Annotated in this window: 52 protein-coding genes and 2 pseudogenes (1 of these 54 only partly in view); 17 read left to right on the plus strand and 37 right to left on the minus strand. The window is 41.8% G+C overall.

The window, feature by feature from the left end; genetic code table 11:
- Window positions 1-1,617 carry the 5' portion of a monovalent cation:proton antiporter family protein gene (locus IEW93_RS11870; protein ID WP_188739542.1) on the minus strand. 336 nt of this gene lie to the left of the window's left edge, so the window shows 1,617 of its 1,953 coding nt (coding positions 1-1,617); its start codon is at window positions 1,615-1,617; the stop codon falls past the left edge of the window.
- Window positions 1,618-1,778: 161 nt separating this feature from the next.
- On the opposite strand from IEW93_RS11870, the gene dgcS reads away from it, so the two are divergent.
- On the plus strand, window positions 1,779-2,660 hold the full coding sequence (gene dgcS / locus IEW93_RS11875) for a diguanylate cyclase DgcS (RefSeq protein WP_188739543.1): 882 nt from the start codon (window positions 1,779-1,781) through the stop codon (window positions 2,658-2,660).
- Window positions 2,661-2,823: 163 nt separating this feature from the next.
- Here dgcS and IEW93_RS11880 read toward each other — a convergent pair whose 3' ends face one another.
- Window positions 2,824-4,275 (minus strand): RimK family ATP-grasp domain-containing protein, encoded by a 1,452-nt coding sequence (locus IEW93_RS11880; protein ID WP_188739544.1) that lies wholly within the window; start codon window positions 4,273-4,275, stop codon window positions 2,824-2,826.
- Between the two features lie 73 nt (window positions 4,276-4,348).
- Between IEW93_RS11880 and IEW93_RS11885 the strand changes: the two genes are divergently transcribed.
- Both IEW93_RS11885 and IEW93_RS22015 read left to right on the plus strand, forming a co-directional pair.
- Window positions 4,349-5,452 (plus strand): GNAT family N-acetyltransferase/peptidase C39 family protein, encoded by a 1,104-nt coding sequence (locus IEW93_RS11885; RefSeq protein ID WP_188739545.1) that lies wholly within the window; start codon window positions 4,349-4,351, stop codon window positions 5,450-5,452.
- Window positions 5,453-6,136: 684 nt separating this feature from the next.
- On the plus strand, window positions 6,137-6,304 hold the full coding sequence (locus IEW93_RS22015; protein WP_229706676.1) for a hypothetical protein: 168 nt from the start codon (window positions 6,137-6,139) through the stop codon (window positions 6,302-6,304).
- A gap of 149 nt (window positions 6,305-6,453) precedes the next feature.
- On the opposite strand, the gene IEW93_RS11890 is transcribed toward IEW93_RS22015, so the two are convergent.
- From IEW93_RS11890 to rpsB, 20 genes are all read right to left on the minus strand, one after another.
- Entirely contained in the window at window positions 6,454-6,912 is a 459-nt protein-coding gene (locus tag IEW93_RS11890) for a GNAT family N-acetyltransferase (RefSeq protein ID WP_229706677.1), read from the minus strand.
- Between the two features lie 106 nt (window positions 6,913-7,018).
- A complete protein-coding gene (locus IEW93_RS11895; protein ID WP_188739547.1) occupies window positions 7,019-7,912 on the minus strand; it encodes a DUF2971 domain-containing protein in 894 nt (297 codons plus the stop codon).
- Window positions 7,913-8,393: 481 nt separating this feature from the next.
- On the minus strand, window positions 8,394-9,974 hold the full coding sequence (locus IEW93_RS11900; protein ID WP_373284918.1) for a M28 family metallopeptidase: 1,581 nt from the start codon (window positions 9,972-9,974) through the stop codon (window positions 8,394-8,396).
- Between the two features lie 62 nt (window positions 9,975-10,036).
- Window positions 10,037-11,497 carry a tRNA lysidine(34) synthetase TilS gene (tilS, locus tag IEW93_RS11905; RefSeq protein ID WP_188739549.1) on the minus strand — a complete coding sequence of 487 codons (1,461 nt, stop codon included), beginning with the start codon at window positions 11,495-11,497 and terminating at the stop codon, window positions 10,037-10,039.
- 8 nt (window positions 11,498-11,505) lie between these two features.
- Entirely contained in the window at window positions 11,506-14,982 is a 3,477-nt protein-coding gene (gene dnaE, locus IEW93_RS11910) for a DNA polymerase III subunit alpha (protein ID WP_188739550.1), read from the minus strand.
- 108 nt (window positions 14,983-15,090) lie between these two features.
- Entirely contained in the window at window positions 15,091-15,732 is a 642-nt protein-coding gene (rnhB, locus tag IEW93_RS11915) for a ribonuclease HII (RefSeq protein WP_188739551.1), read from the minus strand.
- A gap of 18 nt (window positions 15,733-15,750) precedes the next feature.
- Window positions 15,751-16,899 (minus strand): lipid-A-disaccharide synthase, encoded by a 1,149-nt coding sequence (lpxB, locus tag IEW93_RS11920; protein WP_188739552.1) that lies wholly within the window; start codon window positions 16,897-16,899, stop codon window positions 15,751-15,753.
- Window positions 16,900-16,907: 8 nt separating this feature from the next.
- The gene (gene lpxA, locus IEW93_RS11925; RefSeq protein ID WP_188739553.1) at window positions 16,908-17,678 is read right to left on the minus strand and encodes an acyl-ACP--UDP-N-acetylglucosamine O-acyltransferase; all 771 of its coding nucleotides are present in this window, start codon (window positions 17,676-17,678) and stop codon (window positions 16,908-16,910) included.
- Entirely contained in the window at window positions 17,675-18,136 is a 462-nt protein-coding gene (gene fabZ, locus IEW93_RS11930) for a 3-hydroxyacyl-ACP dehydratase FabZ (protein ID WP_188739554.1), read from the minus strand. The genes lpxA and fabZ overlap by 4 nt, the downstream gene beginning before the upstream one ends.
- 30 nt (window positions 18,137-18,166) lie before the next feature.
- Complete coding sequence (gene lpxD, locus IEW93_RS11935; RefSeq protein ID WP_188739555.1) at window positions 18,167-19,192, minus strand: UDP-3-O-(3-hydroxymyristoyl)glucosamine N-acyltransferase; 1,026 nt, start codon at window positions 19,190-19,192, stop codon at window positions 18,167-18,169.
- Window positions 19,193-19,197: 5 nt separating this feature from the next.
- Complete coding sequence (locus IEW93_RS11940; protein WP_160053907.1) at window positions 19,198-19,695, minus strand: OmpH/Skp family outer membrane protein; 498 nt, start codon at window positions 19,693-19,695, stop codon at window positions 19,198-19,200.
- A gap of 64 nt (window positions 19,696-19,759) precedes the next feature.
- A complete protein-coding gene (gene bamA, locus IEW93_RS11945; protein ID WP_188739556.1) occupies window positions 19,760-22,243 on the minus strand; it encodes an outer membrane protein assembly factor BamA in 2,484 nt (827 codons plus the stop codon).
- A gap of 31 nt (window positions 22,244-22,274) precedes the next feature.
- Entirely contained in the window at window positions 22,275-23,645 is a 1,371-nt protein-coding gene (gene rseP, locus IEW93_RS11950; RefSeq protein ID WP_188739594.1) for a sigma E protease regulator RseP, read from the minus strand.
- Window positions 23,646-23,657: 12 nt separating this feature from the next.
- The gene (ispC, locus tag IEW93_RS11955) at window positions 23,658-24,848 is read right to left on the minus strand and encodes a 1-deoxy-D-xylulose-5-phosphate reductoisomerase (RefSeq protein WP_188739557.1); all 1,191 of its coding nucleotides are present in this window, start codon (window positions 24,846-24,848) and stop codon (window positions 23,658-23,660) included.
- 5 nt (window positions 24,849-24,853) lie between these two features.
- Window positions 24,854-25,711 (minus strand): phosphatidate cytidylyltransferase, encoded by an 858-nt coding sequence (locus IEW93_RS11960; RefSeq protein ID WP_188739558.1) that lies wholly within the window; start codon window positions 25,709-25,711, stop codon window positions 24,854-24,856.
- 21 nt (window positions 25,712-25,732) lie between these two features.
- Complete coding sequence (gene uppS, locus IEW93_RS11965; protein WP_188739559.1) at window positions 25,733-26,557, minus strand: polyprenyl diphosphate synthase; 825 nt, start codon at window positions 26,555-26,557, stop codon at window positions 25,733-25,735.
- Window positions 26,558-26,638: 81 nt separating this feature from the next.
- Window positions 26,639-27,181, minus strand: coding sequence for a ribosome recycling factor (frr, locus tag IEW93_RS11970; RefSeq protein ID WP_283104423.1), 543 nt, complete (start codon window positions 27,179-27,181; stop codon window positions 26,639-26,641).
- A gap of 134 nt (window positions 27,182-27,315) precedes the next feature.
- Window positions 27,316-28,053: a UMP kinase gene (gene pyrH / locus IEW93_RS11975; RefSeq protein ID WP_188739561.1), complete on the minus strand. Its 738-nt coding sequence runs from the start codon at window positions 28,051-28,053 to the stop codon at window positions 27,316-27,318.
- 68 nt (window positions 28,054-28,121) lie between these two features.
- Window positions 28,122-28,973: a translation elongation factor Ts gene (tsf, locus tag IEW93_RS11980; RefSeq protein ID WP_188739562.1), complete on the minus strand. Its 852-nt coding sequence runs from the start codon at window positions 28,971-28,973 to the stop codon at window positions 28,122-28,124.
- A gap of 117 nt (window positions 28,974-29,090) precedes the next feature.
- Complete coding sequence (gene rpsB / locus IEW93_RS11985) at window positions 29,091-29,819, minus strand: 30S ribosomal protein S2 (protein WP_188739563.1); 729 nt, start codon at window positions 29,817-29,819, stop codon at window positions 29,091-29,093.
- A gap of 372 nt (window positions 29,820-30,191) precedes the next feature.
- On the opposite strand from rpsB, the gene map reads away from it, so the two are divergent.
- From map to dapD, 3 genes are read left to right on the plus strand one after another with little or no spacing between them, the layout of a single operon-like run.
- A complete protein-coding gene (map, locus tag IEW93_RS11990) occupies window positions 30,192-30,989 on the plus strand; it encodes a type I methionyl aminopeptidase (RefSeq protein WP_188739564.1) in 798 nt (265 codons plus the stop codon).
- A gap of 18 nt (window positions 30,990-31,007) precedes the next feature.
- Complete coding sequence (gene glnD / locus IEW93_RS11995; protein WP_188739565.1) at window positions 31,008-33,581, plus strand: bifunctional uridylyltransferase/uridylyl-removing protein GlnD; 2,574 nt, start codon at window positions 31,008-31,010, stop codon at window positions 33,579-33,581.
- Window positions 33,582-33,641: 60 nt separating this feature from the next.
- Window positions 33,642-34,466 carry a 2,3,4,5-tetrahydropyridine-2,6-dicarboxylate N-succinyltransferase gene (gene dapD, locus IEW93_RS12000; RefSeq protein ID WP_188739566.1) on the plus strand — a complete coding sequence of 275 codons (825 nt, stop codon included), beginning with the start codon at window positions 33,642-33,644 and terminating at the stop codon, window positions 34,464-34,466.
- A 47-nt stretch (window positions 34,467-34,513) separates the two neighbouring features.
- Here the strand turns inward: dapD and IEW93_RS12005 are convergent, their stop codons facing one another.
- The 4 genes from IEW93_RS12005 to IEW93_RS12020 form a co-directional block, all read right to left on the minus strand.
- Window positions 34,514-36,409, minus strand: a complete 1,896-nt coding sequence (locus tag IEW93_RS12005) for an HD domain-containing phosphohydrolase (protein WP_188739567.1) — start codon at window positions 36,407-36,409, stop codon at window positions 34,514-34,516.
- Between the two features lie 196 nt (window positions 36,410-36,605).
- Window positions 36,606-37,475 carry a formyltetrahydrofolate deformylase gene (gene purU, locus IEW93_RS12010; protein ID WP_188739568.1) on the minus strand — a complete coding sequence of 290 codons (870 nt, stop codon included), beginning with the start codon at window positions 37,473-37,475 and terminating at the stop codon, window positions 36,606-36,608.
- Between the two features lie 165 nt (window positions 37,476-37,640).
- Window positions 37,641-39,119: a PTS transporter subunit EIIC gene (locus IEW93_RS12015; protein WP_188739569.1), complete on the minus strand. Its 1,479-nt coding sequence runs from the start codon at window positions 39,117-39,119 to the stop codon at window positions 37,641-37,643.
- The gene (locus IEW93_RS12020) at window positions 39,071-39,535 is read right to left on the minus strand and encodes a flavodoxin (protein ID WP_188739570.1); all 465 of its coding nucleotides are present in this window, start codon (window positions 39,533-39,535) and stop codon (window positions 39,071-39,073) included. Before IEW93_RS12020 ends, IEW93_RS12015 begins: the two co-directional genes overlap by 49 nt.
- A gap of 175 nt (window positions 39,536-39,710) precedes the next feature.
- Here IEW93_RS12020 and IEW93_RS12025 point away from each other — a divergent pair, with 175 nt between their 5' ends.
- Window positions 39,711-39,872 (plus strand): hypothetical protein, encoded by a 162-nt coding sequence (locus IEW93_RS12025; RefSeq protein WP_188739571.1) that lies wholly within the window; start codon window positions 39,711-39,713, stop codon window positions 39,870-39,872.
- A 38-nt stretch (window positions 39,873-39,910) separates the two neighbouring features.
- On the opposite strand, the gene truC is transcribed toward IEW93_RS12025, so the two are convergent.
- Together truC and IEW93_RS12035 are read right to left on the minus strand one after the other, a co-directional pair.
- Window positions 39,911-40,786, minus strand: a complete 876-nt coding sequence (gene truC, locus IEW93_RS12030) for a tRNA pseudouridine(65) synthase TruC (RefSeq protein WP_188739572.1) — start codon at window positions 40,784-40,786, stop codon at window positions 39,911-39,913.
- A 40-nt stretch (window positions 40,787-40,826) separates the two neighbouring features.
- Window positions 40,827-41,144, minus strand: coding sequence for a YqcC family protein (locus tag IEW93_RS12035; RefSeq protein ID WP_188739595.1), 318 nt, complete (start codon window positions 41,142-41,144; stop codon window positions 40,827-40,829).
- Window positions 41,145-41,237: 93 nt separating this feature from the next.
- On the opposite strand from IEW93_RS12035, the gene IEW93_RS12040 reads away from it, so the two are divergent.
- Window positions 41,238-42,251, plus strand: coding sequence for a DUF3549 family protein (locus tag IEW93_RS12040; RefSeq protein ID WP_188739573.1), 1,014 nt, complete (start codon window positions 41,238-41,240; stop codon window positions 42,249-42,251).
- A complete protein-coding gene (locus IEW93_RS12045; protein ID WP_188739574.1) occupies window positions 42,248-42,637 on the plus strand; it encodes a DUF3301 domain-containing protein in 390 nt (129 codons plus the stop codon). Before IEW93_RS12040 ends, IEW93_RS12045 begins: the two co-directional genes overlap by 4 nt.
- 100 nt (window positions 42,638-42,737) lie before the next feature.
- Here IEW93_RS12045 and IEW93_RS12050 read toward each other — a convergent pair whose 3' ends face one another.
- Entirely contained in the window at window positions 42,738-43,445 is a 708-nt protein-coding gene (locus tag IEW93_RS12050; RefSeq protein ID WP_188739575.1) for a hypothetical protein, read from the minus strand.
- A 1,017-nt stretch (window positions 43,446-44,462) separates the two neighbouring features.
- On the opposite strand from IEW93_RS12050, the gene IEW93_RS12055 reads away from it, so the two are divergent.
- The gene (locus IEW93_RS12055) at window positions 44,463-45,602 is read left to right on the plus strand and encodes a GGDEF domain-containing protein (RefSeq protein ID WP_229706678.1); all 1,140 of its coding nucleotides are present in this window, start codon (window positions 44,463-44,465) and stop codon (window positions 45,600-45,602) included.
- On the plus strand, window positions 45,592-46,632 hold the full coding sequence (locus IEW93_RS12060) for a GGDEF domain-containing protein (RefSeq protein WP_188739577.1): 1,041 nt from the start codon (window positions 45,592-45,594) through the stop codon (window positions 46,630-46,632). Before IEW93_RS12055 ends, IEW93_RS12060 begins: the two co-directional genes overlap by 11 nt.
- Before the next feature lie 908 nt (window positions 46,633-47,540).
- On the opposite strand, the gene IEW93_RS12065 is transcribed toward IEW93_RS12060, so the two are convergent.
- Together IEW93_RS12065 and IEW93_RS12070 are read right to left on the minus strand one after the other, a co-directional pair.
- On the minus strand, window positions 47,541-47,864 hold the full coding sequence (locus IEW93_RS12065; RefSeq protein WP_188739578.1) for an Mpo1-like protein: 324 nt from the start codon (window positions 47,862-47,864) through the stop codon (window positions 47,541-47,543).
- 33 nt (window positions 47,865-47,897) lie between these two features.
- The gene (locus IEW93_RS12070) at window positions 47,898-48,539 is read right to left on the minus strand and encodes a GNAT family N-acetyltransferase (RefSeq protein WP_188739579.1); all 642 of its coding nucleotides are present in this window, start codon (window positions 48,537-48,539) and stop codon (window positions 47,898-47,900) included.
- A gap of 174 nt (window positions 48,540-48,713) precedes the next feature.
- Here IEW93_RS12070 and IEW93_RS12075 point away from each other — a divergent pair, with 174 nt between their 5' ends.
- On the plus strand, window positions 48,714-48,944 hold the full coding sequence (locus tag IEW93_RS12075; RefSeq protein ID WP_188739580.1) for a DUF2789 domain-containing protein: 231 nt from the start codon (window positions 48,714-48,716) through the stop codon (window positions 48,942-48,944).
- 29 nt (window positions 48,945-48,973) lie between these two features.
- On the opposite strand, the gene IEW93_RS12080 is transcribed toward IEW93_RS12075, so the two are convergent.
- Window positions 48,974-49,357, minus strand: coding sequence for a DUF3192 domain-containing protein (locus tag IEW93_RS12080; RefSeq protein ID WP_188739581.1), 384 nt, complete (start codon window positions 49,355-49,357; stop codon window positions 48,974-48,976).
- Window positions 49,358-49,511: 154 nt separating this feature from the next.
- Here IEW93_RS12080 and IEW93_RS12085 point away from each other — a divergent pair, with 154 nt between their 5' ends.
- Window positions 49,512-49,868, plus strand: a complete 357-nt coding sequence (locus IEW93_RS12085; RefSeq protein WP_188739582.1) for a hypothetical protein — start codon at window positions 49,512-49,514, stop codon at window positions 49,866-49,868.
- Between the two features lie 3 nt (window positions 49,869-49,871).
- On the plus strand, window positions 49,872-50,645 hold the full coding sequence (locus tag IEW93_RS12090) for a Zn-ribbon-containing protein (protein ID WP_188739583.1): 774 nt from the start codon (window positions 49,872-49,874) through the stop codon (window positions 50,643-50,645).
- A 77-nt stretch (window positions 50,646-50,722) separates the two neighbouring features.
- Here the strand turns inward: IEW93_RS12090 and syd are convergent, their stop codons facing one another.
- Complete coding sequence (gene syd, locus IEW93_RS12095) at window positions 50,723-51,373, minus strand: SecY-interacting protein (protein ID WP_188739584.1); 651 nt, start codon at window positions 51,371-51,373, stop codon at window positions 50,723-50,725.
- Window positions 51,374-51,427: 54 nt separating this feature from the next.
- Between syd and queF the strand changes: the two genes are divergently transcribed.
- Entirely contained in the window at window positions 51,428-52,285 is an 858-nt protein-coding gene (queF, locus tag IEW93_RS12100) for an NADPH-dependent 7-cyano-7-deazaguanine reductase QueF (protein ID WP_188739585.1), read from the plus strand.
- A 102-nt stretch (window positions 52,286-52,387) separates the two neighbouring features.
- Here the strand turns inward: queF and IEW93_RS22300 are convergent, their stop codons facing one another.
- The gene (locus IEW93_RS22300; RefSeq protein ID WP_283104422.1) at window positions 52,388-53,308 is read right to left on the minus strand and encodes a 4'-phosphopantetheinyl transferase family protein; all 921 of its coding nucleotides are present in this window, start codon (window positions 53,306-53,308) and stop codon (window positions 52,388-52,390) included.
- 175 nt (window positions 53,309-53,483) lie between these two features.
- Here IEW93_RS22300 and IEW93_RS12110 point away from each other — a divergent pair, with 175 nt between their 5' ends.
- Window positions 53,484-54,467 carry an FAD:protein FMN transferase gene (locus IEW93_RS12110; RefSeq protein ID WP_188739586.1) on the plus strand — a complete coding sequence of 328 codons (984 nt, stop codon included), beginning with the start codon at window positions 53,484-53,486 and terminating at the stop codon, window positions 54,465-54,467.
- Between the two features lie 688 nt (window positions 54,468-55,155).
- On the opposite strand, the pseudogene IEW93_RS12115 reads toward IEW93_RS12110, so the two are convergent.
- Window positions 55,156-55,485 (minus strand): annotated as a pseudogene (locus IEW93_RS12115) (transposase); the annotation flags it as partial.
- A gap of 221 nt (window positions 55,486-55,706) precedes the next feature.
- On the minus strand, window positions 55,707-56,282 hold the full coding sequence (locus IEW93_RS12120) for a hypothetical protein (RefSeq protein WP_188739588.1): 576 nt from the start codon (window positions 56,280-56,282) through the stop codon (window positions 55,707-55,709).
- Between the two features lie 435 nt (window positions 56,283-56,717).
- Between IEW93_RS12120 and IEW93_RS22025 the strand changes: the two are divergent.
- Window positions 56,718-56,876: pseudogene (locus tag IEW93_RS22025) on the plus strand (group II intron reverse transcriptase/maturase); the annotation flags it as partial.
- 81 nt (window positions 56,877-56,957) lie between these two features.
- Here the strand turns inward: IEW93_RS22025 and IEW93_RS12125 are convergent.
- The gene (locus IEW93_RS12125; protein WP_188739589.1) at window positions 56,958-57,344 is read right to left on the minus strand and encodes a hypothetical protein; all 387 of its coding nucleotides are present in this window, start codon (window positions 57,342-57,344) and stop codon (window positions 56,958-56,960) included.
- Window positions 57,345-57,671: the final 327 nt, after the last annotated feature.

Here is a 57,671-nt window from a genome sequence, read left to right on the forward strand (position 1 = left end):
TTTAAATAACACTTGCGACACCAACATTAAGCTACCCTCTAAAGACTCAGGGATCACTTGGGTTGCTCCTGCCTCTTTAAGCTCATGTAAATTAGCATCATCGCGAGTGCGCACTAAAATTTTCACATCGGGTGCTAATTTGCGTGCAACGGCTAAACATTCTTCTGATTGCCTTGGCTCGCAAAACGTCACCACGACAAGGCTGGCCTGGCGAATCCCCATTTTTTTCAACAATGCCATTCTACAGGCATCGCCAAAATGAATGTTCTCGCCTGCGGCTCTTGCTTCGGTCACCCTAGTAGGGTCGATGTCTAACACTAAATACGGTACCGCTTCTGTTTTTAAAAAACGGGCAATAGTTTGTCCAACGCGTCCGTAACCTAAAATCAAGACTAAATCGCTTTCGTCTGTGTTGGGCAATACAATGTCAATCGGTTCAGACTCTGGTTTTTTATTGCTACCGCTGATCTTTTTAGCAATATCGACACTGTGGCGAATTAACCAGGGTGCAATTGACATAGAAAGCACGGCAACGGCAACCAACACTGTACTGACTTCGGTTTCAAGTAATTGATAGTTCACTGCAAGGGCGAGCAATACAAAACTAAACTCTCCCACCTGCCCAAGACTAATGGCTGTGCTGAGTGAGATTTTACTGTTTTCACCTGCTAATTTAAGAATGCCATGAACAATTAAAATCTTAGTTATCACCACGGCGAACAAAAGCAACAGCACTTGCCACCAGTACTGCATTACTAAATTAAAATCGAGCAACATGCCTATCGAGATAAAAAACAGCCCCATAAGCAAATCGCGAAACGGCCTAATATCGGCTTCTAACTGTCTACGGTATTGACTTTCACCTAACAACATACCGGCGATAAATGCGCCTAATGCCATCGACAAACCAAGCCACTGAGTAAATGCACCCGTCACTAACGCCACAACCAAAGTAGACAATACGAATAACTCATTTGAACGCGAACGCGCAACTTCATCAAATATTCGCGGTAAAATCCATTTGCCAAATGACATTAAGCCTAAAAAGGCCAAAATCCCGGTGAGCAAGCCCCAAGCGATGCCGTTAAAACTCATTTGGGTACCATCATTGGCCAGTAACGGCATTAAAATAAGTAAAGGCACCACAGCTAAATCTTGAAATAGCAATACACTGACTGACAGCTCGCCGTGACGTCGGCGCAACCAGTTTTGTTCATTTAGGAGTTTGAGCACAATCGCAGTTGACGACAAGGCAATTGCTGAGCCAATCACCACTGCAGCCACTAAATCCTGGCCAATAAGCATGGCTATTGCACCTGCCACAAAGGCAGTGATAATCATTTGCGCACTGCCTAAACCAAACACGGTACGGCGCATCGCCCACAGCCTAGGTACTGAAAACTCAAGCCCGAGTGTGAACATCAGCAACACTACGCCTAGCTCGGCCACAGACTGCATTTGTAACTGGGTAAACCAATGAAAACCACTAGGTCCACTCACCACGCCAGTTAACAAATAAGCCAAAATAGCCGGCAAACCAACTCGTCTAAGCAATGCAATCGCCACAATCGCAATCACAAGCATTGAAAGAATATGAATAAAAATGCTGTGTTCCATTACGGTATAGGCTCCTTGTCAAAAAAATGTCGATAGGGAATTTACGAATATCTAATCTCTACAGTAAATCATCAAGCAACTAATAACTATAGAATTTTTTTCATAGGCACGAATATTGCTATAAACAGAGTAATTAGTTGTTACGTACTGGAGCAAACACAATGGATTTCGCATCTACATCAGAGCTGTATCCTGAAGACTACTGGTACCGTTCAGACGCTTACTTGAACATGGACTTAGAACTCGATCTTGTTCAAGTGATTCAACAACTACATGGAAGTTTAGATCCTAGGACAGTTTTTGCCTGTTTCGGCAAAATACTAGGACAACAGTTGCCGGTTAAAGGATTGCAGTTGACCCTAGAAAAACAAAAGTTTGTCTGGGGACGTCATTACGGTATTGAACTGCAACGCACTATTGCAGATAAACAAGACCAATTTAACATGACTTACCAATTAGCCATGCCGCTAAGCAAAACGCAAACGGCAACGTTAAACCGGTTAGAAGCGATATTGATCCAGCCGCTAAGTAATGCGATCAAGTATCAAAACATGTCTAAGCAAGCCATGTTTGACTCACTGACGGGTCTGGGTAATCGCTATTATTATACCCAAGCGATCAGTACAGCATTAGCACGTGCTAACCGTCACCAAGGTAAAGTGTCTTTAGTGGTAATAGATCTAGACAAGTTTAAACAACTTAATGATATCTATGGTCACAAAGCAGGTGATTATGTATTAGTTGAATTTGCCGAACTCATTAATGAAGCGATCCGCAATACCGACCAGGCTTTTAGAGTTGGCGGTGATGAGTTTGTTATTATTGCTCAAGGCGACACGCAAGCGGCTGAAATTGTTTGCCAGCGTATTATTGATATGATGCCAAAACATGCCCAATTAACCGAATACGATATACAATGCAGTTTGGGTATTGCAGAGGCGATACCAGAGCAACATGCAGACAACTTGTACGACCGTGCCGATAAAGCCATGTATGCAGCCAAAGCAGCTGGGCGCAATTGTTATCGCATTAGTGAAGGTTAAAAATGCAGGTTAAAAAATCACGCAGGTACTAGCACCATAGCGTTGGTTTGGATAGACAACTAATTAATGAGCACAAAGCCCTTAGTCAATTAGAATAAGGGCTTTTTCCGGCTTTTGTCCTGTATTGAGGCTCATTAAGATATTAAACTTTAAATCAACCTCACTACAGACCACGTAATTGAATTCGCCTTAAAAATTCAGTCATCACCCGATCGTAAACTAAGTCACCTAAAAATAAATCTTCAACACCGTGATCAATACTCGGGTTATCATTGACCTCAATCACAAACGCTTTGCCATCGATTTCTTTTAAATCTACGCCATACAAACCTGCTCCAATCAGATTTGATGCTTTTACCGCTGCGTCGACAATATTGTGCGGTACCATTTTTAAATCGATACAGTCAAAGTCGCCACTACTCACACGACCACTCTGGTGGTGCTGATAAATCTGCCAATGACCACGGCTCATAAAATAACGGCAAGCATAAATAGGTTGGCGATTTAACACGCCGATGCGCCAGTCATAGTCGGTTGGCATAAAAGCTTGTGCCAAAATTAATGCGCTGTGCTTAAAAATCTGTTCAGCCTGCTCTATTAGCATAGCGCGGTCTTTAACCTTAACAACCCCAAGTGAGAATGCACCATCGGGCACTTTAAGTACGATAGGTAAACCAATTGCATCGATGACTTTGTCAGCCCAATTTTTATCAGATGCTTTAAATATAATACTCTTTGGGACAGGCACTTTGTGTTTATAAAGTAATTCAGTTAAAAACACTTTATTAGTGCATTTCATTATCGATTCAGGGTCATCCATCACCACTAAACCTAATTGCTCAGCGGCTTTGGCAAACCGATAGGTAAAGTTACTGATGTTGGTGGTTGAGCGAATAAACAAACCGTCAAACTCACTTAGTCTAGATAAATCATGTTTACCAATTTGCACTAAATCCATGCCAATCCGACTAGCGGCTTTTGTAAACAGTTTCAACGCGGCTTTATCTGAGGGGGGCATTTTTTCATTATTGTCGACTAGCATGGCTATTTCATATCGATATCGCTTAAAAGGTTTAGGCGCTCGCCATACTTTTTGAGAAAACACTTCAAGGTATTTAGCAAATAAGTCTTGCTCTGACTCACATAAGTCTTGAAAAGCCACTGGTTCAATAACTTCAACCTGCCATCGGCCAGAAATATTAAGTAAATTGACTTGCAACACTGGCACAGTAAAACGTTCAAAAATTTTACGAGCAATTTTATCTAATGCAGGATTATCGCAATAGCCAAAATACACTTTCATCGCAATGTCAGTCACACTGGCAGGCAATTTATCTAACCCTGCTTGTGGCAGGCTAAAAAAACGGTCTTGAGATAAATCATTAATGGTCATTACTTTAGGAATGACTCTATGACCACGCGCCTCCGCCATCAGTGAACAATAATATCCTGTACTCAAGTAATCGTAACGACGACACAGGTTAATCACTTGCATTGCATTTTGATCTGCAAATGCTCCCATCTCAAGGTAGTCATGAACCGTGACAAGGTTGTCACTTGGCAAGTAAGGCCGCCAATCATCGATATCGTCGGTAACAATTAAAAACTGAGCCATAAAAATCTATTGCCTCTTATGCAATTTAGCGCGTAAATTAACCACCATCATGTTTGCCAATTCGAGCCGACTCATGCTGCTTCGCCAAGCTATTTCTAACGATTTATCGCAACTCATCAACATCGAAAACAATGCATTTAGCGGCGATAAAATCAATGCTCGACAAATGAAGCGTTTTATCAATTCGCCGCTAGACTGCTTACTCGTTGCAGAAATAGACGGTACTCTTGCAGGCTACGCATTGGTGTTATTTCATCGTGGTACTCGCCTAGCAAGACTCTACTCTATCGCTGTTGCATCCGAGTTTAGAGGCCAAAACATTGCCTTTGAACTTGTCACTCATTGCGAGAAAATTGTGGTCGAACGCGGGTTTATTACATTACGCCTCGAAGTGAGAAACGACAATATCGCCGCTAAAAATCTTTATGTAAAAATGGGTTATAAGGTATTAAAAACCTTAGTGCATTATTACGATGACCTGGCTGATGGCGTGCGAATGCATAAACGCCTAGACCCACCAGGACCAAGCAAGGTTATTAAGATGCCTTTGTATGTGCAAACCACGCCCTTTACTTGCGGCGCAGCGTGTTTAATGATGGCAATCAATGCTGTTAAGCCAAACTATCGGCCTAGCCGAGTCGATGAGTTAAGTATTTGGCGCGAAGCCACTACCATATTTATGACCAGTGGTCATGGCGGGTGCAGTGTACATGGCTTAGCATTAGCCGCGATAAACCGCGGACTACAGATAAGGGTTTATAGCCAATCTTCGTCGATACCATTTATCGACAGTGTACGTGATAAAAACAAAAAGGCGGTGATCACTTTAGTACATCATGATTTTTGCCAGCAATTGGCTTCGCATGGTGTAGAGATACACAATTCCTCACCCAATATAGTGCAATTAAAGCAGTGGATTGACCAAGGATATGTGGTGCTGTTAATGATCAGCACCTATCGTTTTAATGGTGAAAAAGGCCCACATTGGGTGGTATTGAGTGGCTATAACGAGCAGTTTATGTTTATCCACGACCCATTTGTTGTCGCGCAAAAAGATGCCATTAATGCCGCTTACGTGCCCATCAGTCAGGCAGAGCTTACCAAAGTGATGCAATATGGAAAGCAGAAATTGGTGTCTTGTTTAGTGGTTGAGTCATCTTTGGCAAAAGATGGTTAAGCTTTTTATGGCCTGCGGCCACTAACGTCGTGGCGCTTCGCCCACCAGATTATCAATACACGTTACTTTGATTCAAGATATCTAAATGAGTCTGTCAGTTTATATTTGTCTTCCCGGCAATGTTTTTGAGCCGGGATCCAGGTGTTAGCTTTGTACTTTTGTACTTTTGTACTAATGGCCTGCGGCCAGCAACGTCGTGGCGCTTCGCCCACACCAGTCCAAGAGGAAACCAACGGCGGTTCCCTCTTTACTCTTTATAAAAGAATTGGCCCAGCCGCCACATCAAAATTATCATTCTTGTTACCAAACGATAGCTGCGATAATTTCGCGACGTGGTCAGATCCTGCTTTTAACTTCGTTTTGGTGTTCTTCGGCCACCTCTTTATGGTAAAGAATGAAAATGCTAACGCTTCCGATGGTACACCCTGTACCGCGAAAGCTAAGCTCACATCCATGTGAACTTCACGCTATTTTCTTCAACGGCCTCAAGTTCAGAGTTGAATTTGAATATTTTCAAGAAAACAAAACACGTTTTAAACAAAAGCAACTAAATTTCTGACCCAACTAAATTTGAAACTAACTGTGCACAAAGGCTAATGAAGCAATGACTTCTCACCATCATCACTATGCCAAATGCTATTTAAGCTACATCGCCATGATTAGACACCTTATTGGCGCGCATTAATGAATACAATCAACAAAGTCGTTTACACCCTAAATGAGCCTGAAACTAACTGTGCAAAAAGCACCTCTGACGTGAATAGTGCCATCTTAGGGTTAACCGATAAATGTCTAGTGCCCCTGACATTTCAAAGTAATGAAAAGCGTCAGGCAGCGATAAGATCGCACTAAGAGAGCCTCTATATGTGTTTGCTGTAAACGATGATTTGACAGCTAAATGACAGACGAAGTAGATGAATTTGTTGATTGATTTTAATTTGACAGCAAAAGCAGTCAAATAAGTTAGGCGCGCCTATTGACTGGCGGAAGGCTCATATGTGTTATAACTTTTTTTGCATACGTATTAAGTCCCAACTTTCACCATTAAATTCCCTACTATTTTTCTCAACGGTAAAGGATATAAACCCAAGTTTTTCATAACATAAAATAGCCGCCTGATTGTGACTAAAAACTCCTAAAGTAAGTAACTGACACTTATACTGCTCTTTAGCTTTCATAACTAACAATTTGAGCATTTCTGTGCCGAGATTTTTACCACGAAAAGTGGGAGAAATAAACACTCTACAAATTCGACATTCACTGTCAGAGACTTGGTAAAGTTCTACAAAACCCGCTGGCTTACCGTTAACTGTAAACATAAAAGGATGTACTTCGGGCTTAGTATAATGCTCTTGAATCTGATCCGCTGTCAATGGAAATTGATAAGCAGGGCCACCCCACAAATAGTTGAGCTCATCACTATCTATCCAAACAATTAACTGTTCGAAATTATTTTCCAAAAAGCATTCTAGTAGCATAGTTACCTTGAAGTTATAACGCCCGCAACAGCGGAAATTTATGAGCTCTAGCGAGTAAATTTTCCGACTGCTTGCGCTTGTTAACACTTTACAATGTATGGTTAGCAATATCGCTCAACTTATGCTCTTTGATCATCCATCGAGCTATTTCACCGAACTCATTTTCGAGTTCAGAAAATATATGAGCTGTTCTCGGACTTATCAAAGGACTCATTTCAGAAGCAGGAAGATTATACTTAATTGGTTCTTTTCTAAACTCGTAGCCCCAGTTGGCGATAGCAGCCAGATTTAATGCAATCTTTGTATTCTTGATTTTGTTCCAAACCTCTCTTTGCTTCTCTAAAGGCATTCTTTCGCCAAGGGTGATTGACTTGATCGCATCCATTGGTACATCCATTACATAAACCGGAAAGCCGTTATAATCACCAACCTTTTTGCAATCAGAGAGATTTCTAACAATTCTATATTCTTGCTCATATTTCCAATCTTTAGGCTTTACACAAAGCTCTGCTATAGGAATTGGAGATTCACCACTTAAATAAGAACTAATGTCCTTTTTAGGTCTTTTCTCTCGATACTCTATATCAAATAGGCCCGTGAAAAATTCATGTTCCTCGTCAAACTCAATAACAGCTCCTGAATACTCATCTGCATAATGTGACCACATTAAAAGAGATGATTCATTTTTAGATAAGCATAGAATACCAACAGACTGATTCAGCGAGCTTAAAATCTTTCTGGAGTTGATGTCATTGCAATGGTCAGACTCAAAGTCAATTGGCAATTCTCCAACACTTGTCTGCCTTCTTGGTGCAAGGACGTCAAAGCTGATTGAGATATCTTTGGATTCGAAATCTTCCGGAACATGTAATTCCGGAACCATTTCAAACGGGTCATTAAAAGCCCCTGGTTGAGTAAATCTGACACTCCCATCCAAAACCCTCAACGTATTCTCAGGTGTCAAATACTTGTATAAAGGCACATTCTCTCCTTGAGTGTTAACAGCTTATTGAACGGCCAAATAAATTTAAAGTCGGCCGTTTAAGTTATTGATTAATATCATCCTACATTTACTATCTTATTGATGTAAAGCAGTTTTATTTAACGCCAGTGACACATAAAAGCGAGCTTGCGCGTTAAAAGTGGACCCAATAATCGAAAATAAATTAAAAGACATTAATATCAATGCATTAGGGGGTTCGTGAATTATTACTCGTACTACTTTAGTTTACTTATCAACCGATTAAACTTAAAAATACGCAAAAAAACCATTACAACTGTTTTTATACACAGTACACACCACATAAAGGTGAGAGACTAGCTGCAACTGGATAGCTATCCGACATTTGTAAGCCTGTTAAAATGCAGTCAGGAGCTGGGTGAAGCGCTACGACGTTAGTAACCGTATGTCATAACTAATAAAAAGGAGACTTCCGCCTCCTCTCTTTCTTAAACTAGCAACACTATTTACCGTCTTGTGCTCTGAGCTTTTTAAAGTCTGACTCTTCTAGCCATTTTGGCCAGTCGTTGTTATTGGCAAGTTTTTCAATGATGTCGCTGATTAAAGCAAGATCTTGTTTTACCCCACCTAAATGCCAGTTGGCGTCATAATCGTCAGCACCTTGATGATATTTATGCGCGATATAGTCTGGGTCGGTATCGCCTAAACTCATAAACAATAATCCAGGGACTCCTTGTTGTGCTAAGGCAAAATGGTCTGAGCGGAACATAAGGCCGTTTTGTGGACGAGGATCAGCTTTAACTGTGCGCCCTTGTGCTTTGGCGGCAGCATCTAAATACGTCTCAAGTTGAGATACACCATGACCATAACGCAGGATGTAATCAACACCTTTACCGACATTCATGCCATCGATGTTTAAAAATGACACCAATTGCTTTGTGGGCACAGGAGGATTAGAAGCAAAGTATTGTGCGCCAATGAGGCCTGTTTCTTCTGCTGTAAAGGCTGTAAATAGAATAGAGCGTTTAGGGGCTTTATCTTGCGCGTTAAAATGACGCGCTAACTGCATGACGCCTGCAACACCTGAGGCATTGTCGACGGCACCGTTTAAAATAACCGTTTTACCGTCTTGAACGGTTTTGCCTAAGTGGTCCCAATGGGCGTGCATCACGAGCCATTCATCTGATTGGCTCGTACCCGGTAGCAAGCCTGCAACGTTATAAGATGTAGCAAGTTCAATGGTGTTTTTTACCACTAAATTCGCTTTAAGGTTGAGCGCAATGGCTTTAAAACCAGCCTTGGCAGCAGTCAGTTTAACTTTATCAAAGTCAAGGCCGGCTTTTTGGAACACCGTTTGTGCTGTACTGTGTTGTATCCAGCCCATTACACCGATGTGTGATTGATTATTTTGATCATCTACCAAAGTGTATTTGGTATTGGTGTTGCTGTTTTCAACCACGTTCCAGCCATAAGCCGCTGGCGCGGTTTCGTGCACAATAAACACGGCTTTGGCGCCCTGCCTTGCGGCTTCTTCGTATTTGTAGGTCCAGCGGCCATAATAAGTCATGGCATTACCCTTAAACACGTTTGGGTCTTGTGTGGCAAAGCCTGGGTCGTTAACTAATACGATGACGGTTTTGTCTTTTACGTCGATGTTAGCGTAATCGTTCCATTGGTATTCTGGGGCATTAATTCCGTAACCCACAAATACAATATCGCTGTTATCTAATGACACTTGTGGCTGAATTTGTTCGGTGCGGGCGGTAAAATCGCGACCATTATTAAACACCACATCTGGAATGGTTAGCTGCATGGTTTGATCGGCCGTAATTTTAGCCATAGGCACGGCTTGACGGTAACTGTCACCAAAGCCCGGTTTGAGTCCTATAGCTTTGTATGCTTTTTCTAAATATTCAACGGTCAGTGTCTCGCCCTGAGACAAAGGCCCCCGGCCTTCAAATTTATCACTGGCGAGGGTTTCTACATCTTGGCGGTAGGTTTTTTCATCAAATTGAAAGGGGGTAGCGTTCACGTTTGGCAGTAACAACACACCAAACAGCGCTAATAAACGAAAGGTATTCATAGACAACATCCTTTGTTAAATATTAAAAATAATTGTAAACGTATTACGACGATCGACACGCTTTAGCTATTCAACAGCGGCAAGCTAAGCCCAGCTTGCCCAGGGGCTGCAAGATAGCGTTGGTCTATCCATAATCCAATGGCGGCAACTAACACATCACCGTAAAAAATTAATGGTATTTGCTGGCGACGCCAAGGCGGAATATGGCATTCCTGCCACAATTTTTTAAGCTCACGTGGTTTGCTGCGCTGCGTTGACGCAAACTGTGGCAGGCATTTAATTGAGCCAGCTGCGCCAAACTTTACCGTGACTTGTACATGCTCAATTGGCAAAGCAAGTAAAGGAAATGAAGATGTTGAAACGCCCTGTTGCATCTGCGCCTGCATCTGTTTTTGCACTACAAATGCCAGTTGCCCTACTCTGCCTGAGGCTTGATTTTGCTCGCCTAACAGTACCGCACGAATATCGTGTTGCAACGCGTTGACAGGTAATGGCTCAAGCGCTGAGTTACTGAGTACGTAGGCTATACCGGCAAAACGCTTAATTTGAAAGTCGCCCCATTGAATTGCCACATTAGCATCATCTTTTGCCTCAAGCAGTTGCGACAGTATTTGCTGCAATTGTGATTGTGACGGTAAACTCACGTCGCAATAACTTAAATACCCACGAAACAGCAATGCCTGCCAGGCGGGCGTTAATTGTGCAAAGCCTGCTAATACAAACCCGGTGGATTCGGTTACTAGCGCCTTGGGATCAGTTGGCTGTATTAACCACTGAGGTAAGCGATGACTCACTTCATTGTCTATCACCTGTTGTTGCTCTGCACATAATGCCGCGCTGCGGGCCGCGGTAGTGGCAATGCCGGGCCAACGTTGTTTTAGGCGTGGAATAATATCAAGGCGTAAAAAGTTTCTATCAAAGCTGTCGTCTTGGTTACTTTCATCTTCAATATGAACTAACTGCTTTTGGGCTGCAAATTGCTCAATTTGATCGCGACTTATGTCTAATAACGGCCTCACTAACCAAGCTTGCTTGTAAGTTTGCAGCGCCCCCATTGCAGCTAAGCCTTTTGGGCCCTGACCTCGCTTTAACGCAAGCAATAAGGTTTCGAGTTGATCGTCTTGATGGTGTGCGGTGAGTAAAATATCACCCGGATTAAGATAGCGATCAAATGCTTGATAACGCGCCTCACGCGCTTTAGCCTCTAAACTTTGTCTAGCGCCTTTTTCAACATTAACGCGTTCTATTTGTATTGGCAGTTGATAATGGCTTGCACGGGCAATGCAATGTTGCACCCAAATGTTGGCATTGTCACTAAGGCCATGATGAACATGAATAAGCAAACAGGCAATGTGCGGGTATTGATGACTAAAACGACTTAGCCCGAAGGCTAAAACCTCTGAGTCAACACCGCCACTGTAAGCTAACACTAACTTAGGCTGTTGTTGCCCCTGAGAAATGCCTTGAGGATAGAGTGGCAAAACGGCCTGTTCCAATAACAATAAAAGCTGTTCTGCTGTCATAACGTACCTTAATTAAACGTAATTTTAACGTTATTAGAACCAAGCATACTCTCTAACGCTAGCATAAGCTCGTCACTTGGATTGACTCGCCATTCATCGCCTAGGGTAATTTTGCCACTGGCTTCTGGTTTAACATAATTGATAACTACTGGCACAGCGCCATTTCGCCATGGCGTTAAGGTTTGCTCAAATTGTTCAAGCCATTCAGGCGTCACTTCATTGCCTTGAACATTAATTTCAACTGCGCGCGCAAAGTGGCTTCGGGCTTCGCCAATCTCAATCACATTACGGGCATTCATGCGGTTGCCGCCAGAGAAATCATCAAAGCTGACATCACCTTCGCAAATTAAAATGCGATCTTTTTCAAGTAAATGTCCAAACTTTTCAAACGGCTCGGTAAACAACATGATTTCTAATCGGGCACTTTTATCATCGAGCGTCACTAAGCCCATTTTAGAACCACGCTTGGTGATCATCACTCGGGTTGCGACAACCAGCCCAGCGGCCTTAACGGTTTTGCCACGCTCGGTTGGATGTATGTCTTTTAAACGGCCGTTGGTGTACTGCTTAAGCTCTTTTAAGTACTGGTTAATCGGGTGTCCAGTTAAATACAGCCCTAAGGTTTCACGCTCGCCTTCTAACCAAATTTTGTCTGGCCATGGCGTACACTGCACAAAATTTTGCTTGCTGTCTTCTGGTTCGCTATTGAGTAAACCAAACATATCGTGTTGGCCAATGGCTTCGGCTTTTGCGTGCTGCGCTGCTGCGCTGATGGCTTCTGGTAAGGTAGCCATCATTGATGCACGATGAGGCCCTAGGGTGTCTAACGCCCCTGCTAAAATGAGTTTCTCGATGACGCGTTTGTTGAGTTTTTTTAAGTCTACACGGGCACAAAAATCGAAAAGATCGACAAATGGGCCGTTTTTACGCGCTTCTAATATAGACTCTACCGGGCCTTCACCTACGCCTTTAATGGCGCCAATGCCGTAAACAATATTCAAATCGTCATCTACGGTAAATTTAAACAAACCTTTGTTCACATCGGGCGGAATAAGCGGTAAGCCCATGCGCTCACATTCATCCACCAGGGTGACGATTTTGTCTGTGTTGTCCATATCGGCAGACATTACCGCGGCCATAAATTGCGCTGGGTAGTGAGTTTTAAGCCATAACGTTTGATAGGACACTAAAGCATAAGCGGCTGAATGCGACTTGTTAAAACCGTAACCGGCAAACTTTTCAACCAAGTCGAAGATTTTCATCGACAACTCGCCATCAACGCCGTTGTTAATCGCGCCCTCTTTAAAAATACTGCGCTGTTTAGCCATCTCCTCAGGTTTCTTTTTACCCATAGCTCGGCGCAGCATGTCCGCGCCGCCTAGAGTATAACCAGAAAGTACCTGAGCAATCTGCATCACCTGCTCTTGATACAAAATAATGCCGTAGGTGGGCGACAACAGCTCTTTTAACGATTCGTGTTGGTATTGCGAATCAGGGTAAGACACTACCTCGCGGCCGTGTTTACGTTCGATAAAGTTATCAACCATGCCTGACTGTAGCGGCCCAGGGCGAAACAGTGCTACCAGTGCAATCATGTCTTCAAAACAGTCGGGTTGTAGGCGCTTAATGAGGTCTTTCATACCACGGGATTCAAGCTGAAATACCGCGGTGGTTTCGTAGCGTTGTAGTAATCTAAAACAAGCTGGATCGGTTAATGAAATGGCTTCAATGCGAACAGGTTCTTTACCTTCTTTAATCAGGCGCGGATTAATCATCTGCAGTGCCCAGTCAATAATGGTTAAGGTCCGTAAGCCCAAAAAGTCGAATTTAACTAAACCTGCGGTTTCTACGTCATTTTTATCAAACTGAGTAACCGGGTTTAGCCCTTCTGCATCGCAATATAATGGTGCAAAGTCAGTAATACGTGTGGGAGCAATTACCACACCACCGGCGTGTTTACCGGCGTTACGTGTTACCCCTTCTAAGCGGCGACACATATCAATAAGCTCTTTTACATCTTCATCTGCTTCATAAGCTTCTGGTAATGCAGGCTCCACTTCAAATGCTTTGGCAAGCGTCATCCCAGGCTCTGCTGGGATCATCTTGGTTAACCTGTCAACAAATCCATAGGGATGCCCTAAAACACGGCCTACATCGCGTACTACCGCTTTTGCCGCCATGGTACCGAAAGTAATAATCTGTGATACCGCTTCACGGCCATATAATTCAGCAACGTGGTCGATAACTTCATCACGACGATCCATACAAAAATCGACGTCAAAGTCGGGCATGGATACCCGCTCAGGGTTGAGGAATCGTTCAAACAGTAAATCGTATTCAAGTGGATCTAAGTCGGTAATTTTAAGGGCGTACGCAACCAATGACCCAGCACCAGAACCACGTCCTGGCCCAACCGGAATGCCGTTGTCTTTACCCCATTGGATAAATTCCATCACGATAAGGAAGTAACCCGGAAAACCCATTTGGTTGATGACTTTGAGTTCAATATCAAGACGCTCGTCGTACTCGCCACGTCTTTGTGCGCGCACTTGAGGGTCAGGAAACAGAAACTCCAAGCGTTCTTCTAAGCCTTTGCGAGACACTTCAACAAGAAAGTCCTCAATCGACAGATCACCCGTTGGGAAATTCGGCAAAAAATACTCGTGTAATCGAATCGTCACGTTACAACGTTTGGCTATTTCAACGGTATTTTGAATTGCTGATGGAATATCAGCAAACAAGGCTATCATTTCATCTTCAGTGCGAAGATATTGCTGATCGCTGTATTTTTTTGGGCGACGAGGGTCGGCTAAGGTAAAGCCATCATGAATTGCGACCCGGATTTCGTGGGCTTCAAAATCGTCTGCTTTTAAAAAAACAACCTGATTAGTGGCAACAACAGGTAGGCCTCGACTTGATGCAAGCTCAACCGCCATGTGCAGGTAACGCTCTTCGTCGGCCCGGCCCGTTCGGATTAATTCTAAATAGTAGCGGTCATTAAAGTGTTGCTGGTAAAAACTCACTAAAGAGTCAACTTGATTTTGGTTGCCTTTTAATAACGCTTTACCTACATCGCCTTCTTTGGCACCCGACAAAATAATTAAACCACGATTAAACTTAACCAGCCACTCTTGATCAATCACCACCCGGCCATCGATCTGCCCACGCAAATAGGCTTCACTGATTAACTGAGTCAGATTTTGGTAGCCTTCATTGTCCATTGCAATAATGGTTAATGCGCAAAACTCTTTATCAAACCCTGGTGTTTGTACCCAAAAATCTGCACCGACAATCGGTTTAATCCCTGCACCATGACAGCCACCATAAAACTTAACCAGACCACAAAAGTTGTTTTGATCGGTTAACGCTATTGCTGCCATTCCCATGCTTTCGGCGGTGGCAATAATAGGTTTCACTTTGGCAACGCCATCTGACATTGAAAAATCACTGTGGACGCGCAAATGAACAAAACGAGGATCGGACATAGATTAATTATTCTTCGAAAAAGATGAATGTAATAACATGAAAAAGCAGGATTTAGACTATCAAACTAACCTAGTTTCGCCAACGAAAACTAGGCTATAAGGGAATGTTTATTTGTCTTGGAGCAACATACGCTCAGCCACAGGTTTAAAACTTTTACGATGCTCAGCCAACACACCGTGCAATGCCAGGGCTTCAAAATGCGCTTTTGTCGGATAACCTTTATGTTTAGCAAAGCCATATTGAGGATATTGGCTGTCTAAGATAGCCATTTCAGCATCACGGGTCACTTTAGCAATAATGGATGCAGCGCTTATGGCGTCCACTAAACCATCACCTTTAATCACCGCATGACTGGCAATACCAAAATCAGGTACACGATTGCCATCAACTAACACACGTTTGGGCTGAATAGTTAACCCAGCAACCGCACGTTGCATGGCTAACATGGTGGCATGCAAAATATTTAGCTCATCAATTTCTGCAGGGCTAGCACGGCCAACACTTACACTGAGCGCATTGTTGATAATATCGTGATATAACGCATTACGGCGTTTTTCACTGAGCTTTTTAGAGTCATTTAAGCCTGCAATCGGTTTGTTAGGATCTAAAATCACTGCAGCGGTCACGACATCCCCAACCAGTGGTCCACGCCCGACTTCGTCAACGCCAGCAACAATACCATCTGTTATTATCACTACTTGCTCTGGTGTGATGTTTTTTATTACTACAGGGAGCGTGTTTAGGATCATTAATCAATTCCTTAATGCTTATTGCGTTGCGAGTAAAGCATCTACGGCATCGGCGGCGCGTTCACTGGCATTACATTTAAGCAATTGATGCAGTTGCTCAAAACGGGCATTTAACGGTGCAAAATCTTTATTAAGCTGATCAATTATCGCATCTGCAATAAGTTGGGGTTGGCAATTAGCTTGCATCAACTCAGGCACAATTGTTTCGTTTGCCAATAAATTGGGAAGCGAGTAGTTCTTAATCATCATCATACGAATAGCAATCGCATAGGTGATTGGGCTCACACGATACGAAACCACCATAGGGCGTTTAACTAGCATCGCTTCTAAGGTAGCTGTGCCTGATGCCAATAAAATACAATCTGCTGCTGCCATGACTTCACGCGATTTACCATCAACAAGGTGAATGGCTAAATCTGGAGCAAATTGTTGTAATGCATCGGTAAACTGTTTTCGCCTTGCTTCATTGACAACCGGAGTAACCAGCTTAATGTCTGGGTATGCTTGCTTAACCAACACGGCTGCCTTGATAAAAGGCTCTGCCAGTTGCGCAAGTTCACCACCACGAGAACCAGGTAACACAGCTAGGTATTCTGCTGTTGGGTCGAGGCCTAAATCTAAACGAGCGGCTAATTTGTCGCTTTGCATTGGGATATCGTCGGCTAGCGTGTGGCCAACGAATGTGCAAGGGACCTGATGTTTATCGTAAAAGGCTTTTTCAAACGGCAGTAACGACAACACCATATTGGTGGCTTTGGCAATTTTAAAGATGCGTTTCGGCCGCCATGCCCATACCGAGGGGCTAACATAATGCACAGTTTTAATGCCTTTAGCTTTTAACTTAAGCTCTAGGCCAATATTAAAATCAGGCGCATCAATACCAATAAAACAATCGGGTGCTAATTCAGTAATTTGTTTGATCAAACTTGTACGAATATGAAGTAATCGAGGTAAGCGCGACAGCACTTCCACGAGGCCCATTACGGCTAACTCTTCCATTGAAAATAAGCTTTCAAATCCGAGCGCTTGCATACGTGGGCCACCAATACCAATAAAACGGGCATCGGGATAACGTTTTTTTAGCGAATTAACTAAACCCGCACCTAAAATATCGCCGGAGATTTCTCCGGCGACAATGGCAAATACTTTTTGAGTACCTTGTGTCATCGTATCTTCTATCGAATAATGCCGCGACCAGGATGATTAATAAACGCCAAAAAGGCTTTTACATTTTCATCTTTTTCTGCCATTTCGCTAACTTCAGCATTGGCTTCTTCAATGGTTAAGCTCTTGCGAAACACTGCTTTATACGCATTTAAAATCGCGCGTTGGCTCTCTTTGGTAAAACCACGACGTTTTAAGCCTTCAAGGTTTAAGCCACGCGGCACAGCAGGAGAGCCCGCAGCCATGACAAATGGAGGCACATCTTGCAAAATAAGCGAGGCACCGGCAGTAAAGGCGTGATTACCAATACGCACAAACTGGTGAACACCCGTCATACCGCCAAGAATCACCCAATCACCCACATGAACATGGCCAGCGATTGAGGCATTGTTTGCCATGATCACGTTATTACCCACAACACAATCATGCGCAATATGGACATAAGCCATAAACAAACAATTTGAACCAATGCGTGTTTCGCTGTTGTCTTGGGTAGTTCCGCGGTGAATGGTGACAGACTCACGGATAATATTGTTATCACCGATAATTAAGCGAGTTTGTTCGCCAGCATACTTTTTGTCTTGGCACTCTTCACCGACTGAAGCAAATTGAAAAATGCGATTACCTTTACCAATCACAGTTGGGCCTTTAATGACCACGTGTGAGCTGATCCAGTTATCATCGCCAATTTCAACGTTTTCGCCGATATAAGTCCAAGGGCCAATAGTCACGTTTTGACCAATTTTTGCAGTAGGGTGAACAAACGCTAATTTATCTATCACTTTTTAATCTCTCTACGTGCACACATGATTTCGGCAGAGCAAACTAGCTCACCATCGACCAATGCTTCACCAATAAATACACCAATACCACGGCGCTCTTTAATCATTTTAACGTGGAAATGTAATTGATCGCCTGGCTCAACAACGCGTTTAAAACGCGCTTTATCGATACCAGCAAAATAATACAATACGTCTGGAGACGGCTCTGTGCTCATGGTTTTAAAAGCCAGTAATCCTGTTGCTTGCGCCATAGCTTCTAAAATCAATACACCAGGCATAACAGGTTGCACAGGGAAATGGCCTTGAAAAAAAGGCTCATTGATGGTTACATTTTTAATCGCGTGTAATTGCTCACCTACGGTAAAATCTAAAACACGGTCGATCAACAAAAATGGATATCTATGAGGCAGATACTTAAGGATCTCTTTAATATCCATGGTGTTTAATTGGTTTGACACACTACATTCCTTAATCAAGGCTACACTGGGTTATTCGTCGCCCTTGGCACTTTTTTCGAGTAGTTTAACTCGGTTAAATAGTTCATCTAATTGGCGGAAACGTACAGTATTACGACGCCAAAGCTTGTTTTCCATCGCTATTGTAGCAGATGAATAGACGCCTTTTTCATGAATTGTGCTGGTAACATTAGTACCACCTGAAATATGAACACCATCTGCGATGCTAATATGCCCAGCAACAGCACAACCACCACCGATAATACAATATTTACCAATTGTCGCACTGCCCGCAATAATAGAACCGCCAGCCATTGCAGTGTTTTGGCCAATCACCACATTATGCGCAATTTGCACTTGGTTATCGATAATCACACCATTGTGTATTTCGGTATGGGATAATGCCCCACGGTCAATACTGGTACATGCACCGATTTCAACATTATTGCCAATCCGTACACCACCCGTTTGGGGTATTTTAATCCAATTACCGCGTTCATTGGCATAACCAAAGCCATCAGAACCAATAACGGTACCAGACTGAACAAGACAGTTTTGCCCCATATGAACGTCATGATAAATCGTTACGTTAGCCCAAAGTCGTGAGCCAGAACCAATAATGGAGTCTTGGCCAATCACACAACCGGGACCAACTTGAACGTTTTCACCTAAAATGACGCCCGCGTCAATCACTGCATTTGCACCAATTGCCACACCCTCACCAATAATAGCCGATGGGTCTATTTGCGCAGATGGATGAATACCTAGCGCCTGTTTTGGTGTGGTATCGAGTAACTGAGCCACGCGGGCAAACGCCACGTATGGATCACCTACAATTAGGGCGTTACCTTGATAAAACTCTGCATCTTTTTCACTTAGCAATACCGCGCTAGCTTGAGTCGCCTCAAGCTGTGCACGATATTTACTATTGGCTAAAAAAGAGAGTTGGCCTTGGGCCGCATCTTCAAGGGTAGCGACACTGGTGATTTCCAATGATGTATCACCTTTTATTGTTGCGCCCAGTAATTGGCCTAGCTCTTTTAAAGTCACTTTTTGCATATTACTTATTTGCCTTTGCTTAAGGCTTCAACCACTTTGCCGCTGATGTCAGCTTCTGGCTTAACAAAAATCACCGCACCACGTTGTAGTACTAGGTCATAATTTTCTTTGCCAGCAATAGTGTTAATGGCTTTTTGAACTTGAACTAATAGCTTATTTTGCTCTTCACCTTGACGACGACGCATGTCTTCATCAAGTGCTTTGCCTTTTAATTGGAATTCTGATTTTAACGAATCCATTTTACGTACTAGTTCAGTTTTTTGTGTATCGCTCATCAACGCGCCGTCACGTTGCTGCTTTTCAACCAAAGAACGCATTTCTTCCTGCATTTTTTGAACTTCAGCAACACGATCACCAAACTCAGCTTTTAATGATTTAGAAATTTGCTCGCGCTGCGGCAACTGCTCAAACACTTCACCCATGTCAACCACAGCAATTTTTTCTGCGTGTGCAAGCATAGGCGTAGCGATTAATGCCAATGTTACTAGTGCGCGATTTACCATCTTTTTCAAAGTAGACTCCTATTAAATTTGTTGTTATCAGCAAAACCTGCCGAGTGTATTTGTTTTAGAACGTTTTGCCAATATTGAACGAGAAAATCTCTGTTTCATCGTCTTCATATTCTTTTATCGGCCAGGCTAAACTGAACACCATAGGGCCCATTGGGGATAGCCACTGAACGCTCAAACCCCATGACGCACGGATGCGTTCAGGGTCGCTATAATCACTTAACTGCGAAAATTGATCGGCTGGAAGATAACGATAACCATCATAGTCAAATTCGGTATCCCATACGTTACCCGCATCTAAAAAGAAACTGGTACGTACTGAGTTTGTGTAAGCCTCATCTAAAAATGGCGTTGGTACAATCATTTCTAAGCTTGCTGTAGCAATCGCGTTACCACCAATAGAGTTACCTTCGCTAACATAAACCGTGTCTATGTCACCTGGTAAACTACAGCCATCACCTGATGGATCAGGTGAACAAGCGGTGCTACCACGATATAGATAGAATGAGCGAGGACCTACTGAGTTAGACTTAAAGCCACGCAAAGAGCTTGAGCCACCTGAATAGTAGTTTTCCCAAAACGGTAAAATTTGATCATTGTCGTTAAACTGACCATAACCGTTTGCATAACCTAACCGCGCACGGGCTAATAATACAAATCCGTGTTGGCGAGTTAGTGGGAAATAATAGTTCGTATCAAAATCTGTTTTAAAATACTGTAAATCAGATCCTGGAACCGTGATTTTACCACTCAAACGCTGAGATGAACCGTCTGTTGGGAACGTACCACGGTTAAGCGTGCTTCTGTACCACCCAGCTGTCAATTCAAAGTTATCAAAACTTAAATCGGCATCTACTTCATCGTTTTCACGGTAAATATTGTAAAAACGTACGGCCTGCTCATATGACGAAATTTCAGAAATCGTGTTATGACGATAACCAATACCACCGTTTAAGCGGTTAGATTCGTTAATTGGGAAACCTGAGTTTAACGCAACACCGTAAGATTTATTCTTGTAGCGTTCAAGGTTAGCCTCGTTGGCATCAAACTCGTTCCAGTAAACACTGCCGCCTAAACTAACACCGTCTTTAGTAAAATAGGGGTCGGTATAAGACACGGTAGCACTTTTAGAATACTTGTTTGTATTGATGCTGATCCCTGCTTGGTTACCTGTACCAAGGAAGTTATTTTGCTCAATACCAAACTGTAAGCTCACGCCAGACTCAGTACCATAGCCCACGCCGGCATTAAACGAGCCAGATGGCTGTTCTTTTACGGTTACGGCCACATCCACCAGATCGTCACTACCTGGTACTTGTATTGTCTCAGTTTCTACCGTTTCAAAATAACCTAAGCGGTTAAGACGCGTTTTAGACTGTTCAATTTGCGCTGAGTTTAACCAAGCGCCTTCCATTTGGCGTAATTCACGGCGCATCACTTCGTCTTTGGTGACAGTGTTGCCCGTAAAGTTAATTGAGCGTACATAAACACGTTTCCCTGGCTTAACATTGATGTTTAACACAACTTCTTTGTTTTCATCATCAATTTCAGGGTAGGTTTTCACTTCAGGATAAGCGTAACCAAAACGGCCAAGGTATTTACTGTACATTTCTTCAGTAAATGTCACATCTGCGCCGTTGTACATATTGCCAGCTTTAATCGGCAATATTGATCTCATTAACTCTTCACGGCCCATTAAATCACCGACGAGGTTAACTTCTTTAATCTTGTACTTTTCACCTTCTTTAACGTTGATTGTGATGTACAAACCTTTACGGTCTGGGGTCATCGCAACCTGAGTTGAAGTCACTTCAAAGCGAATATAGCCTTGGTTGTGATAATAGGTTTTAATGGTTTCAAGATCGGCTTGTAACTTTTGCTTTTGATAGCGACGTTCGCCAAATAAATCCCACCAAGCAACATAGTCTTTAAGCTCAAGCATGCTGATCAGCTCGGAGTCAGAAAACACTGTGTTACCGACAACGTTAATTTGGCGAATTTCTGCCGCTAGGCCTTCTGTAAACTTAAATTTAAGTTCTACTCGGTTACGCGGTAAATTGATAATTTGCGCTTCAACTTTAGCGCCATACTTACCCACGCCGTAATAGAAGTCTTGCAGGCCTTTTTCAATGCCTGACAACATAGTTCTATCTAACGACTCACCCGATTTAACACCAGAGCCATCAAGACTTTCTTGTAACTGTTCGTCTTTAATATCTTTATTACCTTCAAACGAGATAACACTGATCGTTGGACGCTCTTTAACAACAACGTACAGTATGCCATTTTCATGGCTTACGTTGATGCTTTCAAAGTTAGTTGAACCATATAAACTCTTAATGGCTTGCTGTAATTTAACTTCATCTATTGTGTCACCTATTTTCACAGGCAAACTTAATAGCGCTGCACCGAGAGCAACTCGTTGCAAACCTTCTACTTGAATGTCGGTCACTTCAAAAGGTTGGAAAGTTTCTGCCCAACCATTCCCTGAAAAAGACGCGCCGACGAATAACATCGAGGCAAAAATTTTATTAAATCTCATAGAGCACTTCTAATTATTAGTCTGTCCTTGCTCAGAGTCGGGCAAAATCGTTGAATAGGGCGACACCCATCAACATTAGCAGCAGAGCTGCGCCAAACCTGAAACCTATTTCCTGCACCGTTTCGGGTACAGGCTTACCAGTAATCACTTCTACAAAGTAATACAGCAAGTGTCCACCATCAAGCACGGGTAAAGGCATTAAATTAATAATGCCTAAATTAACGCTGATGAGCGCGATAAACCCAAGAAAGTACACTAAACCGTAACTTGCACTGGCGCCAGCACCTTGTGCAATTGATATAGGACCACTTAAGTTTTTCACCGACACATCGCCGGTAAATAATTTTCCAATCATCTTAAAACTGACAACAACCAGCTGCCAGGTTTTATCTGTTGCAGCGATGAAAGAATCTACTATGCCATACTCAAGCTCAAAGCGCATACTGTCAGGCCAAGGCGCTTGTGTAGGGCTTATGCCAACAATTCCAATGGTTTGTCCATCTGCGTTTTGTTGGGCTTTGGGTGTTACATCCACATTAATCATCTGGTTATCTCTGATTAATGTCATGGTTAACGTTTTATTTGCTGACGCTTGTACCACATCAACAAAGGCTTTCCAATCATTGAAAGGTTCGCCGTTAATTGCTGTCAATGTATCACCAACGACAATACCAGCCTGTTCTGCCGCACTATCTGGCGAGACTAAGGCGATGGTTGGATCAATACCAGGACGATAAATACCTAACCCCAATGACGTAATAGGTGAGGTTTTTTCTGGGTCGAATTTCCAATCGCTGGTGTCTAGAGTTACCGTTTTAGTTGGCATGTCCATACCAGATAATGTCGGTAATGGTGCTAGGGTTAAACTAAGACTGCTGTCACCAATGTGCCCCACTAACGCCAGATTAACTTCTTCCCATGTCCGAACTTTTTGACCCGAAACCGCTAAAATTTGTTGTGGCTCAACCACATTGATAATACCTGCTGGGCTATTTGATTGGGTACTATCAATGACGGGTTTCAATGATGGCGTACCTATCATGTACATGACATACAGCGCCAAAATGGCAAAAATAAAATTAGCTATTGGACCTGCTGAAACAATGGCGATACGCTGCCAAACGGTTTTGCGATTAAAAGCCTGGTCAACTAATTCGGCTGGCACGTCTTCAACACGCTCATCAAGCATTTTAACGTAACCACCTAATGGGATCATTGCCACCACATACTCGGTGCCGTCTTGGCCCATTTTGCGCCAAATGGCTTTACCAAAACCGATAGAGAAACGCTCAACCTTTACGCCACAGCGGCGGGCAACCCAAAAATGGCCGTATTCATGAGCTGTAATTAAAATGCCCAATGCTACGATAAATGAACCTAGGCTCCACAAAAAATCTATCATCATTCCCCTGAATTAATTAAGCGCGTTGATAAACGACTTTGCCGTATTTCGCGCCTGGTTATCAAGCTGTAAAATATCGTCAATACTGGCTAAACGTGTTTGTTGTACCGACGCCAAACAATGATGGTTAACACCAGCAATATCGGTAAAACGGATCTGACCTTTTAAAAAAGCATCGACAGCGATTTCATTGGCTGCATTTAAAACTGTCGTGGCCTCCTGACCTTGTTCACAAGCTTGCATTGCTAAACGCAAACACGGAAAACGATTAAAATCAGGTTCACAAAAGCTTAATTGTCCGACTTTGAAAAAGTCTAAAGGTTCAACACCAGCGTCAATTCTTTGCGGATAGCTCATACAATGAGCAATTGGCGTGCGCATATCCGGGTTTCCCATCTGTGCGATAACAGAGCCATCACGATATTGCACCATAGAATGAATGACACTCTGAGGGTGAATAACCACTTTAAGCTGATCTTTTTGGGTATTAAACAACCAACGAGCTTCTATGAACTCTAAGCCTTTATTCATCATGGTGGCAGAATCAACAGAGATTTTGGGCCCCATTGACCAATTAGGATGTTTACAAGCCTGGGCAGGTGTCATGCCACTTAAGGTGGTTAAATCGGTTTGTAAAAACGGACCGCCTGAACCGGTCAATAAGATATGTGAAATGCCATGTTGACCAAGGTCGCAGTAGCCAAGTTGCCCCTGAACTTGCACGGGTAAACATTGAAAAATCGCATTATGCTCGCTGTCTACCGGTAATACAGTCGCACCAGAAGCCTTTGCCGTAGCCATAAACAACTCACCAGACATAACCAGAGCTTCTTTATTTGCCAGCAACACGCGCTTACCTGCTTTAACGGCATCAAACGTGGGCACTAACCCAGCAGCACCAACAATGGCCGCCATCACAGTATCGGTTCGGCTATCTGTAACAAGCGCATTAAGCGCCTGTGCACCCGACGTAACCTCAGTAACACAATCAACGGGAAGTAGAGCTTTAAGCTGCATAGCCGCGTGCTCATCAACCATATGTGCATATTGCGGTTGATGCTCAATACACAAGGCGAGCATTTTATCAACGCTGGCATGAGCCACTAACCCAAAAACGGTAAATTGGCTAGGGTTGTTTGCTATTACGCTAAGGGTACTTGCCCCTATAGAGCCAGTTGCCCCTAATATCACCATATTTTGCATAGGAATCACATCCCCATGGCAATATAAATAAAGGTAAACACAGGAAATGCAGCGGTTAAGCTATCAATACGATCTAAAATGCCGCCGTGGCCTGGCAAAATGGTACCCGAATCTTTTATGTTTGCAGCGCGTTTAAACATACTTTCAGATAAATCACCAAATGCAGAGGCAAGTGCAGTCACTAACGTCACAACGACAAGTAAACCTAATTCTTGTTCTGGTGCAATATACATCACTCCAGCGACTACCACCATTGTCGTTAACAACCCACCAGCTAAGCCTTCTAAGGTTTTAGCAGGGCTAACGCTAGGCATTAATTTATGTTTACCAAGTGTACGGCCAGCAAAGTAAGCGCCTGTATCTGTTGCCCACACCACCAACATAACCAAAAACACTAACGCACCACCGTAATAGGGTTCAACATTATAACTGAGTGACTTAAGTGCAATAAGCGAGGCAAAGCAAGGGACTAATGTCAATTGCCCAAACATGGACTTTAACATTGGACTGGTTTTCCAGTATTTAGCGCTACTAGGGAAGCTCATCACCAATACACTACTCACCAACCACCAAAACACACCAATACTGATTATAGCAAGGTACATGGGGTGCAACTGACCTTTAAACCATAACACATCTACAGGTACTGCTAAGTTAAGCGCAACTAACAAAACACCTAAGGTTGCAGTAAAAGACCACTGAGTCACATTACATTCTGGATCAATAAAACTGCCCCACTCTTTTGCAGCAACTAAAAAAACCGGCACGAGTATCCATGCAAAAAAGTGAGCTGGTAGTAAAAAAATCGCCCCGAGTACAATTGGGATTAACCACAATGCTGTTATTATTCGTTGTTTTAGCAAAAACTAATCCTCTTAATATTCTTATATTGCGCGTATTTGTTCTATTTGACTTCCAGTCAAACCAAAACGGCGCTGCCTACCGGCAAAAATAGCAAGGGCATCGCGAAATGCTTGCTCATCAAAGTCAGGCCACAGGGTGTCAGTAAACACCAACTCGGCATAAGCGGCCTGCCATAAAACAAAATTACTAATGCGGTAATCCCCACCAGTACGGATCATTAAATCAACTTCGCTCTGATTATGCATGCATAAATGTGCATTTAGTGCATCTTCTGTCATCTGACTGCTGTTGATTTCGCCAGTTGCGACCTTTTCGGCTAATTTTTGTGCCGCTTGTAAAATATCCCAACGCCCACCGTAGTTAGCCGCAACATTCAATATCAATCCGGTATTGGCTGCGGTTTTCTCTTGAGCTGTTGCAATCTGCTGCTGTAAACGGGCAGAAAATCGACTGGTATCGCCGATAATATTCAGTTTTACTTGGTTTTTGTCGAGCAATTTAAGCTCACGCTGTAACACAGTAAAAAACAGTTCCATCAATAAACTGACTTCTTTATCTGGTCTGCGCCAATTCTCACTCGAAAACGCGAACAAGGTTAACGATTCAATCCCTAACTGGCTTGCAGTGCTAACAGCACGACGCACCGCTTTAACCCCGGCTTTATGGCCAAACACACGAGCTTTGCCCTGTAATTGCGCCCAGCGACCATTACCATCCATGATAATTGCAACATGCTTAGGTAGAGATTGTTTAACCACATCAGATAATTGTCCCGGCAACAATTGTGAAGCGACTTGCTCCGACTCGTTATTAGGGTCTGATTCAAACTCAACTGTAGACGACATCTACGGCAATCCTTTATAAAAACAAACGCCGTGTAGTATACCCTTACACGGCGTGTTAACTCTAGCGTCTATATTGACAGATTATACTTCCATCAACTCTTTTTCTTTAGCCGCTAAAAGGGTATCGATATTTTTGATGTACGAATCGGTGTGTTTTTGCACTTCTTCTTCACTGCGGCGAACATCATCTTCAGTACATTCTTTTGCTTTTTCAAGCTTTTTAACTTCACTGATTGCATCACGACGAACGTTACGGATAGCAACACGGCCGTTTTCTGCTTCGTTTTTAACCACTTTAATGAAGTCTTTACGACGTTCTTCCGTTAACGCAGGTAGCGGGATACGTAACGTTGCACCGGCAGACATAGGGTTTAAACCTAAATCTGAGCTCATAATGGCTTTTTCAACAGCTTGAACCATAGTGCGGTCAAACACAGTAACGGTTAATGTACGAGAGTCTTCAACACCGACGTTGGCAACTTGCTTAAGTGGTGCCATAGAACCGTAATAAGACACCTGAATAGAATCTAATAAACTTGGGTGTGCACGACCAGTACGAACCTTAGCCATTTGATTTTTAGTTGCATCAACGCACTTACCCATGCGCTCTTGCGCATCTAACATAATTGTATCAATCACAATAATTTCCTTTTTGTCTCAAATTCATGTGTGCTTGAGCTTTAGTCTAAGAATGACACAAGCTATGAAACAGCTCAAACAGTTAATTTATTTGGTATCACTATTTTTTATTTCTGTGATTAGGCAGGCTGTTTACTACTAATAACAGTGCCTTCATCTTCACCCATAATCACACGGCGAAGTGCGCCGGGTTTGTTCATATTGAACACTAAAATAGGCATATTATGATCACGCGCCATAGTAAATGCTGCTAAATCCATTACTTTTAATTCTGATTCAAGGACTTCAGCATAGGTCAACGTATCATATTTAACGGCTTCAGGGTCTTTCATTGGATCTGCAGAATACACACCGTCTACTTTTGTTCCTTTGAGAACCACTTCAGCTTCAATTTCGATACCGCGCAAACAGGCCGCAGAATCAGTTGTACAAAATGGGTTACCTGTGCCAGCTGCAAAAATCACGACACGGCCAGACTTTAATAAGCTAATCGCTTCAGCCCAATTATAGTCATCACACACACCTTTAAGCGGTATGGCAGACATAAGGCGAGCATTAACATATGCACGGTGCAAGGCATCACGCATAGCCAAGCCATTCATTACGGTTGCCAGCATCCCCATGTGATCGCCCACCACACGGTTCATGCCTGCTTGTGCAAGGCCTTCACCACGAAACAGATTACCACCACCAATCACCACTCCAACTTGAATGCCGAGTTCAACAAGCTCTTTTACTTCTTGAGCCATACGATCAAGTACTTTGGGGTCGATGCCGAAGCCTTCGTCACCCATTAATGCTTCACCGCTTAATTTAAGCAGAATACGTCTAAATGCTGGTTTTGGGTTGGTGCTCATAATTTTCGTCCTAATTATAACAAGACCGCAGCGATTGCTGCGGTCTTAGGGTACTGAAAGAAAAGCGATTACGCTTTTTTAGTTGCAGCGATTTGTGCAGCGACTTCTGCAGCAAAATCTTCAGATTTCTTCTCGATACCTTCGCCAACTTCTAAACGAATAAAGTTAGACACAGAAGCTTTTTTCTCTTTAAGCACTTCGCCAACAGTTTTCTTTGGTTCCATGATGTAAGCTTGACCAGTAAGAGAGATCTCACCAGTAAACTTCTTCATACGACCAACAACCATCTTCTCAGCGATTTCTTGTGGCTTACCTTCGTTCATGGCGATTTCTACCTGTAGAGCTTGCTCTCTTTCAACAAGTTCAGCTGGTACATCTTCAGGATTTACGAATTCAGGCTTAGAAGCAGCAACGTGCATTGCGATGTGCTTTAACGTTTCTTCGTCAGCTTCACCTGCAACAACAACACCAATACGCTCACCGTGACGGTAAGAAGCAAGGTTAGCACCGTCGATATACTCAACGCGGCGGATATTGATGTTTTCACCAATTTTTGCCACTAATGCAACGCGAGTTTCTTCAAACTGTGCTTTTAAGTCTTCGATAGTTACTTTAGAAGCAGCAGCTACGTCTAGCACTGCGTTAGCGAAACCTAGGAAGTTTGAATCTTTAGCAACGAAGTCAGTTTGACAGTTCACTTCTAAAAGTGCAGCAAAACCTTCACCATTTTTGATAAGGATAGTACCGTCAGCAGCGATGTTACCCGCTTTTTTAGCCGCTTTTGCAGCGCCGCTCTTACGCATGTTATCGATTGCTAATTCGATGTCACCGTTAGTTTCAGTCAGTGCATTCTTACAGTCCATCATGCCAGCGCCAGTGCGGTCACGAAGTTCTTTAACTTGGGCAGCAGTAATTGCCATTGTTAAATCCTCTAATTTAATTCGTCTAATTTTGCATTTATAAAACAGGGGCCCAAAGGCCCCTGTTCACCAATTATCTTATTGGCAAATAAGGGAGATGCTAAGCACCACTCCTTATTAAACAGCTTCTACGAAACCGTCTTGCTCAGCTTGAACAGCTAAATCTTGACCACGGCCAGAGTTGGCAGCAGCAGCTACAGAAGTAGTGTACAAACGAATAGCACGCATCGCGTCGTCGTTACCAGGAACGATATAGTTAACACCGTCTGGCGCAGAGTTAGTATCAACAACTGCAACAACTGGGATACCTAGGTTGTTTGCTTCTTTAATAGCGATATGCTCATGGTCAGCACCGATAACGAATAATACGTCTGGTAAACCGCCCATGTTTTTAATTCCGCCTAAAGACTTTTCTAACTTGTCTAATTCGCGTGAACGCATTAGCGCTTCTTTCTTAGTAAGCTTGTCGAAAGTACCGTCTACAGACTGGCTTTCTAGCTCTTTAAGACGCTTGATTGACTGACGAACAGTTTTCCAGTTTGTTAACATACCGCCTAACCAGCGGTGATCAACATAATACTGGTCACAAGAAATTGCAGCTTCTTTGATAGCTTCGCCAGCAGCGCGCTTAGTACCTACGAATAATACTTTACCTTTCTTAGAAGCAACGTTGCTAATGAAAGCTAAAGCTTCGTTGAACATTGGTACAGTGTGCTCAAGGTTGATGATGTGTACACCATTACGAGCGCCGAAGATGAAAGGCTTCATCTTTGGGTTCCAGTAACGAGTTTGGTGACCAAAGTGAACACCAGCTTGTAGCATGTCGCGCATTGAAACAGTAGTCATTGTATATACCTTAATGTAAGGGGTTAGACCTCCACGTATCCCATGTTTTCGACTCTCTAATCACAGTATGATTTAGAAAGCACCCCGAAAAATGTGTCGACACGTGTGTGATTTAGTATTTAAGTTAATTGCCATGTATAATGACCGCCATATTTTACGGTTTGCCGAACTCTTTGTGATGATTTGTTTAAAATGCCTACAAATAAGCATCAAATAACATCAAACAACATTGAATTAACCCGAACCGTACAACAACAATCTTATACATAACGGCGCGCTTTATACCATAATCGGCAACTAAATACAAATTTTTGCCACAACAGACTTGGTTGAAACCCGCCAACTTTGACCGTTAAATGATAGAGAGTTTTCATGAGTATTGTGATTAAAAGTGCAGACGAAATAGTAAAAATGCGTGCAGCGGGCAAGTTAGCAGCGCAGGTATTAGAAATGGTAGCGCCGTTTGTTAAAGCGGGTGTCACCACAAACGAATTAAACGACATTTGCGCTAAATACACACAAGAGCAAGGTGCCATTTCAGCTCCACTTAACTACCACGGATTTCCAAAGTCAATTTGCACCTCAGTCAATGAAGTGGTGTGTCACGGTATTCCTTCTGATTACGTTTTAAAAGAAGGTGACATGATCAACATTGACATTACGGTTATCAAAGACGGATACCATGGTGATACGTCTAAAATGTTTTTAATAGGTGACGTGTCAGCAAAAGACAAACGCTTAAGCCGAATTGCCCAAGAAAGCTTATATTTGGCGATTAGAAAAGTGCGTCCTGGTTTAAAATTAGGCGAAATAGGCACAACCATAGAAAAATTCATTAAAGCGAGCAAAACAGGGCTTGATAAGTACTCCATCGTGCAAGATTATTGTGGTCACGGTATTGGGGCGGGTTTTCATGAAGAGCCACAAGTTGTTCATTATAAAAACAATGATAAAACCGTGCTTAAACCAGGCATGTGCTTTACCATCGAGCCAATGATCAATGCTGGCCGTCACACAACCGTGCTAGATAAAAACGATAATTGGACAGTCACCACATCTGATGGTAAAAATTCTGCACAGTGGGAACATACACTACTGGTTACCGAAACGGGTGTAGAAGTATTAACTTTACGCGATGAAGAAGACTTCCCTCGAATCATTAATCACTAATAAACAAAAAGGTTTTCAATGAATACAGCGCTGGCCGCCAAAAATGCATTAATCGATTTAAACCAGCGCTTAGTTGAGCAATACACAGCAAAGCATCCTATTGCTGATATTGTTAAACATCGCAGTCAGTTTGTTGATTCCTTATTGACCCAAGCATGGCAAGATTTTGCATTACTCTCCGATGCACTTGCCTTGGTTGCGGTAGGCGGTTATGGCCGCGGTGAACTGCATCCCCATTCAGACATTGATTTATTATTTTTAATCAGCGACGAACCGCTCTCGGCAGAACTAGAAAGCCAACTAAGTCAGTTTATTACCTATCTGTGGGATACCGGCCTTGAAATTGGCCACAGCGTTCGCACTGTGGCGCAAACCATTGAACAAGGTAAATTAGACATTACCATAGCCACTAATTTAATTGAGGCAAGGCTATTAACCGGTAATGAGCACTTATTTGACTTACTATACGACAACATCCGCCAGCACGACTTTTGGCCATCGTATGATTTTTATAATGCAAAAAAAGATGAACAAAGCAATCGTCACAGTAAAGCCAGTGCTTTCGACTTAGAACCTAATATAAAAACCTGCCCTGGCGGATTGCGTGATATTCAAACCATAGCCTGGGTTGCGATGCGCCACTTTGATGCAGCGACGCTAGAAGAATTGGTTGAGCACGACTTTCTGGCGCCAGCAGAGCTTGAAGAACTTCTTGAGTGTCAAAACTTTTTGTGGGAAATCCGCTTTGCGCTGCACATCACGGCCAATCGCAATGAAAACAGATTGCTGTTTGATTTACAGCGCCAAATTGCCAGCTTACTTGGTTATGAAGACGCAACACAGCTCGCTGTTGAGCAAATGATGAAACGCTACTATCGCACGGTGCGCCGCGTGATGGAACTTAATCAAATGCTTCTGCAATTATTTAAACGCGCCACGCTAGGGCACACTCAAGCATTAGAAATTCAGCCTATCAACAACCAATTTCAGCGCCGTGGTCGCTATATTGAAGTCCTTGACGATGAATTATTTACTCGCGCAAATGAAGAGATTTTACGCTTATTTTTAATGATCGCGAAAAACTCAAATATCCAAGATATTTACGCCCCAACCTTACGCTTACTGCGTAATGCGCGCCGTGGTTTAACCGCCCCCTTGCAAGACAACCCGGCTTGCCGCAAAGTGCTGATGGAAATATTAAAACATCCACGAGGCATTGAAGCGTTATCGTTTATGCATAAGCACGGTATTTTATCGTCGTATTTACCCGCCTGGCGTAAAATTGAAGGCCAAATGCAGTTTGACCTATTCCATGCTTATACCGTCGATGAGCACACTCACAGATTACTGCTTAATATTGAGCGTTTTTCACAAGCTGAACAAAAAGATGAATTCCCTCTCGGGGCAATATTAATCAACCAGTTACCTAAAAAAGGCTTATTAGTGCTTGGGGCAATATTTCATGATATTGCAAAAGGTCGAGGAGGTGATCACAGTAAGCTTGGGTCAAAAGACGCCATCGATTTTTGTAAATTACATGGAATGAATGACCATGATGGCCGTTTAGTGGCCTGGTTAGTTGAAAATCATCTTGTGATGTCTGTTACTGCACAAAGACGTGATATTTCAGATCCTGAAGTGGTTGCAGAATTTGCCGACAAAGTCCATGACACCATTCATTTAAGCTATCTGTATTGCCTTACTGTTGCCGACATCTGTGCCACTAATGAAAAAACCTGGAATAACTGGAAAGCGTCACTACTGCGCGATTTATATTTTTCGACACAGCGTGTATTGGCCCGTGGTAAAGAAAAACCCGTCGACGTTAAAGCCCGGGTAAACGAAATTCAAGCTAAGGCCAAAAAAGAGTTGATCCGTCGTGGCTTAAAAGAAAAAGACATGGACGCATTGTGGTCGCGTTTTAAAAATGATTATTTTTTGCGCCATCAGCCAAATCAAGTCGCCTGGCATGCCGAAGCCATTTTAAAACACAATAACGACGAGCCAATCGTGTTGATGTCTAAACACACCACTCGCGGCGGCACAGAATTATTTATTTACAGCAAAGATAAACCCAAACTGTTTGCTACGGTAATGACCGTATTAGACAATAAAAACATCAACGTCCATGATGCAAACATTATGACGTCAAAAGATAACTTCGCTCTCGATACCTTTGTGATCCTAGAGCAAGATGGCGAACCTATCATTCAGTTATCACGTATTCAAAGTATCCGAAAAGCGCTTGAAAAAGCCCTTGCCAGTGAAAATCCTAAATTGCCAAAATTTAGAAAGCTCGCACGGATCATGAAACCTTTTAATGTTGCCACTCATGTGAGTTTCTTACCCAGTGCCCGCCATGGTACAAGTATGATGGAATTAATCACCCTAGATACGCCAGGCTTATTGGCCAAAGTCGGTGACACATTTTACCGCTGCAATGTGACCTTGTTAGCCGCTAAAATTACCACTATTGGCGAGCGTGCTGAGGATTTCTTTATATTGCAGACTCAAAGCGGCGCTGCGTTAGACGAACAACAGCAACAACAATTATCAGATGCCCTTATTTTGGCACTTAAATCCGCTAACTAATTTTTTAACCTCAATGTTTATGCTAATTTTGAGCTAATCATTACCTACTGGGAGAACACAATGGAGGCTTTACGCCAACGCATTGAAGCAGCATTCGAAGCACGCCAAGACATTTCACCATCGACTGTCGACGCAAGTGTACGTGCAGATGTTGAAACTGTCATCAACATGTTAGACAAAGGCGAAGCACGCGTTGCTGAGAAAATTAATGGTGAATGGCATGTTCATCAATGGCTTAAAAAAGCCGTGCTATTGTCTTTCCGCATTTTTGATAATGGCGTGATTGACGGTGGAGACACCAAATACTTTGATAAAGTACCACAAAAGTTTGCAGACTATGATGAAGCACGCTTTAAAGCAGAAGGTATTCGTGTTGTACCACCAGCCACAGTTCGCAAAGGCTCGTTTATCGGAAAAAACACCGTACTAATGCCATCTTATGTAAACTTAGGTGCTTATGTAGATGAGGGCACTATGGTTGATACATGGGCAACTGTTGGCTCATGTGCACAGATTGGTAAAAATGTTCACTTGTCTGGTGGTGTGGGAATTGGCGGCGTATTAGAGCCATTACAAGCCGGCCCAACCATTATTGAAGACAACTGCTTCATTGGCGCGCGCAGCGAAATCGTTGAAGGCGTCGTGGTTGAAGAAGGCAGCGTGATATCAATGGGCGTTTACATTGGCCAAAGCACACGTATTTTTGACCGTGAAACTGGCGAAGTTCATTATGGCCGAGTACCAGCGGGCTCTGTTGTTGTATCAGGCAACTTACCATCTGCTTGCGGTAAATACAGCTTGTATGCTGCCATTATTGTTAAAAAGGTAGATGCTAAAACTCGCGGTAAAGTGGGTATTAATGAGTTACTGCGTATCGTAGATTAATCGCATTAAGACACAAAAAAGGCGCTTTGAGCGCCTTTTATATTGGGTTATTTTTTAAGGATCGCATTGGCTAAAATCTGCCACGTTAACATACCAATGATCTGCTCTTTATCATTTTGAACGAGTAAGTAATTTGCGTTCGTTTTTTCCAGAGTTATTTTGGCATCATTTAAAATAGTGTGGCCATTAATTAAATCCATTTTGTGCGCCATAATTTGATGAGCACGCTTATTCAGTAAACTCCGGTCTGCGGCACGCTCAGCAGCGGTATCGATAAATGGACTGTGCCAAAACGCCAATATTTGATGGTCTATTACACCAATCGGTTTGCGCTCTTTTTCAGAAAGCACCACAGCCACTGCCATTTTCGCCTTTTTCATCATCGCTTCAGCGTGCTCAAGAGTGTGGTACTCTTCTAAAAAGACCACAGGCGCCAAAGATAAACCTGACACATACTCTTCTTCTTTAAAATCTTCTACAGCTAAAATTTCTAAACACGCATCGACCACATCTGCATCATATTTTTTACCACGGCCTTTCATTAGCTCTTGAGTTAATGCATCCATACCCAATGACGGACGGTAAGGTCTATGGCTTAAAATCGAGTCAGCAATATCGGCCACCGCAATGATTTTTGCTTCTAAAATAATGTCCTTACCTTTTAAGCCTTTTGGGTATCCTGAGCCATCTAAACGCTCGTGATGTTGCAAAATCATTTGCTTAATTGGCCATGGAAAATCCACTTCATCGACAATCAATGCCCCTTGCTCAGGGTGCTGCTTCACTAATTCGAATTCGGCATCGGTTAAGCGTGAAGGTTTAGATAAAATTTGGCTCGGTAGTGCAAGTTTACCAATGTCGTGGATCAGCGCACCTAATTTTAACCCCTCAAGGCATTCAGGAGACAACCCCATTTTTTCGCCCATCAGATAACTTAATTGTGCTACTGACTTTTGATGCCCTGCAGTATAGGCATCTTTGAGTTCAAGCGCTTCAGAAATAGCGCCAATCAATTGCACTAAAATAAGCGTCATTTTTTCTTTTTGAGCTTTAATAATGCTTGATTGGTGTGACACAGCTTTCATCGTTCTGGGAAGTTCAACGCTGTGCCATAAAATCGTCGCAAAAATGGTTAATGATTTAGCATCAACCTGGGTATACGGAGTATCACGATTGCCGACCCCGATAATTCCCACCAATTTTTTACGGTAATGAATTGGAATACACAAATGATTTTTAAACGCAAAAAAACCGTCTTTTTGACTTTTGCTGGCAACAAGCTCTGTTAAATCGTTATGAATAACAGGTTTGCGAGTTTTGACCGTTTCGGCCCATATACCTGAATCCGCTTTATACGTTTGCTGCTTGGAAATAGTAAAATAATCCCCAGCCTCATCATTCCAAGCCGTTTTAACAATTTGTTTCGATTTTTCGTTGTAAATATGAACATAACCAACTTTTGACTTGGTTAATGCTAATCCTTGCTTAATTGCGGTAACAAAGACTTGATCACCACTTGCATTTATGACTTCTTCTATTTGTTCAAGCCAATCATCACTTGATTGTATCGCCTGATGATAATCGGGATGCAGCTCATTTAACCAAGCTTTATCTAACTCAATTTCAATTATCGAAATACACCAGTGTTCACTGCTTTCATCTACTGGGGTGACTCTTGCTTGTAGCGCATGACCTTTATCGTCGACAAAGTTAATCACGTGGCTTTTTTTACGATCTTCAAAATCGATTCCGTCTAGCGGAATCGTCGGAAAGGCATTAACGATGGGTTGTTTTAATATTGCTGAAATCGGCTTTTTGACTAACTTATAGAGAGGCTCACTTAGTTTAACTAATTCAAGCCGATCGTTTAAAATGCCCCAACACAATGCTGCACTTTTAGGCATTTCGGAAGGTTTTAAAAAGAAATCCGCTTTTTGCAACATCTAGCACCTATTAATCAATATTAAATGAACCGTTTAGGCAAATTATTATCAGGCCAACAGCTAAAAAAGTATTACATCTAATTAACAATAGCACAGGATAAGCATCATCCATAATAGGGCATAACTCAAGCCGAAAGACTTACTAAAAGCCTAGCCTGTAAATCTACATCACACTGAGGTTATGCCCGTTAAAATACTAAAAAACAACCGTCTTGTTGCCGTAAACCACAACTTGCTCATTAAGTACCAGTTGTAATGCTTTACTCAGTACACTTTTTTCTACATCTCGGCCGTTATGCGCCAATTCTTCTGCACTGTAGCTGTGGTCAACAGATATCACATCTTGCTTAATAATTGGCCCTTCGTCGAGATGATTATTTACAAAATGCGCTGTAGCACCAATGATTTTAACACCGCGATCCCACGCTTGCTTATAAGGCGATGCCCCAATAAATGCCGGTAAAAATGAATGGTGAATGTTAATGATTTTATCAGTAAACGCTGAAACAAATTCAGGTGTGAGCACTCGCATATATTTCGCTAGTACCACAAAGTCTGGATTATAGGGCTTAATCACCTTAAGCATGGCCTGCTCATGCTCCTGACGATTTAAACCTTCGTGGCTGACATAATGAAACGGAATATCAAACTTTTCAGTTAATGGCTGCAACACATCGTAATTACCGACGACTGCGGCAATGTCGACATCTAAACCGCCATAATAAGATTTCATTAAAATATCACCCAAACAATGGGCTTCTTTGGTTACCATGATCACGATTCGCTTTGTACACATATCAACCAGTTTCATGTGGTTTTGAGCAGGTAGCACTTCACGCAATTCGTTTAATAGACGTTCATCGTCAAACTGCCCTTCAAGCTCTGCACGCATAAAAAATCGGCCTTGAGCATGATCGACAAACTCAGTGTTTTTAATGATATTAAGCTCATTGGCAAAACACACACTGGTAATTTTTGCGATTAAACCTTTTGCATCAGCACAATCAGTAATTAACACTTTGCGCTGTAACGGGGTTGAACTGTTTGTATTCGATTGATAACTCACGCTTACGACTCCAAAAGTACTGCTTAAATAGACTGTCGTCAGTTTGCCATTGAAAATACATCTTGGGGGAGGTTTTTTAATGATAAATTCTCATAAATACTAAAATAATTGTATTTAGACACAATTTGCTAAACATCCATGAAATATTTGTTAACTAAAGCAACGTTATTTACGAGAATCGAGGTATTTTTGTAGCAGTTTTCGTAACGATTCAGCCTTAGTACCATACACAACCTGAACCCCTTTCCCCATGACCACCACGCCTTTGGCACCTAAGCGCATTAAACGCGCTTTATCAATTAGATTTGCGTGTTTTACACTGATGCGTAGACGGGTTAGACAGGCGTTGATTTCAACAATATTTTCGCGCCCCCCCAGCGCAGAAATCATGGCACGTAAGCTTTCTTTTGGCTCAGAAATCTGGTCGGCTTGTTCTAATCTTCCGGGTGTTTTTAAGTTAAAGGCTAAAATGCTGGCGCGAAATAACGCATAATAAATAATACCTGTGAGAGGGCCTAGCATCCAAATCCAATGGGTATTAGCCGATCGCGAAAAGAGCAAACTAAAATCCACCAATCCGTGTGAAAATACTATGCTGTGGTGCACTTCTAATAAAATACACACACTGTAAGCAATGCCCGTAAGCAACGCATGCACAATAAACAGAATGGGCGCAATAAACATAAAAGCAAATTCAATTGGCTCAGTAACCCCCGTTAACCAACTTGCCGTGGCAGCAGACAACATAATACCCGCAACACGGTTACGCTCCGTTTTATCCGCACAACGCCAAATGGCTAATGCAGCGGCAGGCAACCCCCACATTTTAATTAAATAGCCACCAGCAAGATTGCCCGCAAGAGGATCACCCGCTAAATAACGAGCCACCTCACCTCTAACCACACTACCTTGATTGATGTATTGGCCCACTTCTAGATAAAATGGTGCATTCCAAATATGATGCAAACCAAGCGGAATAAGCAAACGCTCTACCGTGCCATATACACCAAAAGCAAGAGCAGGGTCTTGGTAAACAGCCCAGTCAGAAAGTTGCTCAATAACCAAAGACAACGGCGGCCAAACGTGACTCAATACATAAGCCAGCAGCATAGCCAAAGGAATAACAATAATCGGCGCGCTGCGTCTGCCTTCAAAGAATGAAAAAATTGCCGGTAACTTTACATGCTGACTCAAATTAACGGCAATGCAAGTTATCGCCCCAACTAACATGCCGCCAGCAATACCTGTGTCAATGGTTTGCATTCCCCACAATGGGCGTGACACTAAACCATAGATATCGGTAAGTGCTCCCATGGTAGATAAAAATACCCCAAAACCAAATACGGCAGAAAACGCCGCAATCCCTTGATCGCGGCAAAAACCAATCGCAATCGCCACACTAAACAGAAGCGGCATCATGGTAAACACTAAATTGCCGACGGCTGAGAGTACGATATTAAGATCATCAGGAATAAAAGGTAACGGATTAACCGTAAGGCCAAGCATTACCCCTGCAGCAGGTAAAATAGCAATAGGGATCAACAGCGCTTGGCTTAAGCGCTGTGCAAATTTAAACCATTGCTGAGTAAAAAAACTTAGGCTGCGTTTGCCGATGTGACCGCGTTGTGCCAACTGGCTATCCATGTATTTGCTTCAATTTCGGGTTCCATTGTTTCACATGCATCAATTTCAAGTTTATCAAGTAATGGTTTGGCACCTAGCTCGGTAAACAACTCATCAAATTGTTTTATGGCACCACAAAATGTCTCATAACTTGAATCTCCTAAACCAATTAAACTGTATTTAAGTGACGGCAAATAAGGGGCATTAGTCTTTAATTCATTAAACCAGGGAGCGATGTCTTCTGGAATATCACCCTGGCCTGTGGTGGAGCACACCACAATTAATAACTCATCTTGCGCGGGTATATAACCTTGCAATTCGTTTGGCTGCCAAAGTTTAGTGCTAAAGCCTAATTTTGCAATGGTCTTTATAATGGTTTCGGCAGTAAATTGTGCACTACCATAAACAGTACCAAAAACAACATTGACCTTTTTCATGGTATACTATCCCCTAAAATGAAATACGATATAAAAATGCGTTGAATGTAAATAACTTACTTTATTCATTAAGTTCATCGCAAGTTTCTTTTATCACGCGTGTTGAATATATAATGTGCAAATGCTGATGCGGATTGGTATTTCTAAGTTATTAAATACATTACGGAAGCGTATTATGCGACAAGTCTGCAGAAAGCGAAAACTCAAACTACAGCATAAGTTTGCTCATATACGCCGTAATTATTATTTTCATGTTGAGCAACAAAATCACCAGTTAATACCGCCGATTGCTGAATTTGAACAGCTCAAAAAAGCGATTGCTGAGCATATGGAATAACCCAAAAACCTTCATTAGTTGGCTTTTCATAAAAAGGCTTAACTCAATAATATGCTTGGCATCAATGATAACTGTTCATCATCCCATCCAAACGCCTTAAAAATGGTTAACCACTCTGGCTCTAATTCGGTTTCAATATGCATTGGTTGCTGAGTCACAGGGTGCACAAACTGTAAACTTTTAGCAATTAGCCATAAGCGGTTGATAGCAAAATGCTCCCTAAAAAATTTATTTTGTTTACCATCACCATGGGTTGTATCACCAACTATTGGGTGACGAAGATGAGCCATATGGCGACGTAATTGATGCTTTCGCCCAGTGTGTGGACTTAAACGCACTAACCCATAGCGACTACTTGGGTAGCGACCTGAGCTAAATGGAATTTCAGTATTTAACAGTGGTTGGTAATCTGTCACTGCCTCTTGTGCGGCTTTATTGGGATCTACGTGCTTGTCACCAATATCGTCAAACTCTTGTTTAAGCGCGTAATCTAACGTGCCAGATTCATGCATATTGCCGCGAACAATGGCCAAATACTGCTTTTTAATACTGTGGTCTGCAAATTGCTCGCACAATTGCCTTGCTACTTCACTTGATTTAGCAAAGAGCAATACACCCGAGGTGGGCCTGTCTAAACGATGAACAGGAAATACATGACAACCGACTAAATCGCGTGTCATTTGCATGGCAAAAAAACGCTCTTTACGCGCTAAATAACTGCGATGAACCAACAGCCCTGCTGGTTTATGAATGGCCACGATATACTCATCTTCAAACAACACTTCAATCTCTGGCGGTTGCTCGTCGAGCTCTGCATCACATTCAATTTGCGCTTCAGCTTCCTCAACAAAATGTGGATCATATAACTCATCATTATCAATTGTTTGCGGTATCAAGCTATCGTTAGCATTCATCTTGTTTTCACCTGGGTTTAAAAATAAAAGCAAATTTGGCTTATTGTTGATTCAATAAGGCATCAAATGATTGTAAGTGAGTGATCAAGATTTGACGCTGAGCCATACCTTTCCACACATGCTCGGCCATAGGGGCAATAGCCATGGACGAAGGCAAAGGTTGTTGTAACTGAATTAATTCAGTCATTTTGGGAATAAAAATAAACTGTAACCATTGTTCGAACGCCATGGTGTCACAAGCGAAAGGAGCAGAGCTTGCCATAGCCTCTTTACTAGGCGCATCATCCGACCACAACGAACACTGTTTAAGTGTTTGTTCTAAAATAATTAAATGATTTTTACAGGTTAAATAAAGCATAAACATGAACGACATTATCGAGGCTGAGTCGGATTATGATATCATTTAGCTTCTTGAATACCCATCCAACTCGTTTGATTTAGTGAAGACACCATGACCGAAATAACCACCTTAAGCCAATTTCTGACCACGGCGAACACTCAATTCCACATTTATGATTTAGGCCGCCGGGTTCAGCATATTGATATGTTGGCTTTTCACCAAATCGATTCGTTATTAGCTCCATACCCTTATCCTATTCAAGGGCATGCGCAGTTTGCCATCGTATTTTGGCAGCAACAACAGCAACCGTATATCTGGTTTGTAAAACTGCCATTAGACGAACAAGGTTTATTGTCGCCAGCGCCACGCACCCAATTTATTAAAATGATTTTAGAGGCGTTGGGACGCGATCCAACCCAAACATTAACCGATGAGCAGCAAGAACAACTTGCTAACCATCCTTTCAGTTTTAAGCCTAATCAACAAAAACTGGCACTGTTTAATGCTTTAGTGAGGCTGCAATTAGGGCAAGCAGCCTCGAGCCAATATGAATTTGCGGCACAATATTTATCAGGGCAGGCGCCAACAGAGACTTGGCAGCAATTAGGCTTACAAGGTTTAGCAGATATTTGCGTTCGCGCACATCAATTTGATCATCTAAATGACATTATTAACGCGTTTGAAAATGTGCCAGTAGAGGTGCAAGCGGCATTATGTCAGTGCCTTGAACATATCACTGTTGATACACGTTTAGCCGAACGATTATTTGCAAAAATGTCACAAGCAGAACCAGACTTAAAAGTGATGTATTTAGCTGCACTTGCATCCAATACCCCATTGAGTATGGCGGCGATTAAGCAACTGGATGAACAGCAATTATTAAACGACAATAGTTTGATTACCATTGCAGCGCGCAATTGGTTGGCACTAAAAGATGACACATGTCGTAAAGTCTATTTAGAAGCATTAGCAAAACAGCCACAACACTTCTTTAACCAAGTGTTTGCTGATATCGTGGCAATACCCAGCTTGCGCCATGGATTACTGAGCGATTTACGTCATCCTGAGCGCAGTGTTCAATTAGCAACCGCTATTGGCGGATTATTTAAGGCAACCAGCCTATGATGAGTGATTTTTTATTATTTGTTGCTTTAATCGTTGTTGGCGCATTTTTTTGGCAGCTTAGACAGATGGCAGAGTTGGGTCGAGTACTTGCAGAACAGGCCTGTAAAAAACAAAATGTGCAATTATTGGCGATTGCGATGGAGTCTGCACGCCCAAGTATTGGTGGCAGCACAGGCATTTGCTGGAAAGCCACATTTATGTTCGAATTTAGCACCGACGGCATTAATCAATATCGTGGTCATATTATGATGCATGGCAACCGCGCCAAAAAGATAGAATGGCCTATTTTCCCTGAGCCTGAGTGGATGGACGCACCTATGGCTAGCGGTAAGTTTGGTGGATGTGGTTCATCAAGCCAAAGTTGTAACTCTGGTAAGTGCCACTAGTTCAGCATTGAAGCACCGTTTATTACCACAGTTCAGCAGTAAGCTGACAAAAAAACGCTATTTTTATCAAAATAGCGTTTTTTTTGCTTAGATTATTGGATTAGGTTTGTGGCTTATCCAATATTTTATACTCGCTATACGTCACTTTATGTATGCTATCTAATGATTTAAAAATCGCGGCGGTACCATTAATGGTGGTTGAAGTGCGCGCAGGCATCACCAATCCTTCAAACACATCAAAACCCAACTCCAATTCAAATTTGGTAAGGGTGACTGAAAATGCAGGGTTTAATTCGTCGGTATTGCTGATTAGAATTTTGCGTAACTGCTTCGAGCTCTTATCTAGGTAAATAGTCCCAGTTAATGCATTATTATCTAATTTGTCGATATTGGGTGTAAACGAAAATGCAACATTATCGCCCTCCTCATCCACTAATGTTAATGTCGATAAATTAATCAGATCAGAAAACGCTAATTCATGGGTATTTTCGTCTTTATCTTGCAGGAGTTCTTGCTGATTTTCGCGGTATTCTTTTAAACGATTTTTGTCAGGCGTTTCACCATTTTCAGTCACTAAGATCCAGCGTTCTGAGCCGGGTAAAGACGCATTAAACTGTTCAACCCGGATCATATCCGGCATAACGGTTTCTTGAGAGTACTGCCAAAGCACTTTGGTATCGTCAGTGTTGTTATTAATTTCGTTTAACGCTTGTTCGACCCATTGCAGTTGTTCTTCACTCACCTGTGCATTGGCGTTATAGCAAACTAATGAAAACCCCATCAATAGTGCAATTTGAAACCCTTTCATGCTATCTCCTCAACCATGTGTACTTTCCCCATGCATATATGCAGTTTACAATTTGACAACATATGCTGATAAAGTTCCATAATCTTAAAAAAAGCAAAAAGAAAGGCCGCGACAGAAACTGTCGCGGCCTTTTGATCTCTTGTTAAGCTTTCCCGCTATTGCAGTGCTCCCTGCACCATCCATGCGTATAACTTGCATCCAGCGCTATCCGTGTTCAATCCTTGATTATCCTTGTACTTGCGTACTGTCCTTCTTACTCGATTATCCATTGACCGAGCCTGCTCTATCCTAAGCGTGTCCTTGTATCGTCCTTGAAATCTTTACTTATCCTGATGCAAATCATTTGCTGAGTATTGTGCGTCCTGCAACATTATCATCCTAACAATGTTAAAAACCCGTCGTGCTGTATAAAGCGTTTAACGTGTTTTGCGTTTCATCCTGAAACTATTATACGTCCATTACATCCATTTACATCGAGTCATCTATGACCTACTGACTTCCTTGTATTGTTCCGTCCTAGGAACGAGATAAATAATAATTCATTTACCTTAGCGTAAACAGATACCTCTAAATGAATAAAGCAAAAAAAATGTAACCACACAAAAATAAATCCATAAATATCATAAACCTAAACAAACCAAACCTATTCTATCCCAATTAAATAGGTACTTAGTCTTACATGCTGTGTGAGATATATCTCACACAGAAAAAGGCAATTGCGGTAAATATAACGTTAAAATTTAACATTTACCCTACAACACTGATAACTCTTTACCATCTAATGGCCGCAACATAACACTCGCTTAAAGTCAGGTTTAATCGTGATTTATGATGTGTAAAAAAACATTAAAAAGTGAGTATTAGCAATCTGTACACGCTCAATCTAACCATCTACAGACCCGCATACACGAATAAGTACATTGAAATCTATACACAGGCTGTTTTTTGAACTAATTTAATTTCACACTGATAGAATGTTAACTACGCTTGTAATTGGGCTAACAATAAAGTTAAAGCATGATCACTAAAAGCGAACAAAAAAATAATGGACTCAAGGCTCTGTTTCTGGCTGCATTTACGTCAATAATTAACTATCGAACAAAGCCTGATTCAACAACTAATTTTGAATCAATTCAAAGCATTAATATGATTTGCGTGTTCTTAATTAGCGGAAGTGCCCTGTACATAGGCCAATGGATAATGCTAGGGTATTATCCATTAGCATTACTCACGGCATTATTTTGTATCAGCTATGGTTTAAGCTTTATTTGGATAAAAATAGGCAAAGCATACTACGCTTCTTATCATTGCCTTATTACCGCTTTCACCCATTTTATGATTTACTCAACAGTAATTTTTGATCGTAATGCAGGCTTCCAGTGGTTTTTAATCGCCATTATTCCTGCGTCATTTTTAATGCTTCCTAACGCCTCTCGTTGGCACCACTTCATGTTCGCTGTTGCTGTCATGTTAGGCATGACGGTCAGCGAAATTGGCCTTCATTACGAACCATTGTTTGATTTTCCAACAGACTATAGAACTGTCTCAATTTTTATTGAAGGTATACTTTTAGTTATTACGCTTAATTTAGCAATGGAAATGAGTAATAAAGCAATCGATAAATACCGCGCAAAATTAACCACGTTAAGCCAAAAAGACGAACTAACACAAATACCTAACAGACGTTTTTTTATGTCTTCAATAAAACACTATGCTATCAACACGAAACAAACCCACTTTATCCTCACTTTAGATTTAGATCACTTTAAAAAAATCAATGACCAATATGGGCATGCTACCGGCGATGATGCCCTCATTCATGTTGCCAATACCATTAATCAGATCATACCTAAGGGCACTTTATTTGCTCGCTTAGGTGGTGAAGAATTTGCCCTTCTCTGTCAAACTGATTTTAAAAAACATGCAATTGCAATCGCAGAAGAGATCAAAGAAGCAATTGCAACACATCATCTAACGTCTACAGAAGGAGAACATTTTTACTGTACAGCCAGTATTGGCGTTGCCCAATTAACACAAAACGACTCTTTGTCTATGCAATTATCTGATAAGGCACTCTACCAGGCAAAAGCACAAGGTCGAAACTGTGTCGTATTTGCAGAACATGATATTAAGGAAGTTGAAACCAATGAGCCTTAAACGTGATGTTTTAACGATAAATGAAGCCGATTATGGCATTCAAGCCAGCCGGATTTTTTCATTAGTGTTGTTGTGTATTAATGCGGTTTTTGTGAGCTACTTTTTTTATCAAGAATATTATTATATTGTATTGATGGATATCATTTTTATCGCAATTTTTATTACGTTATATACCCTATCTTTTACTGTATATGCACACTTAATTAAAGAATTATTAATGGTGCTTTCATTACTGCAAATTTTACTACTGTCAGTTGTTTTTATTGGCAGTGATTCTGGTATGCATTTATACACAATAGGCATGATCCCTGCCACGTACATTTTTGTTTCACGGCGTCAAATATGGCCACGCATAAGAATGGCAGTATTATGTACATTAGGACTTGTTTTTGCTGAAACACAAACTATTTTCAGCCCCATTTACACGGTTCCCGCTCCAGAATTAATGGTCATTAAAACTACAGTAATCATATCGTTATGCTCAATTGTGTTTGGGTCATTTTTGCTATTTTTCAATTACATTAAAGCCACTAATATGCAGTTAAGATGTTTATCTGAAATGGATGAACTCACCCAAGTAGCCAACCGAAGAGCGTTTTTAACCCAGCTAAAAAGCGATAAGCTCAACAGTACAGAGCACTGCATATTATTGCTAGACATTGATCACTTTAAACTAATTAATGATCAATTTGGTCATGCATGTGGCGATGAAGTACTCAAACACATTAGTACGTTAATGCGTTCTTTTTGTGAACCTCGAGACAAGGTTGCAAGACTCGGTGGAGAGGAGTTTGCTCTGTTTTTACATGCTACGACTATTGAAACGGCCCATACCAGAGCTGAACAATTATGTCGCAAAATAGAAATAACCCCGACCAAAACACTCATAACCCCCAAGCCCATTTTTTGTACTGTTAGCATTGGTGTTAGTCGTTTCACTCAAGATGTTAAAACCAGCTTAAGCAACGCAGACAAAGCAATGTACTTAGCTAAAATGCAAGGACGAAATCAAGTGGTCTGTTTTACCTAAGGTGTTCAGTAACCATAATCCACTCAAAACCAAAGCAGCAGTGCCTTACTATTCAATTCGCACCAGATAAATAAAAGTGCCCGTGTCTAATTTAGGCATAATGAGCATGGTGAGACTGTTCTGGTCAAGCAACACAACGTCAACAAGTATAATCCCCATCTACATTAATAAGTGTTCAATCCGAATACACCTACTGCTAAGCGTCGCTATGCACAATGATTTAGTACAGTGCAATAGTACAAAAACAAAAAGGCGCAACCTTAAGTTATAAGGTTGCGCCCGTTAACACTTTTGTCAGCAATCCGGCTGAAGTTTGCTCCCTGCATCGTCCTTGCAAACATGCTTCCTGCATCCATTTCCATGTTCTCATTTCCGTGATGCTAAGTTAAAACAAAGCGTCTTATGAGTGTCATTCCATTGAACAGTCTATCCATCGACTGAGCATTCAATCCGTTGAGTCATCCTTGCTGCGTCCTGCGGTCCTATCCATTTATCCTTGTGTCGCTTGCGCTCCACCCATCCTTGATTCGGTTATCCATTTACCGAGCTTATGCCGAGTTCCGTGGGCGTGTCCTGTGCATCATCCTTGAAATTCTGTACTAACTATCTACTTTAGCAATTAGTTTCAGCTCTCAAGCAAACTCAACTTTATTTCTCATCCTAAGAAAACCGGTTAATCATTTGCTTTCAATGAGTACATTCTATCTAAAAAGTGCTACGTGAAAAGTCACTGAAAACGACTGAAACAAATATTTCACATATCAAAAAACAACCAATAAACAGTAAGTCTTTGTTATAAATAAAGTTAAACCTCAATCCAATGATAATCACTGACAAATTGAGATAAGATGGCTTACAGCTTTGTAGGATAAAGCTCACACAACAATAAGACAGTTAGCGCTAAAGCACTATTTTTTACCAAGCACTTTTCGCCATAGTCGCTTCAACATTTGTCCATACATTACCCAATCACCCCACAAACTATATAGTGGATAAGTAAACGTGGCAGGCCGATTTTTCTCAAATATAAAATGCCCTAACCAGGCGAAACCATAACCCACCACAGGTAACAGGAGTAATTGCCACCATTGCTGATTAATGAACGTATTGACAATAATGACTAAAATAATCGTGCTGCCGACATAATGAAGTTTTCGACAAACGGGATCTTGATGTTGTGACAAATAAAACGGATAAAACTCAGCAAATGATGAAAAACGTTTGGCTTGCATTACCTTGTCCTTTTAAAAAGTAAAAATGGGTGCCTAACACTGAAGGTTATTTTTCGCATAAAACAAAACTTCACCATGTACACCGCCAATATTAATCTCAGCAATACTAATAAAACCTTGTGCCATAAAAGCTGAGTGGTGATGGCTATTATTCACAAATACCCCCATCCCTTCTAAATTTGGTTGCTCATCGCACCAACTTAGTACTGCTTGAATTAATTTTGTACCATAGCCTTTTTTTTGCTCCGCAGGGGACAAAGCAATAAACTGCAAAATTCCGCACTTATTTGAAGGCAGGTGCTCAAGAATACATGTTTCCTTTTCCATTAATTTTTGTGTTGATTTCCAGCCAGTGCCCAACACCATTTTTAAGCGCCAATGCCAATAGCGCGCCTCCCCTAATGGGACTTGCTGAGTGATCACACACGCCACCCCAATTAATCGTTCTTGATCAAATAAGCCAATAAGGGGTTGTTCTTGTTGCCACAAATCATTGAGTTCTTCTCGAATGGCAGCACGAAGTTTTTGTTCATACTGTTGGGTATCTTGCTGGCCTAATGCTTCAATAAAATAGGCATCATCATGATAAGCGTTATAAATAATTGAAGCAGCCACACGTAAGTCTTCTGCAGTTAAATACACTGCTCGCAGGGTGTCCAAGGTAGTGTTATCCATTATTGTTATTCCTTGTATTATGACCATCAACCTTAACTTACCAAGTTAACAAGATTGAAACAATCTACAAGTTCTGTTTACCTTACCTCTCTTTATCGAAGAGTTCTTTTGCAATTTTTGCGTTGAAGATTAATACTGGAACAATTGCAATGTGTCACATAGGGAGTAGTGAGAATGGATACCACAGAAAATGATTTAGGCCATTTATTTAAGCAACTCGGATTAGGTTACACACAACAAGAAATTGATAGCTTTGTCAGCCGCAATAAAGTGAACAAAGATACCCTATTAATTGATGCCGACTGCTGGAACCACAGCCAACGAGCTTTTTTAAAAGAGGCATTAAACGAAGACGCCCAATGGTCTGAAATTATCGACCAATTGGACGTAATGATGAGAGCTTAAGGTCAATATAAACTATGACTAACAGCGGTTTATATTTGAGCGACTGCGGTGTCACCCCAGCCAACTAAGACGTTGTTTTTAAAAACCACTGGGGTGCACTCATCTTTAGTGGTTTTGCCATCACCTTTTGCCCACTGAGTGCGATAAAATAACACTTTTATCGCTTGTGGATTGTCAGTTGACTCTGCTTTTGTATAGGCTTCACTAAAATCAGCTGTACCCATCAAGGTCACGACCTGTTCGCTCGTCATGCCCAGCGCTAAATTAGCTAACAAAGCGCGATTTTTATCTTGTTGTTCTTGCCAATACTCGTGGCTTTTAGCTGATTCATGATCGCCAACGCTGATAACACATCCGCTTAAACCTAAAGAGAGTACTGCCACTACACTTGCCGTGATAAGTTTTGATTTCATGTTGCATCCTTTTTGTTAAAATATAATCCGCATTGTGATGTGCTTAAAGCTAGAATCATGCCAAAACTTAAAGCATTGAAATTATTGTATTTTAATTTTAAGCTCAGGAGCAGTAGTGATTCTTACTACAAAAAATTAAGGAATTTAACCAACAATGAGTCCTATTGAACAAGTGTTAGCCGCAGCGAAGTCCATTGCTATCAATGGCCACACACCCAGTTTGGCCTTAATCAAAAATCGTTTAGGTAGCCGTTTTCCAATGCCGGTTTTAATCCAGGGACTACAGCAATTTAAAGCATTACCAAAATCTGAATGGCAAAATTTACCTGAACTTGCTGATATTCCAGCGCCAGCCACTCAAGGTAATGAACTCGACAGCCCTGTAGCGCAATTACAGCAGCAAGTCGACACCATGGCGCAACTAATTAACCAGCTAACATGCCGAATTACCGAGCTTGAACAACAGTTCAGCCAACATATCCCAACAACCCCAAATATTAAGGCTGAATAGCGTATGTTTGTGTTTGAACTTCGCTTTGAGTGTTTTGCCGACACCACAATCGATGCAGCCGAAAAAGCCATTAATGGATTACTTGAGGCACTACGCGCTAATGGACAAATTTTGGGGCGTGAGTTTGCCGTCGCGTTTAACGATGGTGAATTTAAAGTTCGACTACTCTTGCCCGAAAAAATCAGTTTATCTAATCGGTTCAATAGTCCTTGGGTTAAATCAGCACTTAAAGGATTAACTCAAGCGAAACTTCTCGCGCCAAGAGAGAAACTCATCGGTCAGGACATTAACTCAGAAGTCAGTAATATTGAGCCGCCTTCTTGGCAGTTACTCTACACCAGTTACGTTCACATGTGCTCGCCACTTCGCAGTGGTGATAACCTTTTGCCTATTCCACTTTATCGATTACCCGCCACCTTTAATGGCGATCATAAGCAGATAATAAAATGGCAATCTGAATGGCAAGCCTGTGATGAAATACAAATGGCAGCAGCCACTAAAGCAGAGTTTGCCGCATTGGATGAAATAACTCGCACCGATAGTGATTTATTTAGACGTGGTTGGGACTTACGCGGACGAGTTGAGTACTTAACGAAAGTGCCTACATACTACTATTTATATCGTGTAGGTGGAGAATCATTGCAAACAGAGCTCAATCGCCCTTGCCCGAGATGCGGCTCAAAAGATTGGAAACTAGATCAGCCACTATTAGACATGTTTCACTTTCGCTGCGAGCCATGCCGCATTGTGTCTAATATATCCTGGGATCACCAGTAAAGACCTAACGAGCTTAAGTGTTAATAAAAACTCATTGCATTGAAGTACCGGTCGTTGGTACTTCAATCGCTAAGAGGTTACTTTTTACGTAACAAATAATCCCACATGGTATTAATGCGTTGCCAAATACCAGGGTGTTCCACAATAGGTGTATGCTCTTCAACAGGCTTTTGCGGCGGTTTAATCATGGGCGAAATAATCTGTAAAAACTCAGATAACGACTCAGCTAATTTTGTACCTTGCTTTTCATCTGGAATTTCAATCCACACACTGCCATCGTCATTATTAACGGTAAGCATTTCATCGCCCTCACCTAGCACGCCAATAAACCAGGTTGCGGGTTGTTTTAGCTTTTGTTTCATAATCAAATGGCCAATCACATTTTGTTGCAAATTTTCAAAGTCATCTTGATTCCAAACTTGTAATAATTCACCATCACCAAACGAGGCTGTAAACTGTAATGGAGCTGAAAAATACTGACCATAAAATGCATGGATATCTGGGTGTAATTGAATATTTAATGCATGTTCCACATTGCTAAAATCTGCCAAGACTTCACGTTTCATCGGTTGCCAGAATACGGTATCGTCAACGCCTGAATTTAACGTCCCTTGAATACATATTGAATCTTCGCCCAAAAGATAATAGCGCGGAAACTCAGACAGAGTATCTTGATAAGATTTAAGATATTTTTTTATGAAGCAATCTAATGCAGATGAACAAGACACTTAAGCCACTCGTAGTTTATAATAAAACCATATTTTGACACGGAAACCGATTAGATGACACACAATCACGACCCTTATAGTGATGCTCAAGCACTTAAAGGCCTAACTTTAGGCCATGCTACGTCTTATAAAGCTGAGTATGACGCATCATTGCTGCAAGGGGTTCCACGTAAACTTAATCGAGATGCAATTCAATTAAGTGGTGATCTCCCATTCCATGGCACTGACATTTGGACAGGTTATGAATTATCTTGGTTAAACGCCAAAGGTAAGCCAGTTGTCGCATTGTTAGAAGTACAACTCGATATTAACAGCGCAAACCTTATTGAGTCTAAATCGTTTAAATTGTACTTAAATAGCTTCAACCAAACTAAGTTTGATAGCGTTGAAGATGTGCAAGACACATTAAGCCGCGATTTAACCGCTTGTGCAGAAGGTGAAGTGACAGTGAAGGTTATTGAGCCTAAACACTTTAACCTAGAGCGAATTGTTGACCTTCCCGGCACCTGCATTGACGATTTAGACATTGAAGTGACCGAATACGATTTTAATCCAGATCATTTAGTGGGCAGCACAGATCCTGACAAAAATGTCGCTGAAACATTAAACTCTAATTTATTAAAATCTAACTGCCTAATCACCTCGCAACCCGACTGGGGCAGTGTGATGATCCGTTATCAAGGGCCTAAGATTGATCGTGAAAAACTGCTGCGCTATTTAATTTCTTTCCGCCAGCATAATGAGTTTCACGAGCAATGCGTTGAGCGAATTTTTGTCGACTTAAAAAAATACTGCCAATGCACTAAATTAACAGTTTATGCTCGCTACACTCGCCGCGGCGGTTTAGACATTAACCCATACCGCAGTGACTTTGAAAACCCGCCAGAATCTAACCGTCTCGCCAGACAGTAATTAACCTCAGTTCAGGTTAATCAGTTTTTACGGTGACAAAGAATAAAAGGCCAATCAATAGATTGGTCTTTTTGCTACATCGTGACAACACAATTAGCTGTATTACGTTCTTGCAGAAAATAAATCATCGAGGGTTAATTGCATACAAGATAATGTATTGTATATGCTGTGAGCTTGCACAGCAGCTGAAGAAAAAACCAAGTTAGCCGAGCCCAACGTTATAGAAAAACGGTATTCATTATCCAACCGGCCCAATAGCGTTTGCCAATAATAATCAGATGCCATGGTGTCTTGGTTATCCGTAAAATTCAGCTGAATGGGTTTAAACATCTCAATTAGCCTAGTACTTTTGTTTGCTCGTTTTAACTTTGCATCACAGCATACCGCTTGACTAAAATCTACCGAAAATGACTTAAGTGATAAGGCCAGCCCCAAACCCCGCGCTTTAATATAAGACTCTTTAACCGCCCATAAATCAAAGAAACGTTGCCGTTGTAGCTCAATGGGTAGCTGCAATAACGTGTCGGTTTCGGCTTGAGTGAAATAATGATGTAAAATCGGCACAATATCGGTACTGCTGCGCTCACGCTCAATATCCACACCAAAAAACATGCCACTCGTCAGTGCAGGAGCGTCGCTAATACTATATTGACTGGCTTCAATAACACCAATCATTAACCATTTGCCACTGTGGCTTAAATTGAAATGTAATCCCGTTGACGCAAATAACTCATCGCTTAATGCAGGCTTACCTTTGGCACCATAAGTAAATTGCCATTGGGCGGGAGCCACATCGCTGTGACGTGACAATATGGCCCTTAAAGCCAGGCGAACCTGAAGCGCATTGTGTCGAGATGACTGGCTTTTATAACGCTCAACTTTAGCCACTTCATCAGGGCTTAACCAACCAAGGGCTAAGCCCATGTCAAAGTCTGCAGACGTTAACTCTGCATTGAGAGGAATAAAATAGACATGTAGATCATCAGCAGTATGCAAAGTATTTACAGCGTTATGAATAGACATTAAAACAACAAAACTCAATTAATCAATAACAAACAATAATAGTGTTAACCTACCTTAAACGCCTAAGATCAGCGAGTATTTTGTCTGTAAACCACTTATTTCCACCCAAACTGTTGCCGATTGATGTCATTTAATCAACAATCAGCGCTACCGTCTTACAGGAGACAATTGATTCATGGGTAAATTTAGTGCTGTTATTGTCATCATATTGTTTGCATTCAATTCGCATTTGGCATTCGCTGACTGGCATAAAAAGAGTTTTCATGTCATGGGTACCCTCGCCCACGTTGAATTTTGGCTAGACGATGATGCAGCTCAAGCAACGGCAGATGAACTCATTGTGGCCGTTGAACAAGAGATGCAGCGTATAGATCAAACCATGAGCCCTTATATTGCCACTAGCGCACTGAGCGTGATTAACCGGGATGCGGCAACTCGCCCTGTTATTGTTAGTCAGGAATTGTTTGATTTACTTATCGATGCCCAGGATATCGCCAAATTAACCCAAGGCATGTTTGACATAACCTATGCTTCAGTAGGTTATCAATATGACTACCGTAAACACCTAAAACCCGACCAAGCAGCAATCAATAAAGCGTTGCCAGCCATAAATTATCACGCCATCACATTAGATAAATCGAATATCTCGGTAAGCTTTACTCACCCTGATGTAAAAATTGATTTAGGTGGAATTGCCAAAGGCCATGCGGTTAAAAACTGTATCGCCATTCTTAAAAAAGCCGGCATTGAGCATGCACTTATTAGCGCTGGCGGCGACACCACACTGCTAGGTGATCGCATGGGCCGCCCGTGGTTTGTGGGTATAAAACACCCACGCGCAGAAGACAAAACCGCGGTGCAGTTACCACTTAGCAACGAATCGATATCCACATCAGGCGACTATGAACGTTACTTTATTGAAGATGGCGTGCGTTTTCATCACATTATTAATCCTAAAACCGGCGACTCCGCCCGCAATGTGGTGAGCGTATCAATTATTGGTAAAAACCCAACTTACGTAGACGCCCTCTCCACCGCCATTTTTGTGATGGGATTACAACAAGGTATGGCGTTAATCAATGAGTTACCTGAATACGAAGCCATTATTATCGATAACCAACAAACCTTGCATGTATCGACGGGATTACAGCAAGATTGATGCTATAGCTCTGAGCAAACTTTGCGAGAAAACTTTGCCATATATTACTTTTAACCAGCTGGAGTAGGTGGTCATGTATTACTCCCCGATAACCAGCCAGCAACGCAGAGATTAAGTCTCGAGCATACAAGGATGTGCTTGCAGCGTGTCACTGAAGAGTTTGATCTCGAGGTGATTCAACCGCATCCATAAACTAATATTTAGCAACACATCAATCCGATACAATGCCAGCAACGAAGAAATAGAGCCTCGGGTGCAAGCGCGGCTGTGACCGTCCATGACATGGACGTCATGGCCGAGCTTACAAGGATGTACTTGCAGCGTGTCACAGAAGTGTTTGAACTTGAGGTGATTCTGCCGCATCCATGAGCCGATATTGCTCTTAACATCTGTGCCGCTACACAGCCAGCAACGAAGAAATAGAGCCTCGGGTGCAAGCGCGGCTGTGAGCGTCCATGGCATGGACGTCATGGCCGAGCTTACAAGGATGTACTTGCAGCGTGTCACAGAAGCGTTTGAACTTGAGGTGATTCTGCCGAATCCATGCGAGCACAATATTAACGATTCCTTTTGATTATCATGCAAAAAAGCAAACTACACTATCGGTTGAAACGCAGTTAACGAATCGAGCATAGTGGCATTACCTAATCCTTGCCCTGGTGCAACAGAGGTAAATTGGCCTTGTTCACAGAAAACCATGCCACCCATTATTATGTGGCTGAACATCACCCGACACGCTCATGAACAAAATATTGTGTTCACACGCCTTAGCAATGCGTCGACTGCTAATTAACCCATGCGCATACCCGAGTAAGATAATTTTGAGCATCACTGCCGGTGAATACGCTGCCGCCCCCGTTTTATCATTGTGATACCAGGCATCAAACCCCGATAAATCGAGTTTGTTTTCGATAATATAACAAAGGGCATACTCGAATGTGCCAGGCAAAATTTGCTCTGAAAAATTGATGGGAATGAATTTACTTTGGCAGGATAAGTCAGGCTTGTAGTTGGCCATAACAATTTACTGTAGGTGAATAATATCTATTAGATCACAGACATCGATACGCCACAAGCTCAAAAAAAAACCAATTAACTTTATTTGTTAAAAAACGTTGAAAACGTCTTTCTGGAGAAATTCTACAGCCTCAACGCCTCACTAAGTGGCTAAAAATTGTTGGCTAAAATAGTGAGCGCAGCGAACCTAGCCAACTGTTTTTAGTCCTTTTGAGTGACTTGTTATACACCGCTTTCGCAATACTTTGAGATAAAAGATTCAATCATTGCGTCAAATGATTTAAACGCTGGATTGTGTGGGTGAGTTCGACCTTTGAACACATTTTTATCGCTTTTATATACTGATAGTGATTCTTTAAACTTAATGCATCCATTTACATAATCATTATCTGTACCGTAGGCATTACCCATAGAGAACAAAGCCTTTGAAACACCCCAATAATCTCCGTCTGCTTCAAATGCTTCTGCGGCTAATTCAAAGTGCTTAATTGATTTTGATGCTGTAGGATCATATTCATTGTGTTTCACATAAAAGTCTTTGTTTTCACGGTAACTTTTATTTTTATAAAACAAACCTAGAAAGGTATGAGCTTCAGCCATACCATAAATATTATTTGATTTTTCTAGATCAGCGAGCGCCTCTAATCCAAGTTTTTCGGCAGCTAACCCTCTACCCTGAGTTCCCATTAGTTGATATGCGTAATTAAGTTTCGTCATAGGATCACTTGTATATGGAACACCTGCCGCAGCACAGCCGAGTAAAAATAAAGTGATTAGTGAAATAATGGTTAGCTTCATACCAAACTTTCCTTAGGTGTATAACAGCTTATTGAACAGCCAAATAAATTTATAGTCGGCCGTTTAAGTTATTGATTAATATCATCCTACATTTGCTATCTTATTGAAGTAAAGCAATTAATTATGTCTAACAGACAAAACCAAGCTTGCGCGTAAAGTAGAATTCACTTTCACTTGACGAAAAATTAAAGATCACAATATCAGACAATTACGATTTCTTTATTTTTAAAACGATACAACTAAAGACCGATTTTCAATCATTTTTTAGCGTAAATCGATGAGAGACCATTATACCTGTACATAAAATTAGTACATGCCACATAAAAGTATTCATGCTGATTTTTTCACATCTTACCAATACAATGCAAGCAACGAAGAAATCGAATCTCGAGTGCAAGCGCGGCTGTGTCCGTAAGCTAGAATGACCATGATATTGCTGTTGCTTGTGGGATCACAAGTAAAGGCCCTTGGCGTAGCTCTAAAACACCAGGAATACAGCAAGCGCTGAGTAATGAGTATCTGAAGAAAGCAGGATTATATTCACTAAGAGATGGATGGATCGCAGTTCATTACCCTAACCAGAAAACTAGTTAGGTGTTCTAAATGAACCGCCCTGTGCGGAGCCGCATGCAGGGTGGTGTGGGGGCTGGAGGTTAGATACCTCCGGCTACCCGATTAGGCATGTTGACCATACGGAACCTTAAAGTGGATATGTAGCATAAGAATAATTGCCGGTAAGGTAAGAAAAATACCGAATATATGAGATGTAAGCAGAGCACAAGTCCCAACAGCGGCTCCTGCAATCCTTATTTTTTTTCCCACATATCCAAAGCGAACCCACCTATAGCTAATAATAAAATAGAATCCCCAAGCTGTTGGCCATAATATAGCTCGAATAATTGAAACATATAGCCTCTCAGTGCACCAGCTATTACCTAAGCAAGAACTCCCAAATTTTCCTATAAGCATTGCAATTTGATTAATAGGAACCTCAAGAGAGGTGCTAATTGTCAAACCTGAAAGCAAGCTGCAAATAATGAATATTGAAAGTCTAGTTTTCATCGAATGCCTAACGCCTCAAACAGAGGCTTAAAATTGTTTGCTAAAATGTTGAGGCACGAAACAGCAAACTGTTTTAAGTCCTTTGCTTTGCCTTGTGTACGCCCAGCATGGGCATGAACTAATGAGGTGAAAGTCCTCTGTAGGAAGATCACCGTTACTCTTTCTAAAAGAGAATAACATACTGTTATTAAACGTTAACTACTAGCGAATGGCAAGGGCTTAATCGCAAGGTTTGGTCTGGAGGAAGCCGCTAGCAAATTTGTGAGCTGATGAACAAGAACATCATATGAGGCGTAGGCTAGAGGTGAGTTGGCACAAGACGACGAA

The organism is Shewanella inventionis, assembly GCF_014641855.1.
GTDB classification, from domain to species: Bacteria; Pseudomonadota; Gammaproteobacteria; order Enterobacterales; family Shewanellaceae; genus Shewanella; species Shewanella inventionis.

What these genes read in the sequence shown, in the direction of transcription:
- dgcS (WP_188739543.1), top strand. Translation starts at nt 1,779, where the DNA reads ATGGATTTCGCATCTACATCAGAGCTGTATCCTGAAGACTACTGGTAC.
- IEW93_RS11880 (WP_188739544.1), bottom strand. Translation starts at nt 4,275, where the DNA reads ATGGCTCAGTTTTTAATTGTTACCGACGATATCGATGATTGGCGGCCT.
- IEW93_RS11885 (WP_188739545.1), top strand. Translation starts at nt 4,349, where the DNA reads ATGCTGCTTCGCCAAGCTATTTCTAACGATTTATCGCAACTCATCAAC.
- IEW93_RS22015 (WP_229706676.1), top strand. Translation starts at nt 6,137, where the DNA reads ATGAATACAATCAACAAAGTCGTTTACACCCTAAATGAGCCTGAAACT.
- IEW93_RS11900 (WP_373284918.1), bottom strand. Translation starts at nt 9,974, where the DNA reads ATGAATACCTTTCGTTTATTAGCGCTGTTTGGTGTGTTGTTACTGCCA.
- tilS (WP_188739549.1), bottom strand. Translation starts at nt 11,497, where the DNA reads ATGACAGCAGAACAGCTTTTATTGTTATTGGAACAGGCCGTTTTGCCA.
- dnaE (WP_188739550.1), bottom strand. Translation starts at nt 14,982, where the DNA reads ATGTCCGATCCTCGTTTTGTTCATTTGCGCGTCCACAGTGATTTTTCA.
- rnhB (WP_188739551.1), bottom strand. Translation starts at nt 15,732, where the DNA reads ATGATCCTAAACACGCTCCCTGTAGTAATAAAAAACATCACACCAGAG.
- lpxB (WP_188739552.1), bottom strand. Translation starts at nt 16,899, where the DNA reads ATGACACAAGGTACTCAAAAAGTATTTGCCATTGTCGCCGGAGAAATC.
- lpxD (WP_188739555.1), bottom strand. Translation starts at nt 19,192, where the DNA reads ATGCAAAAAGTGACTTTAAAAGAGCTAGGCCAATTACTGGGCGCAACA.
- IEW93_RS11940 (WP_160053907.1), bottom strand. Translation starts at nt 19,695, where the DNA reads ATGGTAAATCGCGCACTAGTAACATTGGCATTAATCGCTACGCCTATG.
- bamA (WP_188739556.1), bottom strand. Translation starts at nt 22,243, where the DNA reads ATGAGATTTAATAAAATTTTTGCCTCGATGTTATTCGTCGGCGCGTCT.
- rseP (WP_188739594.1), bottom strand. Translation starts at nt 23,645, where the DNA reads ATGATAGATTTTTTGTGGAGCCTAGGTTCATTTATCGTAGCATTGGGC.
- ispC (WP_188739557.1), bottom strand. Translation starts at nt 24,848, where the DNA reads ATGCAAAATATGGTGATATTAGGGGCAACTGGCTCTATAGGGGCAAGT.
- uppS (WP_188739559.1), bottom strand. Translation starts at nt 26,557, where the DNA reads ATGTCGTCTACAGTTGAGTTTGAATCAGACCCTAATAACGAGTCGGAG.
- frr (WP_283104423.1), bottom strand. Translation starts at nt 27,181, where the DNA reads ATGTTAGATGCGCAAGAGCGCATGGGTAAGTGCGTTGATGCAACTAAA.
- pyrH (WP_188739561.1), bottom strand. Translation starts at nt 28,053, where the DNA reads ATGAGCACCAACCCAAAACCAGCATTTAGACGTATTCTGCTTAAATTA.
- tsf (WP_188739562.1), bottom strand. Translation starts at nt 28,973, where the DNA reads ATGGCAATTACTGCTGCCCAAGTTAAAGAACTTCGTGACCGCACTGGC.
- rpsB (WP_188739563.1), bottom strand. Translation starts at nt 29,819, where the DNA reads ATGACTACTGTTTCAATGCGCGACATGCTACAAGCTGGTGTTCACTTT.
- map (WP_188739564.1), top strand. Translation starts at nt 30,192, where the DNA reads ATGAGTATTGTGATTAAAAGTGCAGACGAAATAGTAAAAATGCGTGCA.
- glnD (WP_188739565.1), top strand. Translation starts at nt 31,008, where the DNA reads ATGAATACAGCGCTGGCCGCCAAAAATGCATTAATCGATTTAAACCAG.
- dapD (WP_188739566.1), top strand. Translation starts at nt 33,642, where the DNA reads ATGGAGGCTTTACGCCAACGCATTGAAGCAGCATTCGAAGCACGCCAA.
- IEW93_RS12005 (WP_188739567.1), bottom strand. Translation starts at nt 36,409, where the DNA reads ATGTTGCAAAAAGCGGATTTCTTTTTAAAACCTTCCGAAATGCCTAAA.
- IEW93_RS12015 (WP_188739569.1), bottom strand. Translation starts at nt 39,119, where the DNA reads ATGGATAGCCAGTTGGCACAACGCGGTCACATCGGCAAACGCAGCCTA.
- IEW93_RS12020 (WP_188739570.1), bottom strand. Translation starts at nt 39,535, where the DNA reads ATGAAAAAGGTCAATGTTGTTTTTGGTACTGTTTATGGTAGTGCACAA.
- IEW93_RS12025 (WP_188739571.1), top strand. Translation starts at nt 39,711, where the DNA reads ATGCGACAAGTCTGCAGAAAGCGAAAACTCAAACTACAGCATAAGTTT.
- truC (WP_188739572.1), bottom strand. Translation starts at nt 40,786, where the DNA reads ATGAATGCTAACGATAGCTTGATACCGCAAACAATTGATAATGATGAG.
- IEW93_RS12035 (WP_188739595.1), bottom strand. Translation starts at nt 41,144, where the DNA reads ATGCTTTATTTAACCTGTAAAAATCATTTAATTATTTTAGAACAAACA.
- IEW93_RS12040 (WP_188739573.1), top strand. Translation starts at nt 41,238, where the DNA reads ATGACCGAAATAACCACCTTAAGCCAATTTCTGACCACGGCGAACACT.
- IEW93_RS12045 (WP_188739574.1), top strand. Translation starts at nt 42,248, where the DNA reads ATGATGAGTGATTTTTTATTATTTGTTGCTTTAATCGTTGTTGGCGCA.
- IEW93_RS12050 (WP_188739575.1), bottom strand. Translation starts at nt 43,445, where the DNA reads ATGAAAGGGTTTCAAATTGCACTATTGATGGGGTTTTCATTAGTTTGC.
- IEW93_RS12055 (WP_229706678.1), top strand. Translation starts at nt 44,463, where the DNA reads ATGATCACTAAAAGCGAACAAAAAAATAATGGACTCAAGGCTCTGTTT.
- IEW93_RS12060 (WP_188739577.1), top strand. Translation starts at nt 45,592, where the DNA reads ATGAGCCTTAAACGTGATGTTTTAACGATAAATGAAGCCGATTATGGC.
- IEW93_RS12065 (WP_188739578.1), bottom strand. Translation starts at nt 47,864, where the DNA reads ATGCAAGCCAAACGTTTTTCATCATTTGCTGAGTTTTATCCGTTTTAT.
- IEW93_RS12070 (WP_188739579.1), bottom strand. Translation starts at nt 48,539, where the DNA reads ATGGATAACACTACCTTGGACACCCTGCGAGCAGTGTATTTAACTGCA.
- IEW93_RS12075 (WP_188739580.1), top strand. Translation starts at nt 48,714, where the DNA reads ATGGATACCACAGAAAATGATTTAGGCCATTTATTTAAGCAACTCGGA.
- IEW93_RS12080 (WP_188739581.1), bottom strand. Translation starts at nt 49,357, where the DNA reads ATGAAATCAAAACTTATCACGGCAAGTGTAGTGGCAGTACTCTCTTTA.
- IEW93_RS12085 (WP_188739582.1), top strand. Translation starts at nt 49,512, where the DNA reads ATGAGTCCTATTGAACAAGTGTTAGCCGCAGCGAAGTCCATTGCTATC.
- IEW93_RS12090 (WP_188739583.1), top strand. Translation starts at nt 49,872, where the DNA reads ATGTTTGTGTTTGAACTTCGCTTTGAGTGTTTTGCCGACACCACAATC.
- queF (WP_188739585.1), top strand. Translation starts at nt 51,428, where the DNA reads ATGACACACAATCACGACCCTTATAGTGATGCTCAAGCACTTAAAGGC.
- IEW93_RS22300 (WP_283104422.1), bottom strand. Translation starts at nt 53,308, where the DNA reads ATGTCTATTCATAACGCTGTAAATACTTTGCATACTGCTGATGATCTA.
- IEW93_RS12110 (WP_188739586.1), top strand. Translation starts at nt 53,484, where the DNA reads ATGGGTAAATTTAGTGCTGTTATTGTCATCATATTGTTTGCATTCAAT.
- IEW93_RS12120 (WP_188739588.1), bottom strand. Translation starts at nt 56,282, where the DNA reads ATGAAGCTAACCATTATTTCACTAATCACTTTATTTTTACTCGGCTGT.
- IEW93_RS12125 (WP_188739589.1), bottom strand. Translation starts at nt 57,344, where the DNA reads ATGAAAACTAGACTTTCAATATTCATTATTTGCAGCTTGCTTTCAGGT.